This is a genomic window from Tenacibaculum profundicola, from assembly GCF_057220795.1.
This window is the reverse complement of record NZ_CM170137.1, coordinates 2,202,501-2,260,171: the sequence shown is the minus strand read 5'-3', so window position 1 is coordinate 2,260,171 and position 57,671 is coordinate 2,202,501. Positions and strand designations below refer to the sequence as shown.

Here is a 57,671-nt window from a genome sequence, read left to right as displayed (position 1 = left end):
TTAGTAGACATATTTATGATGATTACCTATTAGTTTAAGAAAAGAAGAAGGCACCTCTAGACGTTTTTTACCTTTTTGAAATTAGATTACGGCATGTTTTATACCATTTACCATTTTATTTTACAGTAAATTCAAATTGTAATTGGTGTTAAGTAATAATGTGAGTTAGAATTGGTGTTTTATTGAATAAAATATAAAGTAGTTGTTTTTTTGAATACAAATTTGAAATATTGATAATTAAAGTGTTTCGTGCTTGGGAAGTTTATAAGCACAGTTAATCATTTCCATTTTTAGTAGTCTACGAACTAAAATTTTCTTTGATTTTATCAACTACTGTTTGTGCTAATTTTTCTTTACTCTCCAGTGTCCAACCAGCCACATGAGGTGATAATATGACTTTATCAGACTCAATTAAATACTTAAACGGATCAGGCATTTTACTGCCTGTAAATAGATTTTCGAATGATTTTTTTTCGTATTCAAGAACATCTAATCCAGCCCCTAAAATTTGACCATCTTTAATTGCTTTAACCAAATCGCTTGTTACAACCGATTTTCCTCGGGCAGTATTTAATAGCCAAAACGGCTTTTTAAAATTATGAATAAACTGAGAATTGATCATGTTTATGGTATTGTTCGTTTGAGGAACGTGCAGGCTTACTATATCAGCATTTTGTTGTAATTCTTGTAGGCTTACTTGCTCGCAGTTTTGATCGGCAACATTTGGTTTGATATCGTAACAAATAGTTTTAACATCAAATCCACGAAGTTTTTTAGCAAATGCTTTACCCATATTACCGTAACCAATAATTCCCACGGTTTTCCCATCCAATTCAATACCGCGATTCTCTTCACGCAACCATTTTCCATTTCTAATTTCGCTATCAGCTTTGTTTAGTTTGTTGAATAAAGAAAGCAACATTCCTAGAGTGTGTTCACCCACGGCATTTCTATTACCTTCCGGAGCAGATATCAACTGAATCCCTTTCGCAGTAGCATACTCACAATCTATATTTTCCAAACCAGCGCCAACTCTACCAATAAACTTTAGATGGGTAGCCTTATCCAAGAATTGTGAATCTATAGTGAATCTACTTCTGATTATAATTCCATTATAGTTGTGAATAACCGCTTCTATTTGGTCTTTCGTGGAAGAATAATCTTCCTCATTTTTAAAACCGAAATCTTCTAGTTGTTCTATTAATAGAGGATGATTGGTGTCTAAGTGTAATACTTTCATTACTAGAAAAACCGATAAAAATTAGTATTGTTCTGTTTCGTTAGGAAAATCTCGTGACTTTACGTCTTTAATATATTGTTCAAAAGCTTTAGTCATTTCAGTATACAAATCTAGATATCTACGTAAAAATCTTGGGCTAAATTCAAAAGTCATACCAATCATATCATGCGTAACTAACACTTGTCCATCTACGCCAGATCCTGCGCCGATCCCTATAACAGGAATGGTTAAACTTTCTGCTATTTCTTTGGCTAATTTGGCAGGCACTTTTTCTAAAACAAGGGCAAAACATCCTAATTCTTGTAAAAGCTTTGCGTCTTCCTTGAGTTTTTGTGCTTCAGCTTCCTCTTTAGCTCTTACCGTATAAGTTCCGAATTTATAAATAGATTGAGGGGTTAGCCCTAAATGGCCCATTACAGGGATTCCAGCAGTTAAAATACGAGAAATAGATTCTGCAATTTCACTTCCTCCTTCTAGTTTTACAGCATGACCACCAGATTCTTTCATAATTCTGATGGCAGAGTCTAAGGCATGTTTAGAGTTTCCTTGGTAGGTTCCAAATGGAAGATCTACAATTACTAATGACCTGTCGATAGCACGAATAACAGAACTGGCATGATATATCATTTGGTCCAGTGTTATAGGTAGCGTGGTTTCGTGTCCAGCCATTACATTTGATGCCGAATCTCCAACTAAAATAACATCTATTCCTGCCCCATCTACAATTTTTGCCATCGTGTAATCATAGGCAGTTAACATTGAAATTTTCTCGTTGTTTGCTTTCATTTCAATCAACGATTTAACTGTAACTCTTTTATATTCCTTTTTTGCTGTTGACATTAGTTTTCTTTTTGAATGTCGTAAAAATAGTCATTTTTGTTAGATAATTATCCTGTTAATTTTTTGTTAGCCCCATTTTTTTGATGGAATTTACAGTAGTTTTATAAGATAAACTCGTATTTAGATGTGTTCCTTACTGCTATTGATTGTTAGTCTTTATTATAAATATTCTCTGTGGGTATCAGGTTTTATTCTCTTGAAATGTTTAAGAATTATTCCCAGATGTTTTATGGTAAGGCAAAAATAGTATTGGAGGTTCAATTCTCTAAACTTTGAAGCTTATGGTAATAAGGTTTTATGAATTATTTTTGTACATTAGGGGAGATGACCTCATAGTCTTCCTGGTTTTTTTAGTGCTGTATCTATAAGAATTAGGAAAAATTTATGCCAATATAAAGTGTTTTAATTTACTGAAAAGAACATGAATTAGTTTTTTAAAGTATAAAAGATTTGGGGAGAGGTTACAGGTGTTATATATTGGATTACTAAGGATTAGCTTTTTTTATGGTATATTATTCAATAAAATTTAATGTATATTTGGGGTGATGAACTTTAAAACAAACACTAGTAGTTTAGCTCCTGATAAGTGGATTGATAACTATGCAGATTATTTATTTAATTATACGGTAGTTCGTGTTAATGATGAAGCTGTAGCCAAAGATTTAGTTCAAGAAACATTCTTTGCAGCTTTAAAATCGGCTAAAAATTTTAAAGGGAAATCTACAGAAAGAACTTGGCTTGTATCGATTTTAAAACGAAAAATAATCGATTATTATAGGAAAATCAATTCTAGAAAAGGACAAGCGGAAGTGCGAATGAATTTTTATCAATCGGGTGAAAATGAAGGGTCTTGGATTGAAGAGCGTGTGCCTCAATCTTGGATGAATGATATAGAGCATGATATAGAAAATGATGAGCTTAAAGCTCAAATAGATAAGTGTATTAATAGTTTGCCTGAAAAATATGCTATGGTTTTTAAAATGAAAACCATACAAGAATTCGAAACTGAAGAGATTTGTAAGGAACTGGATATTACAGCGTCCAATTTATGGGTTATAATCCATAGAGCTAGAGCTTCCTTGAGGAGTTGTATAGAGAAAAATTGGTTTAATAATTAAAGTATGTTTAAAAAGTTTAAAATTACTTGTAAGGAAGCTACAGCCATTTGTGATAGAGCACAATATGGAGAGGCCTCTTTTTTTGAAAAAACGAAACTGAATTTACATATTTTATTATGTAAATTATGTAAGTTGTATTCATTTCAAAATAATGTTCTTACTGGCATTTACAAGAGTAAAGCTATAGAATGCAAAGCGAAGAAGTATACCTTAAATGAGGTGGATAAACTAGAGTTAAAACAGAAAATAAAAGAAATTATTTAAAATATTTTCCGGCCTTTTTTTAAAAAGGCCATTTTTGATTTTTTGTTAGATTGAAACGGAATTTATTGTAAAGATAAATTCCGTTTTTTTAATTTTGTCAACAAATAATGAATATGAATTTCTTACCTGAATCTATCGACGATTATGCTGTTAATCATTCTCAAGCAGAACCTAAATTATTACAAGAATTAAGCAAAGAAACTTGGCAAAAAGTGTTAAATCCAAGAATGTTAAGTGGGGCTTATCAAGGAAGGATATTAGCAATGATCTCCAAACTAATAAACCCTAAAACCATTTTGGAAATAGGTACGTATACAGGATACTCAGCTCTGTGCTTAGCAGAAGGATTGAGAGAAGGTGGGGTGGTTCATACAATTGATAAAAACGAGGAATTAGAGGAGCTTCAACAGAAGTATTTTCATAAGTCCGGATATAAACATCAAATACGACAGTATATTGGCAATGCACTAGATATTATACCAACCATAGATGCAACCTACGATCTTGTATTTATAGATGCTGATAAGTCAAATTATTTACACTATTTTGAATTAATTATGAGTAGAATGAATACAGGAGGAGTGATTCTTTCTGATAATGTATTGTGGAGTGGAAAGGTCGTTGAAGAGCTTAATCCTAAAGATACTGACACAAAAGTGCTTTTAGCATATAATAGATTACTGAAAGAGGATAGTAGGTTAGATACGGTATTATTACCTATTAGAGACGGGTTAACAATTAGCAGAATTAAATAGGTCCGTACTATCTTTTGCGTTTAATAGGTCCCGTAAGATCGTCTAAGTTGTCTTTTACGTCACTAATTTCTTTATTAATGTCTTTCACAAAATCGGTTTCTAAACCTTGTTTTTGAGCACTATCATTAATCTCTTTTTTGATATCATTAGTAGCGTCTTTAAGTTGACGCATTCCTTTACCTAAACCTCTAGCTATTTCAGGGATTTTGTCGGCACCAAAAAGCATTACTACAATTAAAATTATAATAAAAAGTTCAGGGCCACCAATAAATAAAAATATAGTATTCATAATCTATACAAAGATAGTTAAAAAGACGTTAGTTTAAGAAACAAAAAAGCCAAACCATATAAGGTTTGGCTTTTTTATAATGTTTGAATGCAATTAATCAGCAAGAATAATTACTTTATTATCTTTCATCTCTAAAGTGCCAGATTTTATTTGCAAAGTTAAAACTTTGTCATCAGCTGGTAATTTTTCAATAAGTCCATGTAAGTCATCAAAAGATAAATGATCTTGACTATGCATATGAACTTTAATTGTTCCTTCTTCTAACAAAGATACAACTGGTGCGTGGTCGTTTAACATTTGAAATTCACCATCTAAACCAGGTACTGTCACAGAATCCACTTCTGATGAGAATAAAATAGCCTCTGGAGTTACAATTTCTAAAAACATAATTTTAAAGTTTTTAGTTTTTAGTTTTTAGGTGTAGTTAACGGATAACTTGTATCTAAAAATCTAAAAACAGGTTTACGCTTCAGCTAACATTTTTTCACCAGCATCAATTGCTTCTTGAATAGATCCTTTTAAGTTGAATGCAGCCTCAGGATATTTGTCTAATTCTCCATCCATAATCATAGTAAATCCTTTGATAGTGTCTTTAATATCAACTAAAACTCCTGGAATACCAGTAAATTGTTCAGCAACATGGAAAGGTTGAGATAAGAAACGTTGTACACGACGTGCTCTATGTACTACTAGCTTATCTTCTTCAGACAATTCTTCCATTCCTAAGATGGCTATAATGTCTTGTAATTCTTTATAACGTTGTAATAATTCCTTTACTTTTTGAGCACAGTCATAATGTTCGTTACCTAAAATCTGAGGAGTTAAAATTCTTGATGTAGAATCTAACGGATCAACAGCTGGGTAAATACCTAACTCAGCAATTTTACGTGATAATACTGTAGTAGCATCTAAGTGAGCAAAGGTTGTTGCAGGTGCTGGATCTGTTAAATCATCAGCAGGTACGTATACAGCTTGCACAGACGTAATAGAACCTTTCTTTGTAGAGGTAATACGCTCTTGCATTGCTCCCATTTCAGTAGCTAAGGTTGGTTGGTAACCTACGGCAGAAGGCATACGGCCTAATAGAGCTGATACCTCTGAACCGGCTTGCGTAAAGCGGAAAATATTATCAACGAAAAATAAAACATCTTTTCCTTGTGTTTCACCAGCGCCATCACGGAAATATTCAGCGATAGTTAAGCCAGATAAAGCAACACGCGCACGAGCTCCTGGTGGCTCATTCATTTGACCAAAAACGAAAGTAGCTTTAGAATTTCTCATTCCTGGGATATCCACTTTTGATAAGTCCCATCCTCCATCTTCCATAGAATGCATAAAATCATCACCATATTTGATAATTCCTGATTCTAACATCTCTCTTAATAAATCGTTTCCTTCACGAGTTCTTTCTCCTACACCAGCGAACACTGATAGTCCACCGTGACCTTTGGCTATATTATTAATTAATTCTTGGATCAATACTGTCTTTCCTACTCCAGCTCCACCAAATAAACCAATTTTACCACCTTTTGAATAAGGCTCAATTAAGTCGATTACTTTAATACCAGTAAATAATACTTCTGTAGAAGTAGATAATTCTTCAAATTTAGGTGCTTGACGGTGTATTGAAAGACCAGCATCACCAGATTTAGGTAAATCTCCTAATCCATCAATCGCATTTCCTGTAACGTTAAATAAACGTCCATAAATATCATTACCTATTGGCATTTGAATAGGACTACCAGTGGCAATTACTTCTTGCCCTCTTTGTAAACCATCTGTTGCGTCCATAGAAATTGTACGAACTGTATTCTCACCAATATGTTGTTGAACTTCTAAAACTAAAATAGAACCATCAGTTTTTTTAATTTCTAATGAATCGTAGATCTTTGGTAATTCAGCATTTTCTGTATTAAACTCAACATCGATAACTGGACCAATAATTTGAGAAACTTTACCTGTTATTGTAGACATTACTATATGTAATTAAAGTTATTTATTTTGTTAAGTGAGTATTAACTCATTTTTCAAGGTGCAAAGGTAATTTTTTAAAGCCAATTTAAAAAATGTTTCTATGTATTTTTAACTTATTTCCAATAAAAAAAGCCTCACATATTGTGAGGCTTTGATTTATATAGTGTGTAGTTAAATTACTTTACTAATTTAATTTCAACACGTCTGTTTTGTGCTCTACCTGCTCTAGTTTTGTTACTAGCTATTGGGTACTGCTCTCCAAATCCTTGAGAAGTTAATCTTGAAGAAGAGATTCCTGATTTAGAAACTAAATAGTCTAATACAGCTTTTGCTCTTTTTTCAGATAATCTTAAGTTTGAAGCTTCTCTACCTGAACTATCAGTATGACCTTGAACGCTAAAGTTAGCTTTAGGGTATTCTTTCATGATGTTAGAAATTAAATCTAATTTACTAGTTACACCATTTTTGAAAGAAGATCTTCCTGAGTTAAAGTAAATTGCTCTTGCAAAATCATTTAATTTTTTAACAGCAGCATCTTCGATAATTACTTCAGGACAACCGTTGTTAGAAGCAACACCTTTAACGCTAGGACACTTATCATCTTTGTCTAATACTCCGTCTCCGTCAGTATCAGGCCAAGGACAACCGTTGTTAGCAGCTGGACCAGCAGTGTTTGGACACTTATCTTTGTTGTCAGCAATTCCATCGCTATCAGCATCAGGACAACCGTTTAAAGACTTTAAACCAGCTTTTGTAGGACAAGCATCATCTTTGTCAGCGATTCCGTCACCGTCAGCATCAGGACAACCGTTTAATGCAGCTAAACCAGCAACTTCTGGACAAGCATCATCAGAATCTTTAATGCCATCTCCGTCAGCATCAGGACATCCGTTGAACTCTTTTAAACCAGCAACTTCTGGACAAGCATCATCTTTGTCGTAGATACCATCTCCGTCAGTATCTTTTCCTCCAAATTTAAACACTAAACCAATTGAGTGTTGAAAATGGTCTTGAACTTTATCAGCAAATTCTTTTTTACCACCTGTTTGGAAGTTTAACCCTAGGTTATCGTTAAACCAAGTGTTGAAACCTAAACCAGCGTTTAAAGTACCTTCTCCATTATCTCCTAAGTTAGCATAACCACCACCTAAGTATACATATGGATCAAACCATGCAGTTTCACCGAATAAGTTGTTTAAGTCATACTTTACGTTTGCATCGATAGCCCAATAAAGCTCATCCATGTCGTTTTCACTACGAAAAGTTTCGATCTTGTTTAAAGAACCTGCTAATTGTAATGAGAATCCATCGTTTAGGTATCTGTCAACAGAAATTCTTGAAACAGAAGGTAAGATATTCCAGTCACTAGTACCGAGATAATCCTTAGCATAGTCTGCAAATTCTGTTGGAATTCTAAAGTCAACAGCGTTAACCCCAAATCCAACTACCCATGGATTGTCTGAATCCTGTGCGCTTATCGTTCCAATTGTAGCGAACGTAAACAAAGCCATCACAGCTAATTTTAATTGTTTCATTATTAAAAATTTAAATTAAAAGTTCGTTTATATATAACGCAAATGTAAGTTGTTAAAACTTATTTACAAAAACAAATCTACAAAAACTTATAAGAAAAGCAAGTTTTTGAAACATTATCTATATTACCTTTAACTCTTTACCGACTTTTATAAAAGCATTTATTGCCTTGTCTAAATGCTCTTTATTATGTGCTGCAGAAAGTTGTACTCGTATACGTGCTTGTCCCTTTGGTACAACGGGGTAAAAGAATCCAATAACATAAATATCTTCTTTCAAAAGTTTGTCAGCCATTGTTTGTGATAATTGGGCGTCGTAAAGCATTACAGGCACGATAGCAGCGTCGGCTCCCACTAAATCGAAACCAGCTTTTTCCATTTCAGTTCTAAAATAGTTCGTATTCCATTCTAGTTTATCTCGTAAAGAGGTATCATTTGATAGAATATCAAAAACTTTTAAAGAAGCTCCTACAATGGCAGGTGCTAATGAGTTTGAAAATAAATAAGGGCGCGAACGTTGACGTAAAATTTCTATGATTTCTTTTTTTCCTGTGGTATAACCTCCCATAGCGCCTCCTAAAGCTTTTCCTAAAGTTCCAGTAACGATATCAACTCTATTGAGTACATTCTTTAATTCTACGGTTCCACGACCTGTGGTTCCTATAAAACCGGCAGCATGGCATTCATCAACCATAACAAGGGCATCATATTTGTCGGCTAAGTCACAAATTTCATCAAGTTTGGCTACGATGCCGTCCATTGAAAATACACCGTCAGTAACGATAATTTTAAATCGATGATTTTGCTTAGATGCTGCAATAAGTTGATCTTCTAAAGACGTCATGTCGTTATTGTTATATCGATAACGAGCTGCTTTACATAAACGAACCCCGTCAATGATGGAAGCATGATTTAAACTATCTGAAATAATCGCGTCTTCTTTCGTTAATAAAGGTTCGAAAACACCTCCGTTTGCATCAAAGGCAGCAGCGTATAGTATCGTGTCTTCGCTTTGGTAAAATTCTGCAATCTTTTTTTCAAGTTGCTTGTGAATATCTTGTGTTCCGCAAATAAAACGAACCGAAGACATGCCAAAGCCGTGGGTATCCATAACATCTTTTGCTGCTTGAATGACTTCAGGGTTGTTTGACAAGCCTAAATAGTTATTTGCACAAAAGTTAATTACTTCTTCTCCTGTTGATATTTTAATAACCGCATCTTGCGATGATGTTATGATACGTTCTGATTTATATAATCCGGCATCTTTGATTTCTTGTATTTCTTTTTGTAAATGCTCTTTTATAGTTCCGTACATATTGACTTGGTTTATGAATATTGAGGTTTGCGCGTCAAAGTTAGTATGTTAAATTTCTTCAACCAAAATTTCTTTACCTATATATACCAAGAGCTTTTTATGGATAGTGAAATTCATTGATTTTAAGGTGTTTCCGTATTTTAACAGTTGTTGGTGGTGCGCTTTTGATGGTTTGCCCGTTTTGTAATCGATAATCGTAATACTGCTGTTAGCTAGAATTAATCTGTCTGGTATTATAATTTGGTTATCTGCTGTTACAATTTCTCTCTCATTGTATATGGATGCCTTTTCGGAAAAGAATTCGATTAGTTTAGGATGGGTTACGATCTTTTTGATATTGTTTGCTACTTCTAAAGCATCTGTTTTCTGAATACTTCCCTGATTGGTGTATGATTCAATTATTTCAGGAATGTCTTTTTCAGTGTAAATTTTAGACATCATTTCGTGTATGAGGTTTCCATATTCTATGGCTTCTTCTTGTTTAGTATTCCATAATTTAGAAGCACTCGCAAGCATATATATGTTGTGTTCTTGCCAAGGTGACGATATGAATTTCTCTTGAGTTTCACTTTTGTTTTTCCGTGGTTCTTTTTTGCTCATTCTATCGGGGTTTCCAAAGCTATAATGCTGTAGTTCGTTGTCCCATATCCCTATTTTTTTTAGGTAATTGATGAAAATTCCAGAGTAATAGTTCGTGTTTTCGCCTACTTTAGAGAGTCTTTTTTCTGTTATAATGTGTAATTGTTCTATGGGCCTAGTCAAAGCCACATATAAGAGATTGAAGTTATCGAGCTCAAGTTCTTCTCTTTGTTGATGGTAAAGTTCAGTACCTCTTTTGCTGATATAATTCAACTCTTTATTAAAAGGGATGAGTAATTCTTGGAATCCATTAAATTCTTCAGGAAGGTTATTTAACCAAACTTTCGGATTAATTTGATGATATATATCTAAATCACATGGAAAAATAACTACAGGAAACTCTAACCCTTTTGATTTGTGTATGGTCATGATTTGAACCGCATCAGCTCCTTCAGGAGCGACAATACTGAGGTTGTCTTTTTTTCTTTTCCAGTAGTCTAGAAAACTTTGAATGTCTGTACCTTTTCTTTGCTGTTCTAAAACAATATCAAGGAAAAATTGGATATAAGCATCCGAAGAATTGATTAGGTGAAAGGCTCTTATAATTTCTTCTGATTTTTCATAAAAAGGGAGTTGGTGAAAAGTACTGACATCAAAATGGGTATTGTATTTTTTTAATTCTTCAAATAGAGTTGACGTAGGAAGTTTAATTAGTTTTGCGATGAAGGTGTGGATGTCTTCGCTAACTTTCAAATGATCATATAAGAAATAAAGTACTTCGAGCAAGGTTTCTTTGTCGGAAGGATGTTGTATTATCTGAAGAGTGTTAATTATAAAAGTTACTTTATTGTTGTTTTTTAGCAATAAGGTTTCCGAAGAAACAATTGGTATTTTATTTTCAGATAAATAGTTTGCTATAGCCATACCTTCATCTTTTTTGCGCACTAGCACACAAATCTCTTCAAGATTAAAGTCGTTTTGTAACTGTTTTATGGTTGCCAAAACTTGCTTTGGGTATTTCAGTGTGTTTTCTTCTTTGTCTTCGAGTTTTTCCAGAAAGGAAAGACTAACATGCCCTCCTTTTTTATTGTTTTCTAATTGTTTGTTTCCTTCAGTGAAAAGTTGTTTGTAATTTTCGTTTTGTAAGAAATTAGCAACGTGCTGAAAAAAAGTATTGTTAAAGTTTATGACTTCACTATAACTTCTGAAATTTGTTTCGAGTGTTGCGATTTTTTTGTTGATCTGAAAAGGGTTTTTTGAGTTCTCAGATTCGGTTCCTAGATGTATAAACTGCGCTGCTTTTCCACCACGCCAACGATAAATAGCTTGTTTTCCGTCTCCTACTAACAAAAGACTGCTGTTTTCTTGAGATAAGGCATTGTCAATTAGTGGGATAAGATTTTTCCATTGCAGGGTAGAGGTATCTTGCATTTCATCGATGAAATAATGCATGAACCGTTGCCCGATCCGTTCATAGATAAAGGGCGTAGGTTGATCTTTTATGTTGTTAGCAATTAGTTGGTTGAATTCAGCGTTTAAACGAATATTGTTTTCTTCTTTTATAGTGTTTAATTCGGTGTTTATATTGTTTAGTACAGCTAAAGGAATAATACTTTTTAAGGCTAATTCACATAAAATAAGCTGTCCGTAGATGGTTTTACTTTCGTAGAACAACTCAATTAAGCGAGGTAGAATATTTTCTATAGCGCTCATAACTTCTGGTTTGGCTGTTTTTGTGTAGAAGCTATGGTTTTCAATTGCTTTTTCAATAGTTTCACTACGTTTTTTAAAATCAAACTTGGAGTTAAATTCGCTTAAATCTCTCAGGAAGTTAGGGAAAGTGGCACGAGTAAAATTTTTAGGAGTTAGGCCTTCTTTTTCAATAATACTGAGTGCTTCTATTCCTGTGTTTTTAATCTTTTTTAACAGGGTGTTTTTGTTTAGAAAAAGAGTGTTTTTTAGTTGAGTAAAATCCTTTAGCGTTTTAGTTAATAAGATTTTAAAATGCTTGAGATCGTCTTCATTCAATAAAACTCTGGAGATATCGTTTAATTCTCGTGAGATATCCCATGACTTATCGTCATCTGTTTTTTCCAGTGAAAACTGGATAAGTAATTGGGTGATATCTTTATCAGATCCTATTTTGGAAATCAATACATCTACGGCTTCATTTAGTAATGATACGGCATCCATTTCTACCTCAAAGTTTAATGATAACCCTAAGTCAAACGCAAAATTTTTGATAATTTTATGAGTAAAACTATCAATGGTGGTAATTGAAAAGGATGCATAATTTTTTAGAATGGCACTTACTATTTTTTTACTGCGAAACTGAATGGTTTTCGAGTCGACAGAAACTTCATCTAAAATGATTTGGAGTAGCTCATTTGTTTTTCCTTCTGAAAAATCTTGTAGGTTTTTCAAAACGCGCTCTTTCATTTCACCTGCAGCTTTATTGGTAAAAGTAATGGCTAATATTTTTTGAAAAAGAAAAATGTCTTCAGCTTGTAAAAGTATTTTTATATATTCTTTTACAAGCGTAAATGTTTTTCCACTACCGGCTGAGGCATTGTAAACTTTAAAGCTAGAAGGTGTATGCACAGAAGTTATAATTTAACGCAAAGTAGTTTTTTTTGAATTAAATGACAAAAAAACACCCTTTTGTATTTGTTCTTTTTTGTGGGGCGAAAACAATATTTTGCTTAGTAGGGTAACATTTAATTTTTAGAGAGAGGCTGTTTCTTAACCCCTAAACAAAAAGAAATCTTTTTTCATGGACTCTATTTTTGAATCATCATTGGTTATGATGTAGTCAATTGCTTTTTCGGTAAATATTTTTCCTTTAGGAGTAAGGGAGATAATTTCGTTTTCAATGGAAATCATGTTGTTTTTTTTAGCGAACTCTACAATCAATTTTGCTTTTATTTTATGCCAGTTAATGTGTTCATTTAAATGATTGAGATGTCTTTCTTTTTTTTCGGAATGGTTGCTTAGGTGTAGCAGGAAAGTAAGTAGCTGCACTTCTTTTTGTTGTTGTTTATTTCGGTAGAGCACTGAAATTAATCCGTTATTTGGTGCAAATAAATAGACGAATAAAAAGAGCAACCCTAACATGGTTGTCATGGATCCAGATATAGAAGCGTCTAGCCAATGCGCTACCCAATATCCTGTGATGGCAGAAAATACTCCGAACAGGACCGCTAATACAAGCATTTTTTTTAAATCATTAGTAAGCAGGTAAGCAGTTGCGGCTGGAGCAATCATTAATGCAACAACTAAAACGGCGCCTACGGCGTCAAAGGCACCTACTGTTGTGATAGATGCAATACTCATGAGGCCGTAATGAATAATTGCTGGAGAAAAACCCAAAGCAGTAGCAAGGCCTGAGTCAAATGTACTGATCTTTAACTCCTTAAAGAAGGCTATGAGTAAACCGATTGTTATTGCCAAAATACTTCCAATGACCCACATAGATTTTGGGCCTAAATCGATATTGTTAAATAACAATCTGTCAAATGGAGCAAAAGCCAATTCGCCCAGCAATACAGCATCAACATCTAAATGTACATCATTTGCATTTTTGGCAATTAAAATTACACCAATACTAAACAATGCCGGAAATACGAGTCCGATAGCTGTATCTTCTTTTACTAGTTTTGTTTTTTGAATATATTCTACAAGAATAACGGTAATAATACCGGAGAGTGCTCCCATTAAAATAAGTAAAGGAGAATTTAAATCATGGGTAATAAAAAAACCAATAACTAAACCAGGCAAGATAGAATGACTAATAGCATCACTAATCAATGCCATTTTTCGTAATACTAAAAATGTTCCAGGGATGGCACAAGCGATGGCTACTAAGCTCGCGATTAATTGTATTTCTAATTGGGCGCTACTCATTTTCTTGATTTTGGTTGTATAAATTCCCAGCAAATGAAAAGCCATCTTTTGTCATTGACCACATTTTTCCTTCTACTTTGATATAATTTCGTTCTTCTAATTTTTTTAAAGTACCTCTGGTATACCCTTGAAAATTATTTAAAATTTTTATGGTATGCGGATGTGACTTGTCTTCGTGTGTTTTGACAAGGTCAAACATAAATGAGAGGGTTTTATGGAGTTTTAAGTCACGACGGTTTTTTAAGAGTCGAATTTGGCGAAACAACAGGCCTCTTGAAGGGGAAAAAATAAATGATATAACCACAAATACGGCAGCCACAAGAACAATCACAGGTCCTGTAGGTAAGTTAGATTGGCTAGCGCTAATTCCTGTACCGATAACACCTGAAAGTGCTCCAAAAAAGGCAGACAAAATCACCATAACACTCAAACTATTTGTCCATTGTCGAGCAGCCGCGGCAGGAGCTAGTAACATGGCGCTCATTAAAACCACACCAACTGTTTGTAGGCCTAAAACAATAGCTAGTACAATAAAACTAGTAATTAAAATATCTATAAATTTGGTGTTGAAACCTAGTGTTTTTGTAAAGTCGGCATCAAAAAGTAATATTTTAAATTCCTTCCAGAAAAGAAGCAAGACGATTAAACAAATACCAGTAACAATTGCCATAAACCAAACATCTTTAATGAGTAATGTTGCTGCTTGGCCAAATAAAAATTTATCTAAACCGGATTGATTTGCATTGGGTTGTTTTTGGATGAATGTTAATAGTAACATTCCAAAGCCAAAGAAAATGGATAGAATTAAACCCAGAGCGGTATCGGTTTTTAAATGCGTGTTTTTTATGATACCTCTAATCCAAAAAGCGCCAATTAATCCACTGATTAACGCTCCTAATAACAAAACGTTGGTGTCTTTTGTTCCTGTAATTAAAAAAGCAATAGCAATACCTGGAAGTGAGGCATGAGAAATAGCATCACCTAATAAACTTTGTTTTCTTAACACAGCAAAGCTTCCTAGCATACCACAGATAGCGCCAAGAATCGCTGTTCCGATTGTAATGGTTCGAAGTGTGTAATCGGAAAAGACTAGGTTAAAATATTCTTGTAAATCCATTATTGTTGCACACTTACTTTATAGTTGATTCCGTAAGTTTTAGTTAGGTTGTCGTCATTAAAAATTTCTTTTACGGGTCCGGTAGCAATCTTTTTTACATTTAGAAAAGTTACCCAATCGAAATATTCGGGAACCGTTTGCAAGTCATGATGTACAACGACAACTGTTTTTCCTGCCTTTCGTAATTCTTTCAAGATGTTAATAATGGCTATTTCAGTTGTTGCATCTACTCCTTGAAAAGGTTCGTCCATAAAATAGATAGATGCATTTTGCACTAGAGCCCTTGCTAAGAACACTCGTTGTTGTTGACCGCCCGAGAGTTGAGAAATTTGACGATTTTTAAACGCCAGCATTCCTACTTTTTCTAAAGCCTCTAAAGCGGCTTTTTTTTGAGTGCTACCTGGGCGTTTTATCCAGCCTAAACTTCCATAAGTTCCCATCATCACTACATCAAGAGCCGTTGTGGGGAAATCCCAATCTACACTACCCTTTTGAGGAACATAGGCAACTAGTTTACGTTGTTTATGATACGGTTTTCCGTATACGGTAATGCTACCCGCAATTGGTTTTATAATTCCTAAAATTGATTTGATCAATGTTGATTTTCCGGCACCATTTGGTCCGACAATTGCCATTAAAACCCCTTCAGGTATGGCTAAATCAATATCCCATAATACAGGTTTATAATTGTAGGCTACCGTTAAATCGTCAATAGTTACTGCATATTTTGTTTCCATATTATTTTAACGCATCAATGATCGTATTCACATTATACTTATACATACCAATGTAGGTGCCTTCTGCTGTTCCGGCATTGCCTAGAGCATCAGAATATAAAGTACCTCCAATAACAACCTGATGGTCTTTTGCTCTTACGGCTTCCTGCAGTGCTTCAATAGTTCGTTTGGGTACAGAGCTTTCTACAAAAACAGCTTTCACTTGATTGTCAATGATAAATTTAGCTAATTTTTGAACATCTTGTACACCTGCCTCTGTAGCGGTGGAGAGCCCTTGTAGTCCAACGACATTAAATTTATGCTGTCTCCCAAAATAATTAAAAGCATCATGAGCGGTAACCAAAATTCTTTTCGCTTCTGGTAGTTCATTTATTTTAGAAGAAATAGCAGTATTTAAAACGGTTAATTCATTTAGGTAGCTTTGTGCATTTGCTTTGTAAGAAGCTTCGTTTTTAGGGTCTAATTCAGCTAATTTAGCAGCTACATAGGAAGTAATTTTTATCCAGTTGTTAATATCAAACCAAATATGAGGGTCGTAATTCGAAGCAAAATTTTCAGAAGTAATTAAAGTGTTCTTTTTGAGTATATCTGAAATGACGATAGTTTTTTTATTTTGATGATGCATTTTTTCAAATACTTCTTCTAATTTTCCTTCGAGATGCAATCCACTATAAATTACCACATCGGCATTGACTAATTTAGAGACATCACCTTCACTTGCTTTGTACAGATGTGGATCAACGCCAGAACCCATTAAACCCGTTACTTCAATATAGTTTCCTCCAATATTTTTCACCAAATCCGTAATCATGGTGGTAGTGGTGACTACACTCAATTTAGCATTCTTTTTTTTTGTACTACTAGAACAACTAATCATTGTTGCGATAATAAGTACTGGTATAATTTTTTTCATTTTATAGTTTTTGTATGTAAATATTACTGGCAACTTTGTTAGATATGGTAATCGTTCTGTTACTAATTCTTATTTGTATAGATTCATCAAAAGATTCTTTTTCTAGTATTTCGATATGCTCCCCTAAGGCAATTCCTTGCTTGTCTAAAAACTTTAAAAATTGAGATGAACTGTCATCAACTCCTACACAAATTCCTGTTTGACCTTCTTCTAGTGAAGACAATAAACTTTTTTCGATTACTTGTAAATTGCCGTTTTTATCAGGAATTGGGTCGCCATGAGGGTCTCTTTTTGGGTAATCTAAAAAAGCGTCTAGTTCGCTAATTAATTTTGGAGACTTAATATGTTCGAGTTGTTCGGCAACGTCATGTACCTCGTCCCATGAAAAATTTAATTTTTCAACTAAAAAAACTTCCCATAACCTATGTTTTCTTACAATGTTTGCGGCTGTTTTTCTGCCAAAGTCAGTTAAGGTAACTCCTTGGTATTTTTTATATACAACAATTTCTTTGTCTGATAGCTTTTTTATCATATCAGTAACAGAAGAAGCTTTGGTGTCTAATTTTTTAGCTATTGCGTTGGTGCTTACCCATTTTTTAGAATTGGTACCTAAGTAATAAACTGTTTTAATGTAATTCTCTTCAGATTGACTAAACATAGTGTTTTCATATTCACAGGCAAACATACAATTTTTGTTTTATATAAACATATTTTTAGGTTTGTCTAAAAAATAATTTACCTTTGCAAAAAGTTAAAATTTTAAATAGAATGAACTTAAATAGCGTGAAGCTTTATTTTACCTTTGCATTAGTGCTTTTTTTTATTAAAGGGTTTTCGCAAAGTACAATAAAAGGAAAGGTTACTTTTAACGGTAAACCATTTGAAATGGCTAATGTTTTTATAAAAGGAACGAGTATAGGTACTGTTACGGATAAGCAAGGGAACTACTTATTAAAGATAAAGCTTGTAGGAGAAAAGAAACTAGTTGTGTCGTCTATAGGGTTTAAAACCCAAGCAGAGAAAGTGTTTTTGTTAAAGAATAAGACGTTAGTAAAAGAATTTAGTTTACAGGAAACTACTTCTTCTTTGGAAGAGGTAGTTATTTCAGGTACAATGAAGCCAGTTAATAGGTTAGATAGTCCTGTTCCTGTTGAAGTATATTCACCTGCTTTTTTTACTAAAAATCCGGCTCCCTCTATATTTGAATCAATGCAAAATGTGAATGGAGTGCGCCCTCAGGTAAATTGTAGTGTATGTAACACAGGGGATATTCATATTAATGGGTTAGAAGGTCCTTATACATTTGTATTAATAGATGGTATGCCAATTGTAAGCGGCTTGTCAACAGTATATGGATTGACTGGGATTCCTCAGGCTTTAATTGAAAGGGTTGAGATAGTAAAAGGCCCTGCATCTACGTTATATGGTTCTGAAGCGGTAGGTGGAATAATTAATATCATCACCAAAAATCCAGCATCTGCCCCCTTATTAACTGTTGAATCCTATGCGAGTTCTTGGGCAGAGGTAAATACAGATCTAGGGTTTAAATATAAATTAGATAAAGTAAATGGGTTGTTAGGGGTGAATTATTTTAATTATCAAAACCCCATTGATAATAACAAAGACAGTTTTACAGATTTAACCTTACAGGATCGAATTTCTATTTTTAACAAGTTTACTTTTGATAGAAAAAACAATAGAGTTTTTACGGTAGCTGGGCGTTATGTATATGAAGATAGATGGGGAGGTGAAATGGAATGGACTCCACAATATAGAGGTGGAGATGAAATTTACGGAGAAAGTATTTACACAAGCAGATGGGAAACCTTTGGAACCTATCAGTTGCCAACAGAGGAGAAATTGAGTATTCAATTTAGTATGAATGGTCATTCTCAGAACTCTTATTATGGTGAAACGCTATATGATGCGAATCAACTTATTGGTTTTGGGCAGTTAGTTTGGGATACTTCTTTTGGTGAAAAACACGATGTTTTAATGGGTATGGCTTACAGGTACACGTATTACGATGATAATACGCCAGCTACTGGTAGTGATTTGAATAATAAACCATCAATTACCCACTTGCCAGGGATGTTTGTTCAAGACGAAATAAGCTTAGCACCAAATAATAAACTTCTTTTGGGTGCTAGATTTGATTATAATAGTGTACACGGAAGCATATTTTCTCCAAGAATAAATTATAAATGGAATTCTGAAAACAATGAGGATGTTATAAGAATAAGTGTAGGTAATGGTTTTAGAGTGGCAAATGTTTTTACGGAAGATCATGCTGCTTTAACAGGGAATAGAGAGGTGTTTTTCAAAGATGAATTATTGCCTGAAACTTCATGGAACACCAATATTAATTATGTGAAGAAAATTGTAACGAGAAATACTACCATTATTAATATTGACGCAAGTGCTTTTTACACGTATTTTGATAATAAGATAATTCCAGATTATGAAACAGATTCTAGTAAAATTATCTATGGAAACTTAGCAGGGAATTCAGTTTCTAAGGGGGTATCGGTAAATACCGATATAAACTTTCAAAATGGTTTGTCAATTATAGCTGGAGCAACTTTGATGGATGTTTCTACTACTGAAAATGGAATTAGGGAAAGACAATTATTGACAGAGAGTTTTAGTGGAACTTGGAGTATTTCGTATAAGATACCTTCTATTGATCTAGCTATAGATTATACCGGGAATGTTTATGCACCGATGGATTTACCATTGTTAAATGATGATGATGTTACAAATTTTACGGATCCAAGATCTCCTGTATCTCCTTGGTATAGTATTCAGAATATTCAAGTAACAAAAAAATTTAAGAGTAGTGTTGAAGTTTTTGGAGGTGTTAAAAACATCCTTAATTTCACGCCGGCAGCAAATAGTATTTTAAATGCTGACGATCCTTTTAGTGATCGTTTTGACCCAGCTTATGTATATGCGTCAAACCAAGGAACCCGAATGTTCTTGGGGCTTAGGTATAAACTATTTTAATGAAAAAAGCACTAGTGCTATTAACGTTTTCTGTAACACTACATTTGTTTTCTCAAACAGGTGTAGTGTTTCCTCGTGTGTATTCATTTGAAAATGCGTTAAAAGAACAAGCTAAAGAAAGGAAACCAATAGTTGTTTTTATACATACAGATTGGTGTAAGTTTTGTTTTGCTATGAAAAAAAACACGTTTACCAATCGAGATATAGTGAAAGTGCTGAATGAGAATTTTTACTTTGTGATGCTTGATGCCGAGTCAAAAGAAACTATTCTAATAGGAAGTCGCCAGTTTAAATTTAGAAGTAACGGGTACAGATCTGGTATTCATGAATTAGCCGAAGCGCTGGCTACTAAAAATGGCACAATCGTCTACCCTACCACTGTTTTGTTGGGTTTAGACAATACAATTGACGAGCAGATTAATACATTTTTATCAGAAAAAAGCTTGAAGAAAATCTTGGTTAAATACCTAAATAGAATAAAAAACACGCGTAGTTAACATTAAAATAATCTTTATAAGTGTTCTTAACATTAGCGAAACATTCTAATAATACAACAATAATTTAGAGGTAACATTAGCTTTACAACTTAGCTTGAGTTTTGCAGAATAAATAAACAGAATTCAAAGTATAGGATGAAAAAAATACTATTCGTAGCTTTTTTAAGCTTATGTAATTTAGTCTTTTCTCAAAGCAAAGGGACTATATCAGGAACCGTTACAGATAAAGAAATGAACGGTGAGTCGTTACCTTTTGCGAACGTGTTTTTAAAGGGTACATCAATAGGGGGAACAACAGATATTGATGGAAAGTATGCTCTTACTGCACCATCAGGGAACCAAACTATTGTTTTTAGTTTTGTGGGGTATCAAACAGTAGAAAAAGCAATAGTTGTAAAAGAAGGTGAAACAATTATTGTTAACCAATTGTTAGGGGCCAATGAAGGTGTTTCTTTAGAGGAAGTTAAAATTAACGTAACAGTTAGTAGAGAAAAAGAAAGCGCGTTACTTTTGGCACAAAAGAAAGCTACCGTCATTAAAGAAAGTATTGGAGCTCAAGAGTTGTCAAAGAAAGGGGTTTCAGACGCCGCTACAGCTACCACAAAAATTTCTGGAGTAACAAAGAGTGAAGGAACAGGAGATATATATATTCGTGGTTTGGGCGACCGTTATTTATCTACTTCTATGAACGGATTGCCAATACCTTCAGATGATGTTGATAAAAAGAACATTAATTTGAATTTATTTTCTACTAACATAATTCAAAATGTAGGGATTAGTAAAACATTTGTTGCCTCGAAATATGCAGATGAAGCTTCAGGGAATGTTGATATTTCAACAAAAGAGTTTTCAAAGAACTTGTTTACAGTAAGTGTAAATGGAGGTTCAAATTCTAACCTATTAAATTTAGATGGAAAATTCAGAAAAACTCTTATTTATGACGATGTAACATTTGGGTTTCATAAAAAACAATATGCATTAATTGATTTAATAACACAGCAAGGTTGGGACACCCAATCTGTCGATAATAAACCTCTTAATTTTGGAGTTTCTTTTTCTGCAGGTAAAAAGTTTGAGTTTTTTGGAAAAGAGATTAAGTTGTTTGCAACGGTATCTCATTCAGAATCTGCAAATCACAGAGAAGAAATTTTTAGAGCTTACCGAGCAAACATTGAAGATGAGGCGTATCCAAGTTTAACTAGACTTGCTAGTTTAGAAAAAGGAGCAACGGAAGATACTAGAGATGTAGAAAGATTCATTTACAATATTAATACAACGGGATATATCAATGCCAAGATCCGTTTAAGCGATAATCATAAACTAAGGTATAATACGTTGTTTGTGAATAAAGGAAAAGAGATTTTGTATGAAGCTGGAAGAAAAGGATTTGGGTATGTTTTTGATCAAGATCCTAAGGAAGATGAGGCATTTGTAAGAGATCAAAACTATAAGCAAACGACTATGTTTGTAAATCAATTGATGGGAGAGCACAAGTGGATGGCCAATAATACTTTAAGTTGGGCTGGAGGTTATAATTTTGTTTTAGCAGAAGAACCTAATAGAATTAGAAATGAAGTGAATTTTGATGATTTTAACAATTCAACACAGGTACAATATTCACATGTTGGAGATTATCAACAAAGAAAGTCAACACAGAAGATTGAAGACACGGAGTACAACGCATTTATAAAGAATCAACTAAGATTAGGAGATGAGGAAGATGGTAAGCCTTTCAAATTAAATATAGGGTTTAACTTCAGACAAAAAGAACGAGCGTTTAGATCTCAGTTTATAGGAGTGAGAGCTAAAGATTTCAAAGCGCCTTCAATTGATGAGTTATCAAGCACTTTTGTTCCTTCAGCATTTAATAATGGTTTACGATTAAGAGAAGGTGAAGTTGATAGGTTTAATGCAGAGTTGAGAGTGTTGGCTGGTTATGCAAATTTCGATTTTCGTTTTGATAACAATCTATCAGGTAATGTTGGTTTGCGCTATGAGCATGATAGAATAGAGGCTATTTGGGACATCACAAACTATATAAACAATGGTATTCCAAGAATAGACGATCTTGAAAGAAACTACAGCAGTCTATACCCAAGTGTTAATTTGAAGTACCAATTAAAAGAGAACCAATTTTTGCGTTTTGCCTCAAGTGTAACGCAGACTTTACCAGAATTTAAGGAATTATCTCCGTTTGAATATGTTTCACCAACAGGTCGTGTCACAAAAGGGAATCCTAATTTAGAAAAATCAGATGTTTACAATATCGATTTGAAATGGGAGTTTTTTCCATCGAGATCTGAGCTATTGTCAGCAACCACCTTTTATAAGCAGATTAAAAACCCTATAAACGTTGCTCAGGCTCGAGGATCTTCTGGGAATTTTCAGTTTTTTAATACAGGAAAGCAAGCAGATGTTATTGGTGTTGAGTTAGAAGGTCGCATTGACATTATCAAAAATGAAGACGATAAAGGAATTTTTAATGTTACTGGTAATTTGACTAAAATGTGGTTTGAGCAAGATCTTTTACCAAACTTTCAGTATAACAACAAAACCAAATCTGGATTACAGGGAGCTTCAGATGTTATATTGAATGGATCATTAACATATAACTCAAGAACGGAAAATGAGTTTATAGCGACTTTAGTGGGTAATTACTCTTCTGATAAGATCTTTTCATTAGGAAATCCGGAAGATTTTGATAATAGTGCAACGCTATTCAACGAAGAAATCATTGAAAAAGGATTTATAACCTTGGATTTGGTTTTAAGTAAGCAAATAATGGAAGGTTTAACAGCTAAATTAATAGGAAGAAATTTGTTAAATCCGAATATTGAGCAAACACAGTTAATTAGAAATCAAAATACTGGGGTAGAAACAGACGAAATTGTAAGAAGATATAACAATGGATCACAATTTAGCCTGAACTTTTCGTATACTTTCTAATTAATATTTAATTAACATTAAACACTTATTAATAAGCTATCTGTAACCCATTGTTAATATAAAACTAAAACTTAAAACAAGAGAATAAAGTTTCTTTGTAACGGTAAAATATTAATATACTTAAGACTAAAACAAACAAAATGAGAAAATCAAAATTTAGATTATTAGGAGTAGTAGCATTATCGTTAGCTACGTTGACTTTTACTAGTTGTGGTAGCGATGATCCAGATCCGATTATCCCAACAGAAACTCAGGTAATTCAAGATTTAAATAATGGAGTAATGAACGGTGCTCTTGATCAAGATTATACCTTAAGTGCTAGTACTGCTTATAATCTAACGAATGCGTTTATTGTTCAGGATGGAGTAACTTTAACTATCCCTGCAGGAACAAAAATTACTGCTGAGGCAGGAGGCACGGAAGTGTACATCGCAGTTTTAAAAGGAGGAATGATAAATGTGTTGGGAACAGAATCTAACCCAGTAGTAATGTCATCATCAGATCCAGTTCCAGGTGATTGGGGAGGATTGACAGTATGTGGTAAAGCAACTACTACCGCTGGAGTTGATGCTGAAGCAGAAGTAGGAGGTTTTAAGTACGGAGGAAACGAAGATGGTGATAGCTCAGGAAGCATTCGTTATTTACTAATTAAAGGCACAGGAGCTCAGATTAACTCTGAGTCTCAATATAACGGTCTTTCTTTATATGCAGTAGGTTCTAGTACTTTTATTGACAATGTGGCTGTAGTAAATGGTGCTGATGACGGAGTTGAGTTCTTCGGAGGTACAGTATCGGCGTCTAATATTTATATAGAGAACTGTGAAGATGATGCGATTGACTGGACAGAAGGTTGGAATGGTACGGTTGATAATACGTATATTTCCCACACAATTGCTGGTTTTTCAACTGCTTTTGAAGGTGATAAAGTTAATAACAACCCTAAATTTAATAACGTTACTGCTGTTTCTATTGTTGGAGGTACTGCTTTACAATTTAAAAAAGAATCAGGTGCTACTATTACAGGATTGTCTCTTACAGGTTATGACACATCAATCGATATGAAAGATGGCGGGCCATTGACTAATGTGGTTATAGATGGTTCTCCTGCTAACCCGGCATTAAACTATACGAATACTCCAACAGTTAATGTTGATGATTTTGGTTGGGTTGACTCTTCTTTAACGCCAAATATATCGATTCTTCAAGGAACAGTTTCAGATAAGGTGACATTAGATCCTGCTGTTGCTTACAAGTTAAATTCTTCTTATATCGTTCAAGATGGTGGTGAGCTTGTGATTCCTGCTGGTACAAAAATTGAAGCTAGAGATGGAGGAACAGGGGTTTTTATCGCTGTTTTAAAAGGTGGAAAAATAGATATCCAAGGTACAGCTGATAATCCAGTTGTTATTTCTTCTATAAATGCTCAAACAGGAGACTGGGGAGGCTTGACAATTTGTGGTAAAGCTACTACAACAGCTGGTGTTGACGCCGAAGCAGAAGTAGGAGGTTTTATTTATGGGGGAAGTGATGATACTGATAATTCTGGGTCAATAAAGTACTTGGTAATCAAAGGAACTGGTGCGCAAATTAATTCTGAGTCTCAGTACAATGGAATTTCTTTATATGCAGTAGGTTCTGATACTACTATTGAAAATGTTTCTGTAATTAATGGTTCAGATGACGGTATAGAGTTTTTCGGAGGAACGGTATCAGTTACCAATATCTATTTAGAAAATAACGAAGACGATGCTGTTGATTGGACAGAAGGTTGGGATGGTACAGTTACAAATACGTACATCTCTCATACAAAGGCTGGTTTTTCAACTGCTTTCGAAGGAGATAAAGTTAATAACAATCCAAAGTTTGATAATGTTACTGCAATATCAACACAAGGAGGTACTGCTTTACAGTTCAAAAAACAATCTGGTGCAACGATCACTAACTTATATTTAGAAGGTTATGATACGCAAATAGATATGAAAGATGATGGACCATTAAGTAATGTTGTTATTGACGGTTCAGCAGCTGATACAAGTGAAAACTATAATACAGGTACTAAAGTTGATATTTCAACTTGGACTTGGAAAAATGCTAGTTTATAATAGTATAATCACAACTATAATATAGAGAAAGCCGAGCATTTTGCTCGGCTTTTTTATAATATAGTCTTTACCTAAAACTCCATTGATGGTAATTTGACGAAGATTCTAATTTTTCCTCAATAGCATCAGGTAAAGATGGAAAAAAATCAATACCTGTTAGCTTTTCAAGTTCGTCGATTGAAACAATGAAATTATATAAAGGTTCATTAGTGTTTTGATGTGGCATCAAAAAGGCAATAGTCTTGATGTCAGGTTCCGTATAGTCTAGTAATATTTTATAGAAATACTTAGGAACACTTACCTTATTTTTCGAGCCTATAGTAGGTAAGCTAGGAGCTAAGACCCCTCCGGTTATTACATATAAATGATCGTACTTTTTAGCCCAGTATCGAGTTTTTTGTTCTAGTTTATTCCAAATTCCAGCGTTAAAATTATGTTTTTGTGGCGTAATATTCGAAGTGTAAAAAGTTTCGTTATACGATTGTTTAGAAACGCGTCTGTCTCCGGCTGGGCACAAATGACCTTTGTCATAACCTGATTTTTTGTAACTTCTCCAATCGGCAGATTTCGTTTTAACTTTTGGGTCATTTATAAAAAAAGGACGCTTGTGATTTGTGTAAACAAGATCTTTTTTTTGTAAGGAGTACGCTACCCATTCCGCTTGCTCATGTGTTTCACTATATGACAATTGATAACCATCATGTTTAATAATAACACCAGTGGTTGAGGTAGGTAGGAAATTAAAACCGACCGTACTTCTTATGGGATTTTTTGTGTTATGTTGTGTAGAAACCTCTTCTTTTTTTGATTTATCAAGCCAAAGTCCGACAGCAAGTACAATGATTAGGGTTACTACTTTTACTTTTCTTGAATTCCGCATGATTGCTTTAGTAAAATCTCTTGAAATTCTTCTGTTCTCTCTGCGTCTTTAAATATGTTTTGAAATTTCATAGGAGGAGCGGTTAATTTACGCTTTACTAAATCTAGCCAAGCTCCGTACACTGTAATGACTGCGGCTAATTTTCCTTTACTATTGAAAACTTCATGTTGAATTTTCCAACGTTCGCTATTACTTGACAGCCCTGTCACTTTAAGGTTAACCGAAATGTCTTCCCCCATATGGATTTCTTTTAAAAACTTGGTGTTTTCTTCAAATAATATTGGACCTACTTTCTCTTTAGTGAAATCTTGAATAGTAATGGCATGTTTTTTAAAAAAACGCAATCTTGATTCAGCTGCATAGTCATTATAAGCCGTATGACGCATATGTATGTTGGCGTCAAAATCAGCCCATCTGGTTGTAAAATTCACAATAAAACTCATCGAATTAATTAATTTTTGAATTGCAAAATTAACTAATTTATAAAATAAGTAATACTATGAGTGCTTTTAACTCGAATTAGGCATGAAAACTTCGAAATGATACCGTTTTTTTAAGTGTTTTATGGTATAATGTTGATGGGTATAACTTCTATTTTAATACTTGAAACAAAATAATCGTGTAAATGATCAAAGAACTGTTGTTGTTTTCTGGGTATAGTTATAGTAGTTGTTTAATATATGATTCCGGATAATGATGAAAGTTGCTACTAGATACTAAGATTTTACATCTAGAGTATCTCGGAGGGCATTACCTAATAACATAAAAGCCATTACTAGACTCATAATTGCCAATCCAGGAATCATAGCTAAATAGGGTTTCCCTAAAACAATATAGTTATAATGATTTTTAATCATAGCTCCCCATGACGGTGTGGGTGGTTGCGCTCCAATACCTAAAAAACTTAGCCCACTTTCTATTAAAATTGCCGCGGCGAAATTAGCTGCAGAAATGACAATAATAGGAGCTAAAATATTCGGTAAAATATGTTTGAAAATGATTCTAAAATCTGAAAAACCAAGCGCTTTTGCAGCTTCAACATATTGTTGCTGTTTTGTGGTAATGACTTGACCTCTAACAATACGTGCAACTTCAACCCACATGGTCAACCCAACAGCAATAAAAACTTGCCAAAAACCTTTACCTAATGCAAGTGTTATGGCTATAACAAGGAGTAAGGTGGGGATCGACCAAGTAATATTAATTACCCACATAATAAAGGTGTCTATTTTCCCTCCGAAATAACCTGCAATAGCACCAATAGGAATACCAACAGCCAAAGAGATAAAAACAGCTATAAAACCAATAAAAAACGAAATTCGAGCACCAATTAGTAACCTGCTTAGCAAATCTCTTCCGTATTTGTCTGTACCAAACCAAAACGTTTTTTGTTGTATATATTGCAAGGGTTGATTTTGAAAAGTTGACAAAGGAATTTTTTTAGTCAAGCCATCTGAATACTTGAATACTTCGAGTTGGTTTCCCTTGATTGTGTAGGAGGTTATAGGAATTTCAGTGGATGTATTTTGTTTTCCATGTAGTAAAACAGAAAGCCAATTTTCTTTGGTTGGTAGATTTGATGGAATTTGTAATAATTGTACAGAAAAACCCGGAGGTTTTGAGTGAATCTCTAAGTGCATTTGATTTGCCGAATTGCTGTTATCAGGGGCAAGAAGATAACAAAAAATGGCGACGAGCCCACAAAACACAATGTATAAGAAACTAAAAAAACCTGTTTTGTTAGTTGTGAACTTTTGCTGGGCAAGGTGCCAAAGAGAACTAGAATGCGTCATGAGTCAAAACTATTGAATAGAAAGTTCTTCAGCAACTTTTTTATGCATGAATAGAAATGAATTGTTAAAAGGCTTTTGAGTATGCATAAAACAACTTGATAATCGTTAATAGCGTTCGTTTTTAGTCATAAAAAAAGGAATTACGATGAGTAACTCCTTTTTTGTATTGCTTAGTATGAGGAATATTAAACTAATTCAACGAACAAACCTTCATCTGTTTTTTCAACTTTGGCTAGTTTGTTTTTCGTTAAACCTTTAATGGTTTTATCCCATTTTTTATTACTCAATCCACTTTGAGTTTTTAGTTCATTGAGATCAATTTTTTCTACCTTTTCAATTAATGTCAAAAGAGCTTTCTCATCATCGTTTAATACAACTGTAGGAGCTTTTCTTTCTGGTTTCATTTGTGGAAAGAACAGTACTTCTTGAATTGATTGGTTATTTGTTAAAAACATGATTAATCGATCCATTCCAATGCCAAGTCCTGAAGTTGGAGGCATACCGTATTCTAAGGCACGTAAGAAATCATAATCAATAAATTCACCAGCTTCATCATCTCCGCGCTCTGCAAGCTTTAACTGAGCTTCAAAACGTTCTCTTTGATCAATAGGATCATTTAATTCTGAATAAGCATTGGCAATTTCTTTACCACATACCATTAATTCGAAACGTTCTGTTAGTTCCGGATTATCCCTGTGTTCCTTACACAAAGGAGACATTTCCTTAGGATAGTCTGTAATAAAGGTGGGTTGAATATAATTCCCTTCACATTTTTCTCCAAAAATCTCATCAATTAGTTTTCCTTTACCCATGGTATTATCAACTTCGATACCCATTTCTTTTGCGGCCTCTCTTATTTCATCTTCTGTTTTTCCATTGATATTAAAACCAGTGAAATGCTCAATAGAATCTGCCATGGTAACACGAGCATACGGTGCTTTAAAATCAACTTCATACTCTCCAAAGGTCGCTTTAGTAGTTCCGTTTACTGCTAAGGCACAATGCTCTAACAGGCTCTCAGTGAATTCCATCATCCAGTTGTAGTCTTTATAGGCTACATAAATTTCCATTGCTGTAAATTCTGGATTATGCGTTCGATCCATTCCTTCATTACGAAAGTTCTTTGAAAACTCGTATACACCGTCAAAACCACCTACTATTAAACGTTTTAGGTATAGCTCATTTGCGATACGCATATAAAGCGGAATATCTAGTGCATTGTGATGGGTAATAAAAGGTCTTGCTGCCGCACCTCCCGGAATAGGTTGTAAAATAGGAGTTTCTACTTCAAAATAACCAGCATCATTGAAAAACTGACGCATGGCACTGAATAATTTTGTGCGTTTTACAAATACATCTTTTACCTGCGGATTAACCACCAAATCAACATAACGTTGACGATAACGCAACTCTGGGTCAGAAAAGGCATCAAAAACATTTCCGTCAGCATCAACTCTCGGTTGTGGTAGCGGTTTTAACGATTTACTAAGGATGCTAAAATTTTTAACTAATACTGTTTTTTCACCTACTTGTGTGGTAAATAGCTCTCCTTCAATGCCAATAAAGTCACCAATATCTAATAATTTCTTGTAAATTTCATTGTAAAGGGTTTTGTCTTCTTCCGTACAGATTTCATCTCTATTGAAATATAGCTGCACTCTACCATGACTATCTTGCAATTCAGCAAAAGAAGCCTTTCCTTGGATACGGCGAGACATCAACCTTCCTGCAATAACAACTTTCTTACCTTCCTTAAAAGCCTCCTTAATTTCTTTAGAGTTTGCATCGAGTGGATACAAATTTGCTGGATAAGGATTGATACCAAATTCACGTAATTTGGTGAGTTTTTCTCTACGTACAACTTCTTGTTCTGATAATTGCATTGCTTAATTTTTAATTTTCTTAATTTAAAACCGCAAAGATACAATCAATTGCACAATAAACCAACGCATGCTAAATGGAGTTTTTTCGATAGAAAACAAAAATAATTTGTAAGAATAATAAAAGTTTGTATATTTGCAGGCTGTCTTGTTTTAATAGGCAGCGTTTAGTTGTGTTGTTAAGGTGCTTAGATGCACCATGGTTTTGTTACCAATGGAAAGCTTCCCTGAGATGGGTTGCTTTTTTTTGTTTTTAATTCAACCAGAAACTTTCCTTATTTTTCCAAAAGGTCGTTAGAAAGAGTATAAAAAACACGACGGAAACCGAAAACTTTATCGTTACAGAGGCTAAAAAACCTAAGAAAGCACCAAAAGAAGCTTTTAATGCTCTGTTTGTATCTTTACTGTCATACAGCAATTCACCAATTAATGCTCCCGCAAACGCGCCAATCAAGATACCAAAAGGAATGGGAGATAGTAATCCTATGATTAAACCAATAGTCGTGCCGTAAACACCGTATTTTGAACCGCCAAATTTCTTAGTGCCCATGGCAGGGATGAAGTAATCAAGAATAAAAATAAATAAAGCTACGATGAACGTAATGGTTAGAAATGGAGTGTCCATAGGTACAAATGTTGTTAAATGCAAAAGTAACAACCCAAGCCAACCTGTAATAGGGCCAGGTAGAATTGGCATGAATGAACCTATAATACCTAAGCAGATAAAAATAACACCAAAAAGTAGTAAAAAAATATCCATGGTTAGTTGGTTTTTTAATGATTTAGAGAGTACTCATATATACATATGACGATAAAAGTTACCTCTTGTTACATTTTTATAACTAAAAAATTAGTTTTAACTAATTTTTTAGTTATATTTGAAAAGTAGAATCAATCATATCAAAAGTAAATGGGTAAACAGTTAACAAAAGCAGAAGAGCAAATAATGCAAGTTTTATGGCAATTAAAAGAAGCTTCGGTAAAAGAGGTGATTGCAGAACTAGGCGATCCGAAACCCGCGTATAATACGGTTTCAACAATTATAAGAATATTAGAGAACAAAGAGTTTGTGGGGCATAAACCAAAGGGAAGAGGCTATGTGTATTTTCCCATAGTTGAAAAATCGGCCTACAGTAATCAAACGTTGCATAAGTTAGTTAATGGGTATTTTGGTGGGTCTTTCAAGAGTATGGTTTCTTTTTTTATGAAAGAAAATAAAATGGACATAACTGAGCTAGAGCATATATTAAAAGAGATAAATAAAAATAAAGATCATGATAAACTATAGTATTCAGGTAGTATTATTTCAAGTGCTATTTATTTTGGTATATGATATTGTGTTAAGCAAAGAAACTTTTTTTACAAAAAACAGGTATTATTTACTTAGTACAGCTTTGTTGTCATTTGTGCTTCCCTTAATTAAGTTATCGTCATTTCAAAAATCGTTACCACAAGAATATAGTATTTTACTACCAGAGGTTGTTTTGTCTCCTCAGCAAGTTATAGAAAAATCTGCATGGTATCAGGCTGTTCATTATGTAGATGTATTGTATGCACTGGTATGTTTTATTTTTTTAGTTGTTTTTATGTATAAACTAGCTAAAATTGCACGGTTAATTCGTACTAATAATCTTCTTGAGAAGAAAGATTATACACTCGTATTGCTGCCAAATGCAACAAATGCCTTCTCGTTTTTTAAATATATTTTTTTAGGAGAAGAAATTCCTTGCGATAAGCAAGAGAAGATAATACAACATGAATTGGTTCATAGTAAGCAAAAACATACCATTGATTTGTTAATTTTTGAGATGTTAAGAGTTGTTATGTGGTTTAATCCTATGGTGTATATCTATCAAAACAGGATATCGTTGGTGCATGAATATATATCAGACGCAAAGGTTATAAAGGGAACAGAAAAAAATAAGTATATAAACAATTTACTTTGTGATATTTTTCAGGTAGAGACTATTTCATTTGTTAATCAATTTTATAAACATTCATTAGTTAAAAAGCGAATTATTATGATGACAAAAAGTCAATCAAAAAAGAGAAAGCAATTAAAATATTTAGTGTTAATCCCATTATTAGGAAGTATGACATTGTACACGTCATGCAGTGAGAATAGGATAGGGGAAGTTGATTCAAAGAAGCAACCTCAGAAAATTTACTTTGGTAAAAAGGAGAGTTTTAGAGAAACAAAAACAGATACGTATTTAGATTTTTTTATATCGTTTAATGAGGAGTCTCTGGGGAAAGAGATAGATTTGAATGAATTAGATAAAAACGAAGAAGCTGAGTTTCTTAAATTTCAAACAACTTTTTTGAAAAAGAGAGAAAGGGAAGATTTTTTTTATTTTAAGGTCTACGATTTTCAAGGCAGAAAAGTGGTAGGGATGCATCGAAAACCGATACTTTTAAAAAACAAAGAAGTTAGTGACGGAGTACCATTTTCTATGATAGATAAGGCACCAACGTTTCCTGGATGTGATGAGGGAGATAAAAAATGTTTTCAGGAAAGTGTACAGCAATTCACTAAAGCTAATTTTGATATGTCAATTGTTGAGAGCCTAGGAATATCAACCGGTAAACATAGGGTTTATGCTACTTTTACCATCGGAAAAGATGGCGATATTTCGAATATAGATGCTCGAGCGCCCCACCCGAAATTAAAGGATTATACAATTGAAATGATTAAAAAGTTACCTAAGATGAAGCCTGGAGAAAAAGACGGAAAATTAGTAGGGGTGGGGTATACATTGCCCATAAGCTTTAATTTGTATTAGAAATGATTGTATTGTTGAATTACCTGTAAATTTATAATTTCATGAAAAAGAATATCTTAATTGCTATGTTAGTTATTGGCTTTGTAAAAGTTGATGCACAAACTTCCACTTTTGAATTTATTGATCAATCTTTCAGTAAAGGAAGGTATAAAAAGGCACTTCAGGAACTAAAAAAGATGCCTGAAACATGGGAGTCGTGTAAACGAATAGCAGCCATTTATGAAACCATTGATCATACAAAATTAGCGGTGGTGTTTTATGAAAAAGCGTTATCCTTTAAGGGTGAATATAGTACTAGAATTAAACTAGGAAGATTGTATAAGAAGAGGAAAAAACTAAATAAAGCAATTACGGTTTTTGAGGAGCTTTATAAAAAGGATGCTGAAAACTTACTCATAGCATATGAATTAGGGAAATTGTATCTGCATGCCAAAAAGGGGGGTAAGGCATTGCAGGTTTTTAAACAACTGGCAGTAAAAGATAGTTCAAATGCCAACTATTATTATTACCAAGGAATAGCATACAAGCTATTGAAAGAAAGAAACCTTAAAATAAACAGCTTTCTAAAAGCCTATGATAAAAATAGAACACATATAAAAGCAATAGAGCGTTTGGCAAGAGCCTTTACTCTTTTAAGAGATCAGGACTCTGCAAGTATATTTGTAGAAAAAGGACTGTTGTTAAATCCAAACCATATTGAACTAAATAAACTAAAAATTAATAAGCTCTATATCAGTAGCAATTATAAAATGGCAATTCAATTGCTAAAAAGAATAGATTCATTAGAACCTCATAAAAAGTATACAAAAAAAATGTTAGGGCGTAGTTATTTTCAACTTAAAGACTATGAAAGTGCTAAAAAATATTTTAAAGAAGCTCGAAACTTGGATAGATCGGATTATAAAGTATATACCTATTTTGGTGATATAGCCTTTGAAGAAGAAGATTATAAAGGTGCAAGCCTAAACTATCAATTGGCTACAATTATAGGAAAAGAATCGAGAGATACAGAGTACTATCAACTGGCACGAGTCTATGAAAAGTTACAGATGCAAAAAAAAGCACTAGGAGCTTATAGCAACGCAGTAAAAGAAAATTATAAAAACCACAGAGCCTTGTATCAATTGGCAACCTTGTCAGAAAATTATTTTAAAGATAAAAAGATTGCTTACAAGCATTATAAAAATTATATCGATAGATTTAGCGAGAAAGATTCCATGGTAACACAACAGGTCAAAAGACGGTTAAAGGAAATTAAAAAGTTTTATTTTCAAAAGGGACTGATTTTAGAGTAGCTTAGTTTTAGCATTGCATAACCATTACGAAACCTAAAAACTTAACGAAGCGTTTAAGTTGTTCTAGGATAGGATATGTTTTCTACTACATATTTGGTAAATTAATTTGGAGAAGTTATCCGTATTTTTATAGATGACTTTTTTCTAACCTAATAATTCTTTATATTTCATCTCTAAATCAATGAGATGAGAGTTTATAATGCCGTTTTTCCTTTTTTGTTGCTCGTGACTACATCTTGTGACTTTGTTTCTACCAAACCGAAAAAATCACTAGAGGTTCTTGATACTGTTATAGATTTTGCCAAGGTAGATGCTTCTCCTTCCTTTGCTCCATGTGATTCTTTAATTGGTAAAGCAAGAACTAATTGTTTTAGAAGTGAAATGCAAAAGCAAATAGCAAAGTCATTAGGGGAAGTTGATTTCATTGTTGAGAAGGATATAGAGGAAACTATTTTCGTGTATTTGGTTATCAATGCTCAAGGAAAAACAGAATTAAAGGATATTAAAGGCTCTTCTTTGGTGTTGCAAGAACTGGTTCATTTGGATAGTCTAATCAAAGTAACAGTTGAAGAACTACCTATAATTAACCCTGCTATTAAAAGAGGAATTCCAGTTAAGACCCAATACAAATTACCCATAAAAATAGTGGTTAAGAACGGCTGATGTTTTAGTTTTTGAGAAAGGCAGGTTGTACAAGATCGCATTAAAATAAATCTGGATTTTTATACCATTTCTGTTGTTTGTTCAACCCTTTAATACGACCGTTGTTTTTTATGTTTAATTCGATAAAGAATTATCTGGAGCTCTATAGTTTGAGCAATTCATCAATAAAATCGCGCTTATTTGATAAACGAGGTACTTTATGTTGTCCACCTAATTTACCTTTTGTTTTTAGCCAATCATAAAATAAACCTTCACGGGCTTGATGTATTTTCGGCATAGACAACGTCATATTATTATAACGTTTGGCTTCATAGTCGGAGTTACAAGTTTTTAAAGAGTTGTCTAAGAGTTCAGTAAAGAATGATATATTCTTCGGCGATTTTCCGAATTCAATAATCCATTCATGAGATCCTTGAGCCTTACTATCCATAAAAACAGGCCCTACCGTATAGTCTTTGATAGTGCTATCGGTTTTATCACAAGCTATTTTTAACGCTTCTTCGGCATTTTCAATGATTAGTTCTTCACCAAAAACGTTGATATGGTGTTTAGTACGTCCGGTGATTTTTATACGGTAAGGATGTGTAGATGTAAATTTAACAGTGTCGCCTATTAAATAGCGCCATAAACCGCCATTGGAAGAAATTACCATTGCGTAGTTTACGTTTTTTTGTACTTCTGAGAGAGGAATAGCCGTTGAATTTTCTCCGTTATATTCTCTCATTGGAATAAACTCATAAAATATACCGTAGTCTAACATTAATAGAAGTTCGTCAGAATTATTTTTATCTTGAATAGCAAAAAAGCCTTCTGATGCGTTATAGCTTTCGTAATATTTAAAGTCTTTCTTGGGAATTAACTTTTTATACTGCTCTTTATAGGGGTTAAAGTTTACCCCTCCATGGAAATAAACTTCTAAATTAGGCCATACGTCAAGAATATTGTTTGCCCCTGTTTTTTCCAGTACACGGTTTAAAAGCACAAGCATCCAGGAAGGAACCCCCACTAAACTAGTAATATTTTCATTAATGGTTTCATCGATAATAGCTTCCATTTTAGCTTCCCATTCACTCATAAGAGCTACCTCTTGTTTTGGAGCTGAACTAAAATCTGCCCAAAAAGGCATGTTTTCAATAATAATGGCTGATAAATCGCCAAAGTAAGAGTTGTTATCTTCATAAACAGCGGCACTTCCTCCTAGTCGCAGCCCTTTTCCAGTAAATAGTTTCGCGTCTTCATTGTTGTTGATGTAAAGACACAGCATGTCTTTTCCAGCCTTCATATGGCAATTTTCAATAGCTTCATCACTTACCGGGATAAATTTACTCTTAGCGTTAGTGGTACCACTTGATTTCGCAAACCAACGTATATGTGAAGGCCAAAAAATATTTTGCTCTCCCTTTCTACAGCGTTCAATTAGAGGTTCAATACTTTCATATTTCCGTATAGGAACTCTTTTGGCGAATTCTTTGTAAGAGTGCATTGATGAAAAATCATATGTCCTACCAACTTCAGTATTTTTGGCTATTGATAGTAGTTTAACTAACAATTCATTTTGAACGTCAACAGGATATTTAAGAAAAAGTTCAACTTGATGTTTTCGTTTTTTTAAAAACCAAGAAATGAGTGAATTTATAAATGGGAAAGGCATATATTTTTTTAAGTTTGTACTTTGTTTTTTATTATCTTTTACTTTTGGGAAATACATCTTCTGTACTTTTTTATATTAAAAATGAAAAACAAAAATTTTAGCTAAAAATAATAAAATTTAGGACATGCAATATCAAGGAGTGTTAAAAAAAATGTCAACTGAAAACTTGGATACAGTACAGTATTATTTAGATATGAAAAGTGATTTTTTAAACCTGAATCAGTTGCTGGGTAAAACACTAGTATTTCATTTTGTAACTTATGAGTGTTTGCATTGCGGATTAGAAAAGGAAATTTATCGTCAAGGTTTTTGTAAAAGCTGTTTTTTTGAGACAGCGAGTGCTGGTGATTGGATAATGAGACCAGAATTAAGTAAGGCGCATTTAGGAATTGAAGATAGAGATTTAGAATATGAAAAGAAAGTACAGTTGCAGCCTCATATCGTTTATCTAGCAAATTCTAGCAATGTAAAAGTAGGTGTTACAAGAAAAAATCAAATTCCTACTCGTTGGATAGATCAAGGAGCCTTTGAAGCTATTGAAATAGTTGAAGTTCCGAATAGGTATTTGGCAGGAATTACGGAGGTTGCTTTAAAAGAGCATGTTGCTGATAAAACAAATTGGCGAAAAATGCTTAGAAATGATGTTGAAGATGAAAGTTTAGTGTCTTGGAGAGAAAAATTACGCTCTTTTATTCCTTTGGAAGCTCAGGAGTATTTCATTGATCATAATAACGAAACTAAGATAACTTTTCCAGTTCATAAATATCCACAAAAACCAAAGAGCCTGAATTTAATAAAACAAGAACACTATGAAGGAAAGTTAGTTGGCGTAAAAGGACAATATTTAATTTTCGATGATGAAACCGTATTTAATATACGATCGAATGAAGGATTGGTGGTTAAATTGATCGTGAAAAACAGTTGATAAGTTAAGAACAAAAATACTTTTGTAGTATAAAAAGAGAAGCTGTCGTGAATTTTAAAATTCACGACAGCTTCTCTTTTTACTTCTTTTTAAGATTTAGGATAGTCCAGAAATTTTCCCATTGTTATCTATTTTCATGCCTGTCGAAGCAGGGGTGGATGGAAGCCCTGGCATTCGCATCATTTTTCCTAAAATAGGAATAATGAATTGTGCTCCAGCAGCAATTTCTATCTCACGAACTGTAACAGTAAAGCCTTCCGGTCTTCCTCTAAGTGCCTCGTTATCAGAGAAAGATTTTTGAGTTTTTGCCATACAAATAGCGAAGTTGCTAAAACCGAGTCGATCAATTCTTTTTAGGTTTAACTGAGCTTTTTTGCTATACTCTACATTCTTTGCACCATAAATTTCTTTGGCAATAGTTTCTATCTTTTCTTTTACGGGGCTATTCCAGTCGTACAAAGGTTTGTATTGAGTGGATTTGTTTTCTACGATATCGACAACAGCTTCGGCTAAGTTTCTGGTTCCTTCTCCTCCTTTCTTCCATCCTTCTGATACAATCGCCTGAACTCCCATGGCAGCGCAGGCACTTATCACATAGTTCACCTCTTCTTCGGAATCAGAAATAAAAGAATTAATAGCTACGACTGGTTCAATATTATACTTACGGATGTTTTCGATGTGTTTTTCAAGATTTTTAAATCCTTTTTGAACAAAATCTAAATTTGGTGTATTGTAAGCTTCTTTGACAGAACCTCCATGATGACGTAATGCTCTGATGGTAGCTACTAGAACTACACATTTAGGATTGAAACCAGCATATGCCGATTTTATATTTAAAAATTTCTCAGCCCCTAAATCAGCTCCAAATCCAGCCTCTGTAACTACGTAGTTGGATAAGGATAAGCCCATTTTTGTAGCGATAATTGTATTAGTTCCTTGAGCAATATTGGCAAACGGACCACCGTGTATAATGGCCGGATTTTCTTCTAAAGTTTGCACTAAATTGGGTTTAATAGCGTCTTTAAGTAAAATTGCCATGGCGTCTTGCGCTTTCAAATCGCGAGCAAAGACAGGGTTTTTATCAAAAGTGAAGCCGATAAAAATGTTCCCTAAACGCTCTTTTAAATCGTCTAAAGAGGTGGCCATACATAAAATAGCCATGACCTCCGATGCAGGTGTTATATTGAAACCATCTTCACGAGGTATCCCGTTCGCTGTACCTCCTAAACCAATTGTGATATGACGTAGAGATCGATCGTTCATGTCAATAACGCGTTTCCAAAGAATTGTTCTTGGATCAATATTTAAGTTGTCTTTACTATGTAGGTTATTGTCTATTAAAGCAGATAATAAATTATTAGCCTTTTCAATAGCATTAAAGTCTCCTGTAAAATGTAAATTGATGTCTTCCATAGGAACCACCTGAGAATATCCACCACCTGCGGCGCCTCCTTTAATGCCAAAAACAGGTCCTAAAGAAGGTTCTCTTAAAACAACTGTTGCTTGTTTTCCTATTTTGTTTAAACCTTCTGTTAAACCGATAGAAACTGTGGTTTTGCCTTCTCCTGCAGGGGTAGGTGTTAAAGCAGTAACTAAAATCAGGTTATTCTGTTTTATTTTTTCGTCGTTAATCAAGCACAACGGTAATTTGGACTTGTATTTCCCATACATCTCCAAGTCATCTTCCTTTACATTTAGTTTTTGAGCAATATGCTTAATGTGCTGCAACTTTTTTGCCTGTGCAATTTCTATGTCTGTTAAATGCACTGTAGGAGAATTTGTCATTTTAGTATTTTAGATTTTTAAGTTGTTTGAAATGTTTAAATATTCAGGTAAATATAAGTAATATATCATAGTAATTCTTTGGTGAATATTTGCTAATTCGTTACTATTAGCATAAATATAGCAAAAGAATTGTCAAATCTTTTTTGAAATACTATATTTGCACGTTTTAAAAAAAGTCGATTTAAATTATAAAAGATGCAAAACAAAGGTCTTATTAAATTATTTGCTATTCTTTTTGGATTAGTAAGTTTATACCAGTTATCATTTACATTTTTCGCTAATAAAGTGGAAGACAGTGCTAAAGAGTACGCTAAAAAGAATGTCAAGGATAATAGTGGTAGAGCAATAGCTAAGTTCGAAAAAAAATACTTAGATAGTGTAGCTAACAAAGAAGTAGTAAATTTAGGGATTGCGAAATTCACTTATAATGACATCAGGGATAAAGAAATGAACCTTGGTTTAGATTTAAAAGGGGGTATCAATGCAATTTTACAAGTGTCTGTAAAAGATATCTTAATTGGGTTGTCAAGTGACTCTAAAAACCCAGTTTTTAATGAAGCTTTAACAAAAGCAGACGAGGCTCAAAAAGATAGTCAAGATAACTACTTAGATTTATTCTTGAATCAATTTGAAAGTTTGAGTAACGGAAGCGTTAAATTAAGTGATCCGTCTATTTTTGGAACAAAAGCGTTACGTGAAAAAATCGACTTTAAGAAAACGAATGCTGAGGTAAAAGAAGTTTTACAAGAAGAGATTAACGTATCAATAAATACGGCGTTTGAAGTTTTACGTAGTCGTATAGATAAATTTGGAGTGGTTCAACCAAATATTCAACGTATTGGGAATTCTGGTAGAATTCAAGTTGAGTTACCAGGTGCTAAAGATATAGAGCGTGTACAAAAACTATTAGAAAGTACAGCTGAATTGCAGTTTTGGGAAGTGTTTACCAACGCTGAGTTGATCCAGTTTTTCGTGCAAGCAAACGCTAAGTCTATTGACTTATTAAAAGATAAAACTGCTGAGAAAACAGAGAAAGCTAAAGATACTGTTAAGAAGGGAGATAGTATAGATGATCTATTGGGTGACTCAGCTGATTCTACCAAAGTAGAAGATCAAAAAATGTTATTCACTTACTTAAGCCCAAATCAGCAGCAGGTAAGTTCTACAATTGCATACGCAAAAGTAATCGATACAGCAAAAGTAAACAGTTTACTTAAAAATAAAGAAATTAGAGCTTTCTTACCAAAAAACTTGAGATATGCTAAGTTTTTATGGGATTACAAGCCTTTTACACCAGAAAGAACAGCAGAAACGCCTGAAGATGCTGAATTATCAGCAATTATAGGGTTGTACGCAATAAAATCTAATAGAAATGATGAAGCTCCAATTGAAGGAGATGTAATAGCAGATGCTAGTCAAGATTTCCACCCTACCAGAGCAAATCAACCAGTGGTGAATATGCAAATGAATGGATCAGGTACGAAATTATGGGGTAAGATGACGACAGAAAATTCTGGGAAGTTCGTTGCCGTAGTCTTAGATGATTACGTGTATACAGCACCATCTGTTAACGAGCCTATAACGTCTGGAAGTACTCAGATTTCTGGGGGTAATATGACGGTAAATGAAGCTAAAGATATTGCAACAGTATTAAAGGCTGGTAAATTACCTGCGCCTGCACGAATTATAGAAGCTGAGGTAGTTGGGCCATCATTAGGAAAAGAATCTATTGACGCGAGTATGTGGTCATTCGCTTTAGCTATTTTATTAGTATTAGCATGGATGATTTTATATTATGGAAAAGCTGGAATATATGCTAATGTAGCACTATTGGTAAACATCTTGTTTATTTTCGGAATCTTAGCCTCGTTCAACTCAGTATTGACATTACCTGGTATAGCAGGTATCATTTTAACTATTGGTATGTCGGTAGATGCGAACGTTATCATCTTTGAGAGGATTAAAGAAGGATTATTTGGAGGAAAAGGACTAGGAACAGCGGTTGATGAAGGATTTAGTATTAAAGGGGCATTGTCTGCAATTATTGATGCAAATATTACGACCTTATTAACAGGGGTGATTTTATATTCTTTTGGTACGGGCCCTATTAAAGGATTTGCATTAACATTGATGATTGGTATTGCAACATCATTGTTTACAGCAGTGTTCATTACTCGTTTATTTATAGATGGAGCCGCTAAAAAAGGTACTAATCTAACCTTCAATACCGAGATCTCTAAAAACTGGTTTAATAATATTAATATCGAGTTTTTAAAGAAACGTAAATTAGCATACATCGTTTCAGGAACATTAATTCTTATAGGATTGGTGTCAATGGCTACTTTAGGGTTAAAGCAAGGAGTTGATTTTAAGGGAGGAAGATCATATGTTGTGCGTTTTGATGACACTGTGAAAGCGAATGAAGTAGCGGGTTCTTTAAAGGATGCATTTGGTACAGCACCAGAAGTAAAAACCTATGGAGCAGATAATCAATTGAAAATTACAACCGTGTTTAAAATTGATGACAAAAGCATGGAAGTAGATGAAGAAGTACAAAGCACGCTATATAAAGGATTAAAGCCGTATTTAGGAAACTTGTCTTACGAAAACTTTAAACCAGGATTTGAAAAAATTAACAATCAAGGAGGAATCATGAGCTACATGAAAGTAGATCCAACAATTGCTGATGATATAAAGCAGGCTGCTTTTTGGGCGGTGTTCGGATCATTAATTGTAGTGTTCTTGTATATCTTATTACGTTTTAGAAAAATGGCGTTCTCGATTGGTGCAGTAGTGGCTGTATTCCACGATGTGTTAGTAGTACTTGGAGTGTTCTCTATCTTGTACAAAATAATGCCATTCGATATGGAAATCGGTCAATCATTTATCGCGGCGATATTGACAGTGGTAGGGTATTCGCTGAATGATACCGTGGTAATCTTTGATAGAATTAGAGAGTACGCTAGTAATAGTAAGAGTTTTACTGCCAATATGGTTGATAGAGCATTAAGTAGTACATTAGGAAGAACAATCAATACATCATTAACAACCTTATTAGTGATGATGGCAATTTTCTTCTTCGGTGGAGATAGTATCAAAGGATTCATGTTTGCACTGATAATAGGGGTAGTTGTAGGTACATATTCTTCATTGTTTGTAGCAACACCAATTATGTTTGATGTAGCCAAAAAAGAAGAGAAGAAGTAAAAAAAACATATAAAAAAATAGGACCGTTTTGAACCATATTCAAAACGGTTTTTTCATTTAATATCAAGCAACTATCTTTGCATTCTGATGAGTATTACAAAACTTCACGATTTATATTTTAAAGAGTTCGTTTCTAGAAATGAAATAGCTAGTATTGTTAAAGAAATGGTACTCCAAGTAAAAAATGATTTACCAAAAAATGAGATTCCATTTTTTGTGGGCATTTTAAATGGAAGTTTCATTTTCGCAGCCGATTTTATTAGAGAATTTAATAAGGATTGTGAGGTCTCTTTTGTGAAATTAGTGTCGTATGAAGGAACAAACTCAACAGGTAAAGTAAAGAAGCTAATTGGAATTAATGAAGACTTAACGGACCGTACGGTAATTATTTTAGAAGACATTATTGATACGGGTTCTACCTTACACGAAATTTACGAAATATTTAAATCTAAAAAATTAAAAGAACTTAAAATAGCGACACTTTTCTTTAAACCTGAAGTTTACAAAAAGGAATTACCTATAGATTATATTGGTAAAAGTATTGATGATGCTTTTATTGTAGGTTATGGGCTTGATTACAATGGGTACGGAAGAAATTTGCCAGCTGTTTATCAGTTAACAACACAACCTAGCATGAAGAACATCGTATTATTTGGCCCTCCAGGAGCAGGAAAAGGAACACAAGCGGTTATTTTAAAAGACAAATACAATTTGGTACATATTTCTACAGGAGATGTGTTTAGGTATAATATTAAAAATGGAACAGAGCTTGGGCTATTAGCAAAAAAATATATGGATGCTGGTGATTTAGTTCCAGATGAAGTGACAATTAGTATGTTAAAAGCGGAAGTTGAAAAAAACACAGAAGTTCAAGGATTTATTTTTGATGGTTTCCCACGCACCCAATCACAAGCAGAAGCTTTAGATAAATTTTTAGCAGAAAAAGGAGAACAAATAAACGGAATGGTGGCATTAGAAGTACCAGAAGATTTATTGGTGGAACGTATTTTAGAAAGAGGAAAAACTAGTGGTAGATCTGACGATACAGATGAAGAAAAAATCAGAAATCGTTTTAATGAGTATAATACTAAAACTGCCGTGCTAAAAGATTTTTACCAAGCAAAAGGAAATTATTTTGGTGTAGACGGAGTCGGTTCTATTACAGATATTACAGACCGTTTAGCTGATATTTTTGATAAATTATAAAGAAAATTATGGATGTTAGGAAGGAGTAATCCTGATAGTAGCTAAACTAATGTCTTTTGAATAAATACTAAGGAATAATGACTGAAGGGAATTTTGTCGATTACATAAAAATATACGCATCTTCTGGTAAAGGAGGAAGAGGATCTGCCCATTTACATCGTGAGAAATTTGTAGCTAAAGGTGGTCCAGATGGTGGAGATGGCGGAAGAGGTGGACACGTAATTGTTCGTGGAGATAAAAATATGTGGACACTTTTCCATTTAAAGTACAAACGTCACTTTAAGGCGGATCATGGTGGAGATGGAGGAAGTAGCAGAAGTACTGGAAGTGATGGAGCTGATGTAGTAATTCATGTGCCATTAGGTACTATTTTTAGAGATGCCGATTCTGGTGAGGTAATGTTTGAAGTTACCGATGATGGACAAGATATTATTTTATTGCAAGGAGGTCAAGGAGGAAGAGGAAATTGGCATTTTAAATCGTCAACTAATCAAACACCTCGCTACGCCCAACCTGGTATCGATGGGATAGAAGGATGGTTTCGTATGGAGCTTAAAGTTCTTGCCGATGTTGGTTTAGTAGGGTTTCCAAATGCTGGTAAATCTACATTGCTTTCCGTAATAACTGCGGCAAAACCTAAGATCGCCGATTATGCTTTTACAACGTTGAAACCCAATCTAGGTATTGTTGACTACAGGAATCACAAAAGTTTTGTAATGGCTGACATCCCTGGAATTATTGAGGGCGCATCCGAAGGAAAAGGTTTGGGCCATTATTTTTTACGTCATATTGAACGTAATTCAGTATTGTTGTTTTTAGTCGCGGCAGATAGTGATGATATTAAAAAAGAATACGAAATATTGTTAAATGAACTTCGTAAGCATAATCCAGAGTTACTTGACAAACAACGCTTGTTAACTATTTCTAAATGTGATATGTTAGACGATGAGCTGATCGAAGAAATCAAACAAGAATTACCCGAGGGTGTTCAAACGTTATTTATTTCGTCTGTTGCACAAACAGGACTGATGGAGTTAAAAGATAAACTTTGGGAGATGTTAAACTAATTTTTCTTGAAAGAAAGTAATAAAAAAGAGTTGCAATTAAATTTGATTGTGGCTCTTTTTGATACATATAATGTAATATATAAGTTTTTATTCTATTCTTTTACAGTAAATTCAAATGATAAATGGTATTCTTATGCATAAGAACTAAATTGCTTAATGTGATTCCCTCATCTAGAGATTCCATCGTTTAATTATTTGAACAAGACACAAAATTTAATAAAAATACAAGCGTAAATAAATAGTTTTTCATGAGGTAAGTATATAACATCAGAGAAGCAACATTTCAGATTATTATGATAATAAACACAAAACAACACCATTTAGCCATATTTTATGTTGTCATATATCGTTCTTGAGTATGTTGTTTTTTTATAAAAATCACCTTTCAATAACTCTGGTTGCTTTTATGAAAGAAGTAGCCCAATAATTTTCCTGAAGAGAATTAGTAACAACTCCTTTTTTAGTAGTTGAATGAATAAAATAAATATCGGGCTTTGCTATTTTGGTTACTAAGCCTACGTGGTTAATGTTTCCTTCTAATCGATCGATATTAAAAAAAAGTAAATCTCCTATTTTTATGTTTTTCCAAGAAATTGCTTCTCCAAATTCACTCATAGCTGCTGATGATCTCGGAAGATTGACATCTATTTCTTTAAACGAAGTTTGAATTAAACCCGAACAATCAACTCCTTTTTTCGTAGTACCACCTGCTTTGTAAGGAACATTGAGAAATGAATTTGCGATAGCAACTACTTTATCCGATTGAGATATTTCAATTGTTTCAATATTGGTTGGAATATGATCAGGTTTAATATAGCAGTAAATGATAAAACTAAGTAAGCAGAGAAATACAAACACTTGTCGTTTCATTAGAGGAAACTATTGATTATGAATCTTAAATATAATAAATTTTTAATGAAAAAAAAGGAGTTCACTAACTACTCAATATTAATGTATCACTCGTTTAGCCTTTACAAATGCTCTTCTCCAATATTTTTCATGCAATGAGCTTACTATTACACCTCGAGAACTCGTAGCATGAATAAAGCGAATAGTTCCTTTTTTTACAGAGGTAACTAAACCTACATGATTTATACGTCCTTTTTTGTACGAAGTTTTGAAAAATAATAGATCACCACGTTTAACTTTATTTAAATTGATAGAATAACCTTCCGCGTACATTAATTTGGACGTACGAGGAAGAGGAATGTTACGCTTCTTAAAAGAAGTATAAATTAAACCAGAACAATCCATTCCTTTTTTGCTTATTCCGCCAAATTTGTAAGGAGTTCCCTTATAAGTAACTGCTGTCCAAACTATCTTGTCTGCTATAGAAGGTTTGTTCTTAGAGGAAGAAGTATGCGTCTTTTTGTAATTAGTTGCAGTTTTAGCACTACCGCAAGAATAGATTAAAGCGAAAAAAAGAAAAAAGAAGAGTAATTTTTTAATCATGTGTTATTTGTTTTTTAACCCATTAACAATCAATCTTGCCGTTTTTTGTGAAGCTCCTTTTCCTCCCAATTTTTTTTCTACATCAAAATAATCTAAAAACAGCTGTTCTCGATAGGTAGGGTCCAAAATAGAGGATAGTTCCTTCGTTAATGATTTTCTCGTAAAATCATTTTGGATTAGTTCTGCAACCACTTTTCTGTTCATAATTAAATTCACTAAAGAGATGTAATCTAAAGTAATAATTCGTTTAGCTATTTGGTACGATATAGCATTACCTTTATAACAGACAACCTGAGGAACTTTAAACAAAGCAGTTTCTAAAGTAGCAGTGCCAGAAGCAACTAGCGCCGCTGATGAAATACTTAGTAGATCATAGGTTCTATTAGAGATAAAAGGAATGTTTTTTTCTTTAATAAAGTTTTGATAGAACTCAAATGATTGACTGGGAGCTCCAGCTAAAGCAAATTGGTAGTCTGGAAAATCATCTATTAACGAGATCATAACCGATAACATTTTGGTAATCTCTTGCTTTCTACTACCAGGAAGTAGCGCAATTATCTTTTTTGACCCTAATTGAAATTCATTTCTAAAATCTTCCTCGTTTACCTGTTTTCTTCCTTCAATACCATCAATGAGAGGGTGCCCTACAAACGTTACATCGTAATCATATTTTTTATAAAAATCCTTTTCAAAAGGAAGAATGACAAACATTTGATCAATGTCTCTTTTTATGCTCTTTACTCGGTTTGCTCTACTCGCCCAAATTTGTGGAGAGATGTAGTAATTGGTTTTAAAATTAGTTTGCTTAGCCCATTTAGCAATCCGTAGATTAAAACCAGAGTTGTCAATAAAAACAATTACATCAGGATTAAACTGTGCAATGTCTTTTTTGCAAAAAGAAATAAATCCTAAAATTTTTCTAAGATTCATGAGCACTTCCATAAACCCCATGAAGGCTCTTTCTTTATAATGAACAACCATGGTTCCTCCAACATTTTGCATCAAATCACCACCCCAAAAACGGATATCCGCATTTGAATCTTCTTTTCGTATTTCTTTCATTAGGTTGGCACCATGTAAATCGCCTGAAGCTTCACCTACTAGTATGTAATATTTCATGTCTTTTCTAAAGAAAAATAATCTTTTAAATAAACTTTAAAATAAAAGTTAGCAGAGCAATCGTAATCGTTGCAATAAGAACACCACGAGCTCTATAATCTTGTTTCTTTTTTAAAAAAACAAAGAAAACAAGCAGATTGGGTATAGCCGCTAGGCTAATTACAGTTCCAAGAACGCCCCCTTCTTTAATTTGTTTAAGTGTTGTGGTAAGATCAGATTGAGAAATATAATGGAGGTAAACAAAAAAACCACATACCGTTGCAAACAAAGAGATTAAAAATCCAATAGCTATTTCCTTTCTTATATGCTCCATGTGTTCAGTTTTTGTATTGCGTGATGTGCGGTCATATCAAATTGAACAGGAACAACGGAAATATAACCATTTTCTAAAGCCCAAATATCAGTATCTTGTCCTTTGTCTTTATTGATAAACTCTCCTGTTAACCAATAGTATTCCTTTCCGTAAGGACTTTTACGCTTATCGAAATTTTCTTTCCAGTAACCATTAGCTTGGCGACAAATTCTGATTCCCTTGATCTCTTTCTCTTTTAATTTAGGGATGTTAACATTAAGAACAACACCTTCTGGAAGACCATTTAAGATCACATTTAAGGTGATTTTTTCAATAAATTTTTTCGCAGATCTAAAATTAGCGTGCCAATCAAAATCCAATAAAGAAAAACCAATAGCCGGAATTCCTTCAATACCAGCTTCAACTGCTGCACTCATTGTTCCTGAATAAATGACATTTATGGACGAGTTCGATCCGTGATTTATGCCAGAAACACATAAGTCAGGAGTTCTATTTAAAATCTCATTTTTAGCCATTTTCACACAATCTGCAGGAGTACCAGAGCAACTATATTCAATTTGAGGACCATCGTCTATTGTGATCGGATTGCAGTGTAATACATTATTTACTGTAATGGCATGACCCATTCCACTTTGTGGGCTGTCTGGGGCAACTACTACAACATCGCCTATTTTATTCATAATCTCAATCAACATCCTTATACCAGGGGCAGTAATGCCGTCATCATTTGTAACTAAAATTAAGGGTCTTTCTTGCATAGTGTGTATTGTTTTACAACAAATGTAAGATAAAAAACGGATACTTTTTTAACATTTTGTAAAGATAGATTCATCGGTTTATTCCGTAAAATTGTAGTGTTCAAAAAGAAAAGGTATGTTACAGTTAATAGTTTACTTGACAGTTTTTATGATTTCAACCTTTTTGTCAATAATAACATAGATATTCTCAATTTGACCTTCAAGCGAGGATAAACGACCAACATGAAGTAGAGAAGAGGTGTTTAAAATGGTAAAATATAAACGATAATCACCCTAAAGAAAATAGCTGACGGTTATTGTTCTTGAATGTCAATAGTTAGAAAAAAGTAAGCTAGAAACAAACTTTTAAAAGTAAATAAAAAGTTTTTTTATTAAGAAAAAACAAGGAGTTTTTTAAGTATAGCGTTCCATAAAAAATTAAGAAGTAAAGACCGTGTTAGTAATATTGGCATTAATTTAGTAGCTTAGCGAATAGTGTAATTAAATATAGAATAAACCGACAGAAGATTTATGAAGACGAAATTTATTATCCATTTTATAGCCATTGTTTTATTTACAAGTAATGTAAATTCAACGGTGCATCCCAAAAAGGCAGATCCTGAAAAAGACAGGATAATTGTGTATGTGTTAAAAAACATCTTAAGCCGATATCATTATATTCAAAAGGAATTGGATGATGATTTTTCAGAGCATGTTTATACCAATTTTCTGGACGGCCTTGATCCAAGGAGGAAGTATTTTACGCAAGAAGATTTAAAAGAGTTCTCACAATTCAAATATCAAATCGACGACCAATTAAGAAATACTAACATAGATTTTTATAAATTGGTTTATGGAAGGTTTCTCGAGAAACTCGATGCCGCTAAAGAGGGGTATAGCACGCTACTTAAAGAACCTTTTGATTACTCTAAAAAAGAAGTTGTTAATGTTGATTACGAAGAACTTCCATTCGCAAAAGACACTAATGAATTGGTGAATTATTGGAGAAAAGACTTGAAACTATCTATTTTAGGAATGATAGAAGAAGCCGAAAATGAGCAATTAGAGGAAAGTGAAAAAGATACATCTATAAAAAAGAAAAGCTTTAGTGAATTAGAAGAAGAAGCCCGTCAGAAAGTCCTTGAAAATATGGAGGAGCTCTATATCCGAATTGACGAGCTAGAGAACACAGACTGGTATTCTGTTTTTTTAAATAGTGTTGTAAGTGGTTTTGACCCGCACACAACATATATGTCACCTAGAATAAAATCTCGTTTTGATCAAGACATGTCAGGGAAGCTTGAAGGAATTGGAGCGCACTTGATAAAAAAAGGGATGTATACGAATGTTGTTAAATTGGTTTCAGGCGGACCTGCGTGGAAGCAAGGTGAGCTAGAGGCAGGAGATGTTATATTAAAGGTTGCTCAGGCAGATGGAGAACCAACAGATATTGTAGGGATGCGAATAGATGACGCAATCAAACTTATAAAAGGAGATAAAGGAACTGAAGTTCGATTGACAGTGAAGAAAAAGCTAGATGGCTCAACAAAAGTAATTCGTATAATAAGGGATATAGTAGAGTTAGAAGAAACTTTTGTGAAATCTAGTATTGTAGAAAGAAATGGAAAAAAATATGGGGTAATTAATTTACCTAAATTCTATATTGACTTCAGCGATCCGAATAGAAGAGATGCCGCAAAAGATATGGAAAAGGAGATTGAAAGATTAAAAGCTGAAAATGTAAGTGGATTAATTGTTGACTTACGAAGTAATGGAGGAGGGTCGTTAAAAACAGCCATTGAAATTGGAGGTCTATTTATCGATAAAGGACCTATAGTTCAGGTTAAGTATAGAGGAGAAGATCCTCTAGTTAAAAATGACACGAATGAAAAGTTACAATGGAAAGGCCCGTTGGTGGTTATGGTAAATGAAATTTCTGCTTCTGCTTCTGAGATATTTGCCGCGGCAATGCAAGATTATAAGCGAGGAGTTATTATAGGAGGTAAGCAGACTTATGGAAAAGGAACCGTACAAAATGTATTGCCTTTAAATCGCTTTTATCAAGAATACCCCAATGATTTGGGAGCTTTGAAAATGACAATTCAGAAGTTTTACAGAATTAATGGAGGGGCAACGCAAATTGAAGGAGTTTATTCTGATATATCATTACCTACAAGATACAGTTATATGGATTATGGCGAAAGGGATTTGGACGGAGCATTACCTTGGGATAAAGTGAAACAAGCAAACTATAAAACTAAGAATTCATATAGTAATTTTTCCAATGTGGTATACAACAGTAAACAAAGAGTCTTAAACAGTGAAAGGTTCCAAAAGATTAATGAATACGCCAAATGGTTAAAAGAAAATCAAGATAAAAATATATATTCGTTAAATTACGGAGAATATAAAATAGAAAGTGAACAAGAAACAAAACAAAGAGAAAAATTCACAGAAGTTTTTAAATTCGAATCGAACTTAGATTTTACGTCTCCGAAGTATGAACTTGAATTATTTAAGAAAGACTCAGCTCTTCAAGATAAACGTTTGGTTTGGTATAAGAATCTTAAAAAAGATATTTATATGGATGAAGCATTAAAGGTACTGAGTGAGTTAAAAATGAGTAAAGAGTATACTCTTGCGAAACACTAAATAGCATGAGTAAGCATAACTTAGATAACGAAAAAGAGCTTTTTTACGAGCTCTTTTTTTGTTTTAAAGAATAGAGTAAAGAACGATGTTCAGAGCTATTCAGGCAAATATTTTTTCAAGTTTAAGATATCACTGCCTGTAGGGTTTTCAAAAATTTCTAAATCAAAATAAGAGATGCTAGCAAGTATATGATCAAAAATATCGGCGATAATCCCCTCGTAGTTTATCCAGACTTTATCTTTACTAAAAGCATATACCTCTATAGGAATACCATTAGCAGTAGGCTCAAGTTGTCGAGTCATAAACAATAGGCCTTTATTAATACTAGGGTGTTGTTCGATGTATTCAACTACATACTTTCTAAAAAGCCCTATGTTAGTTAGGTTTCTACCATTTATTAGCAATGATTTATCAATGTTATTTGCGGTGTTATAGGAGTCGATTTCATGATGAGTACTTTCAATATACTTGGTAAGTAAAGCGATTTTTTTATATTGATTTATTTCATCGTTCCTTAAAAACCTGACAGAGTTCACTTTTATTAAAATTGAACGTTTAATTCGCCTACCTCCTGAATTACTCATAGCCCTCCAGTTTTTAAAGGAATCTGAAATTAGTGAGTAGGTGGGAATACTGGTTATCGTATTGTCAAAATTTTTAACGATAACAGAAGCCAGATTTATTTCTATTACATTTCCGTCAGCTGAGTACTTTTCCATAGTAATCCAATCATTCAAACGCACGGTGTCATTTATTGATATTTGAATACTTGCCACAAACCCTAAAATGGTGTCTTTAAAAATGAGTAATAAAACAGCAGAAAAGGCTCCTAAAACAGTTAAGAGTCGAATAAGAGATTTTCCAGTGAGTAACGAGAAAGAAATAATCAAAGCAATCATCCATAAAACAACCATGAAAATTTGAATATAACTTTCAAGAGGTTTGTCTTTAAAAGAAGAAAACTCACGAAGGAAGTCCTTTATAGTCAGTAATATTGTTCTGATAAACCAAATAATAAAAAAGGTAATAGCTACTGAGGTTATTCGTTCCGTATATTTTAATAAATCAGGAAAATCCTCCAATACAGCTTTTAATGAAGCATGAAAAACGATAAGCATTACAATTCTCGTAACATTCAAAAACACCCTGTTTTTAATTAATAAATCATCAAAAGATGTTTTGGTTTTAGAAGCTATTTTATGCAGAACTTGTCTTCCTGAATAACGCAGTAATTTAAATAAAAGGTAACCTATAATAAAAATAGCAATAAGATTACTTATCAACCCCAAATAAACGGATACTTGATGTGACATTAAAAGTTGCTCTCGGAAAAGCCTATAGAAAAGTTTACCAATCATATTGATCTTTTAGTATTCAAAGGTAGAGATTTCTTCACCAACTTTTAAATTGAATTTCCTTCTAAAAAAATACACACACAAATATAGAAGAGGCGTGTCAAGTGCCGCAATCATTACTTTAAACAAAACACCACTAATTAATAACCCCCAAAACTTATCCCAGTCTATTATATTGAAAAAACAGAGAAGTAATAATACAGTTAAGGTATCAATAAATTGAGAAGTAAATGTTGAAAAATTATTACGTAACCAAAGGTGTTTGCCGTTCGTCAGGTTTTTCCAGAAGTGATAAACTCTTATGTCAATGAACTGGGCAAATAAATAGGCCATCATTGAAGCAAGCACAGCAAGCGGTGCAGCACCGAAAACTTGTATAAATGTGCCATCATTTACTTGCGACCAAGAAGTTGCAGGAACTTGTTTAGAGACATAAATAATAGCCAATGAAAAGAACGACGCAAAAATACCAGTAATAACCACTTGGTTTGCTTTTCGTTTCCCATAAATTTCTGATAAAATATCAGTAATTAGAAAGGTGATAGGATACGGAAGTAAACCAACAGAAATTTCAAATAATTTAACGTTCAAAATTTCTAAGTCGAAAGGGTGCCAGAAAAAAAATTTTTGAAAGATCAAATTAGAAGTAACCAATGACGCAATAAATAAGGCGGCTAAAATGAGATAAATAAGTTGAGCTTGCGATTTTTGTTGTGGTGTCATAAACTAAATATAGTAATTTTAAATATTGTATTTTTGCCATCAAATAAACAAAAAAATAAATGAAAGCGTATATTTTTCCAGGACAAGGAGCGCAATTTACAGGGATGGGATTAGATTTATATGAAAAATCACCCATTGCTCAAGAATTATTTGAAAAAGCTAACGACATATTAGGCTTCAGTATTACAGATATAATGTTTGAAGGAACAGCTGAAGAATTAAAACAAACTAAAGTTACACAACCTGCTATTTTTTTACATTCAGTAATTTTGGCGAAAGTTTTAGGAGAAAGCTTTAAGCCAGAAATGGTAGCTGGTCATTCTCTTGGAGAATTATCAGCGTTGGTAGCAAATCAAGTATTGTCTTTTGAAGATGGTTTGAGGTTGGTGTCTAAAAGGGCGCTAGCTATGCAAAAAGCTTGTGAAATTCAACCATCCACTATGGCAGCAGTTCTCGGATTAGAGGACCATGTGGTTGAAGAGGTTTGTGAAGCGATTGATGGAGTTGTTGTAGCAGCTAATTACAATTGCCCAGGACAGCTTGTTATATCGGGTGAAGTGGAGGCGGTTAAAAAAGCTTGTGAGGTATTGAAAGATAAAGGAGCTAAAAGAGCACTGGTTTTACCAGTTGGAGGAGCATTTCATTCACCGATGATGGAACCTGCAAGAGAAGAGTTAGCAAAAGCAATAGAAGAAACAAAATTTAATACACCTATCTGTCCCGTATATCAAAATGTTATTGGGAAAGCAGTAACGGAGCCTATTGAGATTAAGAAGAACTTAATGTCTCAATTAACAGCTCCAGTGAGATGGACCCAATGTGTTCAAGCTATGATTGCTGATGGAGGCATGGAATTTGTAGAAGTTGGACCCGGAAAGGTTTTACAGGGGCTAATGCGTAAAATAGATAGAAGCGTAACGGCAAGTGGTGCTGCGTTTGAGTAAAAAAATGTAGGTATAACAATATAAAAGGGTGAATTTGATTCAAATTCACCCTTTTCTTGTGTAGTTTAAAATTTAAAAACCATCTACAAGTTGCTCAAGAATGAAAATCAGAAATAAAACAAGTCCCAGAAAAACTGTTTATATCAGTTATTGTTTGAATTTACTGTAAAAGAAAATCATGATTTTTTCTAGTGAAGAAGAAAGAAAAACAAGTCGTTTTATTACGGTAATTTTATTTGTGGATGGTATTAGATATAAAAAATGGTAACAGGTTGTGAATAAAGCAATATTGCCAACAGATTGGCTTTACAACATGTACTTATCTAAACTAATTCAATTTTTAGCTTCTATAGGCCCAACGTTTTGATGCATTTTCTTTTTAATAATATAAGAAATACGTCAACAATGGTTGTTATCATTACTTGATATATGAGTATATACATTAAAAATTAATACACGATTTGCGGTCTTATTAAATCTTAACTACTGATTATTAGGTTTTTATGTTTGTGTTTTTTTGGAAAAAAGAAAAAATAATTATACTTTAGCGAACAAGGAAATTCTAATTGACCGAACAATACCGATTCATTTTTTTCTTTCATATCAGATTTAATGAAAGGTATATAGGTAAAACTGCTACTACAAAACTCTCAAAATTAATATAAAACCCAAGCGTTTAATTATGATGAAAGATAAAATTAGTAGAAGGGATTTTTCTAAAAAAACAATATCAGCAATTGCAGCAACTTCACTTTTAGGAACACAAGCTTTTTCTGAAAATGAGGCAGCCTCTTCTAAGAGTAATGAATTTGATTATATCATTGTTGGATCTGGTGCAGGAGGAGGGCCATTGGCCTGTAATTTAGCTAGACACGGATTCAAAGTTTTGGTGTTAGAGGCAGGGAAAAAAGACACCTCTAGTTATATAAATGAAGTTCCGGCATTCAATGCTAAATGTTCGGAAGACCCAAATTTTTCTTGGCATTATTTTGTAAAACATTATTCTTCCGTTGCACTGAATAAAAAAGATTCTAAGTATGTGCCAGGGAAAGGTATTTTTTACCCTAGAGGAGCTACCATTGGAGGATCTACCATAAATAATGCTATGATCACCGTTTTACCACACGACAGTGATTTCGATTACATCGCGGAATTGACAGGAGACGATAGTTGGAGTGCACGAAATATGAAAAAATATCGTGACATTTTAGATAAAAGTTTCTATTTAAACTATTTCGAATCGAATTCAGAAAGCCATGGAAGGGAAGCTTGGCTACCTTTAAGGTATCCAGATTTAATAGGTACTGGATTTCAAGACCCGATGTTAATTAAAATTTTAGTGGCGAACTTAATATATAATAAAGGTAATCTACTAGATTTTATAACAAAGAAACATCTTTTTGACCCTAATAATCAGCACTTTGTAGATGGTGGTACAGGTGCTATATTAATTCCACAAAACACCAATATACAGACAGGGAAAAGACATGCGGTAAGAGAGTACTTGCTACAGACTGCCCATGAGTATCCAAATAATTTGTTTATTGAAGATAATGCGCTAGTTTCTAAAATTATTTTGGAAAATAAAAAAGCCATTGGAGTGAAATATTTAAAAGGCGAAAGTTTGTACGAAGCAGACCCAAATTTTAAAGAAGGCACTGGTTTTTCAAAGAAAACTGCTTTGGCTAAGAGAGAGGTTGTCTTGTCCGCAGGTGCATTCAATAGTCCGCAATTATTAAAATTATCGGGTATTGGGCCAAGAAGAGAGTTAGAACGGAAGGGAATTCCAGTAGTACACCATTTGCCAGGGGTAGGAAAGAATTTGCAAGACAGGTATGAGGTAGGAGTAAGTTTTAAGTTTAAGAAGAATTTATTAGATGGTGTTAATATTAGTCCTAATGATCCATTGTTTGAAGAGTTTTATCAAAATGGAACGGGACCTTATACTAGTAATGGAACACTGGCTGGAAATATTATAAAATCCAATCCTAACCTTCCAAATGCAGATATTTTTAATTTTGCTTTGTTAGGTTCTTTTAAAGGGTATTACCCTGGGTACAGTAACAAGGTAAGAAAGGATAAGTCTATTATTACTTGGGCGATTTTAAAAGGTCATACTAATAATAATGGAAATGTCACTTTAAAGAGTAAAAACCCTAGAGATACTCCTAGAATTAATTTTAAATATTTTGATAATGGAAGGAATACTGATTCTGAAGATATGAAAGCCATGGTCCATGGAGTCAAAAATATAAGGTCTTTGATGAAAGATCCTCTTGTGAAGGATTATCATAAAGGAGAAATATGGCCGGGAGAGGATATCGATTCGGATAGAAAAATCTCTAACTTTGTTAAAAATGAGGCCTGGGGTCATCATGCATCTTGTACCAATAAGATAGGAAAGGACTCCGATAATTATGCTGTGCTTGATAGTAAGTTTAGAGTACGAGGTATTGAAAATTTAAGAGTAGTAGATGCTTCTGTCTTCCCGAAAATCCCAGGATTCTTTATTGTGATGCCTATTTATATGATTAGTGAAAAAGCTACAGATGATATTTTAGAAACTGCAGGGGTTAAAAGGAATAATAAACTCCTGCGAAATTTCTTTAAAAATAGAGAAAGCAGTAAGGAAAGAACATTAACAAGTAATAATAAGGTTTCTCTAAAATGTTACCCGAATCCATTTCAAGAGAAATTGACATTTGATTTTCATGGAGAAATGGTAGATAAAGAATTTCAAGCATGGGTATTTAATGAACAGGGAGATCTAGTACGAAATGTAGTACACAATACTACTAATGGACGTCTTACCATAGATGTAGATAATCTACCTTCTGGACTATACTTCTATATAGTACGGTCTGAAAACTTTGAAAAGAGAGGTAAATTGATAAAGGAATTGTAATAATTGCACCAGTATTAGTGGTCATTTGTTGATCTTAATTATTTACGACAAATAGAAATAAAAAGGTCAAACAGTAGTAGGGTAATAAAGAATAGGTGGCGCTAGGTTATCTAATTAACCGGTACTACTTATATAAGAGTGAATTTTTGTAATAGCTTTGCTAAAAATAATAATGCTTTTATTACAGTTATTTTTGAGAGTATTAACATTTCTTGTTGTTCATAGGATAGACTTTGTTGTTTAAAAAACCAGTTATACGATTTACAGATACATATTTCGTATATAGGCATTGAATTACTTTAAGTTAGTTTAAGGCATAAAACGTTAGCATAGCCAAGCTATGGTTAAGTTTTATAACGCAAAAATAGCTACAAAAGAAATAATAGATATGCGAAATATTTATTTGTAAATCGTATTACAATAGCCTTTATGAATATGCATGTCAAAAACTTTCATGAATAAAGTTTTGATTTATATGTGTTTGGGTTAGGGGTTATTTTATTTACAGAAATAAACTAAAAAAGTTCTTTGTATGTTAAAAAAGGGTTCTATATTTGCACCCGCTAACGGGAAAACGCAAGTTAGAAAATTAGCAAAGTTCATTAGAATACGGGTTATTAAAAGGTATAGAAAGGGATGAAAAATAAGTTAAAAAAAAGCTTGTTTATAACGATTTAAAGTGAGTATCTTTGCAATCCGGTTTTAACAAAAGAGTTCATTGAATTAGGGTGTTTAGGAGGATAAAAAAACTTTAAAAAAAGTTTTGTCAGAATAAAAAGAGTTTATATCTTTGCATCCGCTTTCAGAGAGCGACACGATCACAGAAATTTTGGAATGATAAACAGTAAAAAAGTCAGTTAGTTCGAGTCTAACATTTCTACAAAAAGGTTAAGTTTAAAAGATGGTTTTAGATCATTAATTAAGATTAACGAAGTTCATTGAAAATATTGAAATTGACAGCGTAATTAAAGAGTAGAATTACCAAGATCTAGATTTATCTAGGTCGAAACAAATTCTTTTGAAACTTATTCATAAATAATATTAAAGATTATACAATGAAGAGTTTGATCCTGGCTCAGGATGAACGCTAGCGGCAGGCTTAACACATGCAAGTCGAGGGGCAGCATTTCCTTCGGGAAGATGGCGACCGGCGAACGGGTGCGTAACGCGTATAGAATCTACCTTGTACAGGAGGATAGCCTTTAGAAA

Annotated in this window: 45 protein-coding genes and 1 rRNA gene (1 of these 46 only partly in view); 19 read left to right on the top strand and 27 right to left on the bottom strand. The window is 33.5% G+C overall.

Annotation, left to right across the window (positions count from 1 at the left end):
* Positions 1-298: 298 nt before the first annotated feature.
* Both AC2TDS_RS09665 and panB read right to left on the bottom strand, forming a co-directional pair.
* On the bottom strand, positions 299-1,240 hold the full coding sequence (locus tag AC2TDS_RS09665) for a 2-hydroxyacid dehydrogenase (RefSeq protein WP_484738877.1): 942 nt from the start codon (positions 1,238-1,240) through the stop codon (positions 299-301).
* A 21-nt stretch (positions 1,241-1,261) separates the two neighbouring features.
* Positions 1,262-2,080 carry a 3-methyl-2-oxobutanoate hydroxymethyltransferase gene (gene panB / locus AC2TDS_RS09660; protein WP_484738876.1) on the bottom strand — a complete coding sequence of 273 codons (819 nt, stop codon included), beginning with the start codon at positions 2,078-2,080 and terminating at the stop codon, positions 1,262-1,264.
* A 545-nt stretch (positions 2,081-2,625) separates the two neighbouring features.
* Here panB and AC2TDS_RS09655 point away from each other — a divergent pair.
* From AC2TDS_RS09655 to AC2TDS_RS09645, 3 genes are all read left to right on the top strand, one after another.
* Positions 2,626-3,198 (top strand): sigma-70 family RNA polymerase sigma factor, encoded by a 573-nt coding sequence (locus AC2TDS_RS09655; RefSeq protein WP_484738875.1) that lies wholly within the window; start codon positions 2,626-2,628, stop codon positions 3,196-3,198.
* A gap of 3 nt (positions 3,199-3,201) precedes the next feature.
* The gene (locus AC2TDS_RS09650) at positions 3,202-3,462 is read left to right on the top strand and encodes a hypothetical protein (RefSeq protein WP_484738874.1); all 261 of its coding nucleotides are present in this window, start codon (positions 3,202-3,204) and stop codon (positions 3,460-3,462) included.
* Positions 3,463-3,575: 113 nt separating this feature from the next.
* Positions 3,576-4,217, top strand: a complete 642-nt coding sequence (locus tag AC2TDS_RS09645; RefSeq protein WP_484738873.1) for an O-methyltransferase — start codon at positions 3,576-3,578, stop codon at positions 4,215-4,217.
* A gap of 7 nt (positions 4,218-4,224) precedes the next feature.
* On the opposite strand, the gene AC2TDS_RS09640 is transcribed toward AC2TDS_RS09645, so the two are convergent.
* The 11 genes from AC2TDS_RS09640 to AC2TDS_RS09590 form a co-directional block, all read right to left on the bottom strand.
* A complete protein-coding gene (locus AC2TDS_RS09640) occupies positions 4,225-4,506 on the bottom strand; it encodes a Sec-independent protein translocase subunit TatA/TatB (RefSeq protein WP_484738872.1) in 282 nt (93 codons plus the stop codon).
* A 93-nt stretch (positions 4,507-4,599) separates the two neighbouring features.
* Positions 4,600-4,893: a FoF1 ATP synthase subunit delta/epsilon gene (locus AC2TDS_RS09635; protein ID WP_484738871.1), complete on the bottom strand. Its 294-nt coding sequence runs from the start codon at positions 4,891-4,893 to the stop codon at positions 4,600-4,602.
* 75 nt (positions 4,894-4,968) lie between these two features.
* A complete protein-coding gene (gene atpD / locus AC2TDS_RS09630) occupies positions 4,969-6,480 on the bottom strand; it encodes a F0F1 ATP synthase subunit beta (protein ID WP_484738870.1) in 1,512 nt (503 codons plus the stop codon).
* Positions 6,481-6,656: 176 nt separating this feature from the next.
* Positions 6,657-8,015 (bottom strand): OmpA family protein, encoded by a 1,359-nt coding sequence (locus AC2TDS_RS09625; RefSeq protein ID WP_484738869.1) that lies wholly within the window; start codon positions 8,013-8,015, stop codon positions 6,657-6,659.
* Positions 8,016-8,133: 118 nt separating this feature from the next.
* A complete protein-coding gene (kbl, locus tag AC2TDS_RS09620; RefSeq protein WP_484738868.1) occupies positions 8,134-9,327 on the bottom strand; it encodes a glycine C-acetyltransferase in 1,194 nt (397 codons plus the stop codon).
* A gap of 48 nt (positions 9,328-9,375) precedes the next feature.
* Positions 9,376-12,507, bottom strand: a complete 3,132-nt coding sequence (locus AC2TDS_RS09615; protein WP_484738867.1) for a UvrD-helicase domain-containing protein — start codon at positions 12,505-12,507, stop codon at positions 9,376-9,378.
* A 141-nt stretch (positions 12,508-12,648) separates the two neighbouring features.
* Positions 12,649-13,809, bottom strand: a complete 1,161-nt coding sequence (locus AC2TDS_RS09610) for a metal ABC transporter permease (RefSeq protein ID WP_484738866.1) — start codon at positions 13,807-13,809, stop codon at positions 12,649-12,651.
* Complete coding sequence (locus AC2TDS_RS09605; RefSeq protein ID WP_484738865.1) at positions 13,802-14,926, bottom strand: metal ABC transporter permease; 1,125 nt, start codon at positions 14,924-14,926, stop codon at positions 13,802-13,804. Before AC2TDS_RS09605 ends, AC2TDS_RS09610 begins: the two co-directional genes overlap by 8 nt.
* Positions 14,926-15,663, bottom strand: a complete 738-nt coding sequence (locus tag AC2TDS_RS09600) for a metal ABC transporter ATP-binding protein (RefSeq protein WP_484738864.1) — start codon at positions 15,661-15,663, stop codon at positions 14,926-14,928. Before AC2TDS_RS09600 ends, AC2TDS_RS09605 begins: the two co-directional genes overlap by 1 nt.
* Before the next feature lies 1 nt (position 15,664).
* Positions 15,665-16,576: a metal ABC transporter solute-binding protein, Zn/Mn family gene (locus AC2TDS_RS09595; RefSeq protein WP_484738863.1), complete on the bottom strand. Its 912-nt coding sequence runs from the start codon at positions 16,574-16,576 to the stop codon at positions 15,665-15,667.
* Position 16,577: 1 nt separating this feature from the next.
* A complete protein-coding gene (locus AC2TDS_RS09590) occupies positions 16,578-17,234 on the bottom strand; it encodes a metal-dependent transcriptional regulator (RefSeq protein WP_484738932.1) in 657 nt (218 codons plus the stop codon).
* A gap of 110 nt (positions 17,235-17,344) precedes the next feature.
* Here AC2TDS_RS09590 and AC2TDS_RS09585 point away from each other — a divergent pair, with 110 nt between their 5' ends.
* From AC2TDS_RS09585 to AC2TDS_RS09570, 4 genes are all read left to right on the top strand, one after another.
* Positions 17,345-19,582, top strand: coding sequence for a TonB-dependent receptor (locus AC2TDS_RS09585; protein ID WP_484738862.1), 2,238 nt, complete (start codon positions 17,345-17,347; stop codon positions 19,580-19,582).
* Positions 19,582-20,079 carry a thioredoxin family protein gene (locus AC2TDS_RS09580; protein WP_484738861.1) on the top strand — a complete coding sequence of 166 codons (498 nt, stop codon included), beginning with the start codon at positions 19,582-19,584 and terminating at the stop codon, positions 20,077-20,079. The genes AC2TDS_RS09585 and AC2TDS_RS09580 overlap by 1 nt, the downstream gene beginning before the upstream one ends.
* A 135-nt stretch (positions 20,080-20,214) precedes the next feature.
* Positions 20,215-23,025 carry a TonB-dependent receptor gene (locus AC2TDS_RS09575; RefSeq protein WP_484738860.1) on the top strand — a complete coding sequence of 937 codons (2,811 nt, stop codon included), beginning with the start codon at positions 20,215-20,217 and terminating at the stop codon, positions 23,023-23,025.
* A gap of 140 nt (positions 23,026-23,165) precedes the next feature.
* Positions 23,166-25,127, top strand: a complete 1,962-nt coding sequence (locus AC2TDS_RS09570) for a beta-helix domain-containing protein (protein ID WP_484738859.1) — start codon at positions 23,166-23,168, stop codon at positions 25,125-25,127.
* 67 nt (positions 25,128-25,194) lie between these two features.
* On the opposite strand, the gene AC2TDS_RS09565 is transcribed toward AC2TDS_RS09570, so the two are convergent.
* The 5 genes from AC2TDS_RS09565 to AC2TDS_RS09545 all read right to left on the bottom strand — a co-directional run bounded on the left by AC2TDS_RS09565 (position 25,195) and on the right by AC2TDS_RS09545 (position 30,440).
* Positions 25,195-26,007, bottom strand: coding sequence for a DNA/RNA non-specific endonuclease (locus AC2TDS_RS09565; protein WP_484738858.1), 813 nt, complete (start codon positions 26,005-26,007; stop codon positions 25,195-25,197).
* Positions 25,986-26,450, bottom strand: a complete 465-nt coding sequence (locus tag AC2TDS_RS09560) for an acyl-CoA thioesterase (RefSeq protein WP_484738857.1) — start codon at positions 26,448-26,450, stop codon at positions 25,986-25,988. Before AC2TDS_RS09560 ends, AC2TDS_RS09565 begins: the two co-directional genes overlap by 22 nt.
* 273 nt (positions 26,451-26,723) lie before the next feature.
* Entirely contained in the window at positions 26,724-27,800 is a 1,077-nt protein-coding gene (locus tag AC2TDS_RS09555) for an ABC transporter permease (RefSeq protein WP_484738856.1), read from the bottom strand.
* 185 nt (positions 27,801-27,985) lie between these two features.
* On the bottom strand, positions 27,986-29,683 hold the full coding sequence (gene lysS / locus AC2TDS_RS09550; protein WP_484738855.1) for a lysine--tRNA ligase: 1,698 nt from the start codon (positions 29,681-29,683) through the stop codon (positions 27,986-27,988).
* Between the two features lie 250 nt (positions 29,684-29,933).
* Positions 29,934-30,440: a DUF456 domain-containing protein gene (locus tag AC2TDS_RS09545; protein ID WP_484738854.1), complete on the bottom strand. Its 507-nt coding sequence runs from the start codon at positions 30,438-30,440 to the stop codon at positions 29,934-29,936.
* Positions 30,441-30,590: 150 nt separating this feature from the next.
* Here AC2TDS_RS09545 and AC2TDS_RS09540 point away from each other — a divergent pair, with 150 nt between their 5' ends.
* The 4 genes from AC2TDS_RS09540 (at position 30,591) to AC2TDS_RS09525 (ending at position 34,421) form a co-directional block, all read left to right on the top strand.
* Positions 30,591-30,968 carry a BlaI/MecI/CopY family transcriptional regulator gene (locus AC2TDS_RS09540; RefSeq protein WP_484738853.1) on the top strand — a complete coding sequence of 126 codons (378 nt, stop codon included), beginning with the start codon at positions 30,591-30,593 and terminating at the stop codon, positions 30,966-30,968.
* The gene (locus AC2TDS_RS09535; RefSeq protein WP_484738852.1) at positions 30,955-32,463 is read left to right on the top strand and encodes a M56 family metallopeptidase; all 1,509 of its coding nucleotides are present in this window, start codon (positions 30,955-30,957) and stop codon (positions 32,461-32,463) included. Before AC2TDS_RS09540 ends, AC2TDS_RS09535 begins: the two co-directional genes overlap by 14 nt.
* A gap of 41 nt (positions 32,464-32,504) precedes the next feature.
* Positions 32,505-33,758 carry a tetratricopeptide repeat protein gene (locus tag AC2TDS_RS09530; RefSeq protein ID WP_484738851.1) on the top strand — a complete coding sequence of 418 codons (1,254 nt, stop codon included), beginning with the start codon at positions 32,505-32,507 and terminating at the stop codon, positions 33,756-33,758.
* Positions 33,759-33,944: 186 nt separating this feature from the next.
* A complete protein-coding gene (locus tag AC2TDS_RS09525) occupies positions 33,945-34,421 on the top strand; it encodes a hypothetical protein (RefSeq protein WP_484738850.1) in 477 nt (158 codons plus the stop codon).
* Between the two features lie 142 nt (positions 34,422-34,563).
* Here the strand turns inward: AC2TDS_RS09525 and AC2TDS_RS09520 are convergent, their stop codons facing one another.
* A complete protein-coding gene (locus tag AC2TDS_RS09520) occupies positions 34,564-36,072 on the bottom strand; it encodes a GH3 auxin-responsive promoter family protein (protein ID WP_484738931.1) in 1,509 nt (502 codons plus the stop codon).
* Between the two features lie 124 nt (positions 36,073-36,196).
* On the opposite strand from AC2TDS_RS09520, the gene AC2TDS_RS09515 reads away from it, so the two are divergent.
* Positions 36,197-36,997: a DUF2797 domain-containing protein gene (locus tag AC2TDS_RS09515; protein WP_484738849.1), complete on the top strand. Its 801-nt coding sequence runs from the start codon at positions 36,197-36,199 to the stop codon at positions 36,995-36,997.
* A 96-nt stretch (positions 36,998-37,093) separates the two neighbouring features.
* Here the strand turns inward: AC2TDS_RS09515 and AC2TDS_RS09510 are convergent, their stop codons facing one another.
* On the bottom strand, positions 37,094-38,782 hold the full coding sequence (locus AC2TDS_RS09510; protein ID WP_484738848.1) for a formate--tetrahydrofolate ligase: 1,689 nt from the start codon (positions 38,780-38,782) through the stop codon (positions 37,094-37,096).
* A 195-nt stretch (positions 38,783-38,977) separates the two neighbouring features.
* Between AC2TDS_RS09510 and secDF the strand changes: the two genes are divergently transcribed.
* The 3 genes from secDF (at position 38,978) to obgE (ending at position 44,262) form a co-directional block, all read left to right on the top strand.
* Positions 38,978-41,989: a protein translocase subunit SecDF gene (gene secDF, locus AC2TDS_RS09505; protein WP_484738847.1), complete on the top strand. Its 3,012-nt coding sequence runs from the start codon at positions 38,978-38,980 to the stop codon at positions 41,987-41,989.
* Between the two features lie 87 nt (positions 41,990-42,076).
* Positions 42,077-43,195: an adenylate kinase gene (locus tag AC2TDS_RS09500; protein WP_484738846.1), complete on the top strand. Its 1,119-nt coding sequence runs from the start codon at positions 42,077-42,079 to the stop codon at positions 43,193-43,195.
* Positions 43,196-43,272: 77 nt separating this feature from the next.
* Complete coding sequence (gene obgE / locus AC2TDS_RS09495) at positions 43,273-44,262, top strand: GTPase ObgE (RefSeq protein ID WP_484738845.1); 990 nt, start codon at positions 43,273-43,275, stop codon at positions 44,260-44,262.
* A gap of 378 nt (positions 44,263-44,640) precedes the next feature.
* Here obgE and AC2TDS_RS09490 read toward each other — a convergent pair whose 3' ends face one another.
* The 5 genes from AC2TDS_RS09490 to surE all read right to left on the bottom strand — a co-directional run bounded on the left by AC2TDS_RS09490 (position 44,641) and on the right by surE (position 47,904).
* The gene (locus tag AC2TDS_RS09490) at positions 44,641-45,132 is read right to left on the bottom strand and encodes a C40 family peptidase (protein WP_484738844.1); all 492 of its coding nucleotides are present in this window, start codon (positions 45,130-45,132) and stop codon (positions 44,641-44,643) included.
* A 78-nt stretch (positions 45,133-45,210) separates the two neighbouring features.
* Positions 45,211-45,714, bottom strand: coding sequence for a C40 family peptidase (locus AC2TDS_RS09485; protein WP_484738843.1), 504 nt, complete (start codon positions 45,712-45,714; stop codon positions 45,211-45,213).
* A gap of 3 nt (positions 45,715-45,717) precedes the next feature.
* Positions 45,718-46,833, bottom strand: a complete 1,116-nt coding sequence (gene lpxB, locus AC2TDS_RS09480; protein ID WP_484738842.1) for a lipid-A-disaccharide synthase — start codon at positions 46,831-46,833, stop codon at positions 45,718-45,720.
* A 25-nt stretch (positions 46,834-46,858) separates the two neighbouring features.
* A complete protein-coding gene (locus AC2TDS_RS09475) occupies positions 46,859-47,146 on the bottom strand; it encodes a hypothetical protein (RefSeq protein ID WP_484738841.1) in 288 nt (95 codons plus the stop codon).
* Entirely contained in the window at positions 47,134-47,904 is a 771-nt protein-coding gene (gene surE, locus AC2TDS_RS09470; protein ID WP_484738840.1) for a 5'/3'-nucleotidase SurE, read from the bottom strand. Before surE ends, AC2TDS_RS09475 begins: the two co-directional genes overlap by 13 nt.
* A 510-nt stretch (positions 47,905-48,414) precedes the next feature.
* Here surE and AC2TDS_RS09465 point away from each other — a divergent pair.
* Positions 48,415-50,535, top strand: coding sequence for a carboxy terminal-processing peptidase (locus AC2TDS_RS09465; RefSeq protein WP_484738839.1), 2,121 nt, complete (start codon positions 48,415-48,417; stop codon positions 50,533-50,535).
* A 95-nt stretch (positions 50,536-50,630) separates the two neighbouring features.
* On the opposite strand, the gene AC2TDS_RS09460 is transcribed toward AC2TDS_RS09465, so the two are convergent.
* Both AC2TDS_RS09460 and AC2TDS_RS09455 read right to left on the bottom strand, forming a co-directional pair.
* On the bottom strand, positions 50,631-51,893 hold the full coding sequence (locus AC2TDS_RS09460) for a mechanosensitive ion channel family protein (RefSeq protein ID WP_484738838.1): 1,263 nt from the start codon (positions 51,891-51,893) through the stop codon (positions 50,631-50,633).
* 9 nt (positions 51,894-51,902) lie between these two features.
* On the bottom strand, positions 51,903-52,613 hold the full coding sequence (locus AC2TDS_RS09455) for a queuosine precursor transporter (protein WP_484738837.1): 711 nt from the start codon (positions 52,611-52,613) through the stop codon (positions 51,903-51,905).
* Positions 52,614-52,672: 59 nt separating this feature from the next.
* Between AC2TDS_RS09455 and fabD the strand changes: the two genes are divergently transcribed.
* From fabD to AC2TDS_RS09440, 3 genes are all read left to right on the top strand, one after another.
* On the top strand, positions 52,673-53,557 hold the full coding sequence (gene fabD, locus AC2TDS_RS09450; RefSeq protein WP_484738836.1) for an ACP S-malonyltransferase: 885 nt from the start codon (positions 52,673-52,675) through the stop codon (positions 53,555-53,557).
* A 682-nt stretch (positions 53,558-54,239) separates the two neighbouring features.
* The gene (locus AC2TDS_RS09445; protein WP_484738835.1) at positions 54,240-56,462 is read left to right on the top strand and encodes a GMC oxidoreductase; all 2,223 of its coding nucleotides are present in this window, start codon (positions 54,240-54,242) and stop codon (positions 56,460-56,462) included.
* Between the two features lie 1,052 nt (positions 56,463-57,514).
* A 16S ribosomal RNA gene (locus AC2TDS_RS09440) occupies positions 57,515-57,671 on the top strand (it continues 1,362 nt past the right edge of the window).

Excerpts from the sequence above, each read along its gene's own strand:
- AC2TDS_RS09665 (WP_484738877.1), bottom strand. The coding sequence starts at position 1,240 with ATGAAAGTATTACACTTAGACACCAATCATCCTCTATTAATAGAACAA.
- panB (WP_484738876.1), bottom strand. The coding sequence starts at position 2,080 with ATGTCAACAGCAAAAAAGGAATATAAAAGAGTTACAGTTAAATCGTTG.
- AC2TDS_RS09655 (WP_484738875.1), top strand. The coding sequence starts at position 2,626 with ATGAACTTTAAAACAAACACTAGTAGTTTAGCTCCTGATAAGTGGATT.
- AC2TDS_RS09650 (WP_484738874.1), top strand. The coding sequence starts at position 3,202 with ATGTTTAAAAAGTTTAAAATTACTTGTAAGGAAGCTACAGCCATTTGT.
- AC2TDS_RS09645 (WP_484738873.1), top strand. The coding sequence starts at position 3,576 with ATGAATTTCTTACCTGAATCTATCGACGATTATGCTGTTAATCATTCT.
- AC2TDS_RS09640 (WP_484738872.1), bottom strand. The coding sequence starts at position 4,506 with ATGAATACTATATTTTTATTTATTGGTGGCCCTGAACTTTTTATTATA.
- AC2TDS_RS09635 (WP_484738871.1), bottom strand. The coding sequence starts at position 4,893 with ATGTTTTTAGAAATTGTAACTCCAGAGGCTATTTTATTCTCATCAGAA.
- atpD (WP_484738870.1), bottom strand. The coding sequence starts at position 6,480 with ATGTCTACAATAACAGGTAAAGTTTCTCAAATTATTGGTCCAGTTATC.
- AC2TDS_RS09625 (WP_484738869.1), bottom strand. The coding sequence starts at position 8,015 with ATGAAACAATTAAAATTAGCTGTGATGGCTTTGTTTACGTTCGCTACA.
- kbl (WP_484738868.1), bottom strand. The coding sequence starts at position 9,327 with ATGTACGGAACTATAAAAGAGCATTTACAAAAAGAAATACAAGAAATC.
- AC2TDS_RS09610 (WP_484738866.1), bottom strand. The coding sequence starts at position 13,809 with ATGAGTAGCGCCCAATTAGAAATACAATTAATCGCGAGCTTAGTAGCC.
- AC2TDS_RS09605 (WP_484738865.1), bottom strand. The coding sequence starts at position 14,926 with ATGGATTTACAAGAATATTTTAACCTAGTCTTTTCCGATTACACACTT.
- AC2TDS_RS09600 (WP_484738864.1), bottom strand. The coding sequence starts at position 15,663 with ATGGAAACAAAATATGCAGTAACTATTGACGATTTAACGGTAGCCTAC.
- AC2TDS_RS09595 (WP_484738863.1), bottom strand. The coding sequence starts at position 16,576 with ATGAAAAAAATTATACCAGTACTTATTATCGCAACAATGATTAGTTGT.
- AC2TDS_RS09590 (WP_484738932.1), bottom strand. The coding sequence starts at position 17,234 with ATGTTTAGTCAATCTGAAGAGAATTACATTAAAACAGTTTATTACTTA.
- AC2TDS_RS09585 (WP_484738862.1), top strand. The coding sequence starts at position 17,345 with ATGAACTTAAATAGCGTGAAGCTTTATTTTACCTTTGCATTAGTGCTT.
- AC2TDS_RS09580 (WP_484738861.1), top strand. The coding sequence starts at position 19,582 with ATGAAAAAAGCACTAGTGCTATTAACGTTTTCTGTAACACTACATTTG.
- AC2TDS_RS09575 (WP_484738860.1), top strand. The coding sequence starts at position 20,215 with ATGAAAAAAATACTATTCGTAGCTTTTTTAAGCTTATGTAATTTAGTC.
- AC2TDS_RS09570 (WP_484738859.1), top strand. The coding sequence starts at position 23,166 with ATGAGAAAATCAAAATTTAGATTATTAGGAGTAGTAGCATTATCGTTA.
- AC2TDS_RS09565 (WP_484738858.1), bottom strand. The coding sequence starts at position 26,007 with ATGCGGAATTCAAGAAAAGTAAAAGTAGTAACCCTAATCATTGTACTT.
- AC2TDS_RS09560 (WP_484738857.1), bottom strand. The coding sequence starts at position 26,450 with ATGAGTTTTATTGTGAATTTTACAACCAGATGGGCTGATTTTGACGCC.
- AC2TDS_RS09555 (WP_484738856.1), bottom strand. The coding sequence starts at position 27,800 with ATGACGCATTCTAGTTCTCTTTGGCACCTTGCCCAGCAAAAGTTCACA.
- lysS (WP_484738855.1), bottom strand. The coding sequence starts at position 29,683 with ATGCAATTATCAGAACAAGAAGTTGTACGTAGAGAAAAACTCACCAAA.
- AC2TDS_RS09545 (WP_484738854.1), bottom strand. The coding sequence starts at position 30,440 with ATGGATATTTTTTTACTACTTTTTGGTGTTATTTTTATCTGCTTAGGT.
- AC2TDS_RS09540 (WP_484738853.1), top strand. The coding sequence starts at position 30,591 with ATGGGTAAACAGTTAACAAAAGCAGAAGAGCAAATAATGCAAGTTTTA.
- AC2TDS_RS09535 (WP_484738852.1), top strand. The coding sequence starts at position 30,955 with ATGATAAACTATAGTATTCAGGTAGTATTATTTCAAGTGCTATTTATT.
- AC2TDS_RS09530 (WP_484738851.1), top strand. The coding sequence starts at position 32,505 with ATGAAAAAGAATATCTTAATTGCTATGTTAGTTATTGGCTTTGTAAAA.
- AC2TDS_RS09525 (WP_484738850.1), top strand. The coding sequence starts at position 33,945 with ATGAGAGTTTATAATGCCGTTTTTCCTTTTTTGTTGCTCGTGACTACA.
- AC2TDS_RS09520 (WP_484738931.1), bottom strand. The coding sequence starts at position 36,072 with ATGCCTTTCCCATTTATAAATTCACTCATTTCTTGGTTTTTAAAAAAA.
- AC2TDS_RS09515 (WP_484738849.1), top strand. The coding sequence starts at position 36,197 with ATGCAATATCAAGGAGTGTTAAAAAAAATGTCAACTGAAAACTTGGAT.
- AC2TDS_RS09510 (WP_484738848.1), bottom strand. The coding sequence starts at position 38,782 with ATGACAAATTCTCCTACAGTGCATTTAACAGACATAGAAATTGCACAG.
- secDF (WP_484738847.1), top strand. The coding sequence starts at position 38,978 with ATGCAAAACAAAGGTCTTATTAAATTATTTGCTATTCTTTTTGGATTA.
- AC2TDS_RS09500 (WP_484738846.1), top strand. The coding sequence starts at position 42,077 with ATGAGTATTACAAAACTTCACGATTTATATTTTAAAGAGTTCGTTTCT.
- obgE (WP_484738845.1), top strand. The coding sequence starts at position 43,273 with ATGACTGAAGGGAATTTTGTCGATTACATAAAAATATACGCATCTTCT.
- AC2TDS_RS09490 (WP_484738844.1), bottom strand. The coding sequence starts at position 45,132 with ATGAAACGACAAGTGTTTGTATTTCTCTGCTTACTTAGTTTTATCATT.
- AC2TDS_RS09485 (WP_484738843.1), bottom strand. The coding sequence starts at position 45,714 with ATGATTAAAAAATTACTCTTCTTTTTTCTTTTTTTCGCTTTAATCTAT.
- lpxB (WP_484738842.1), bottom strand. The coding sequence starts at position 46,833 with ATGAAATATTACATACTAGTAGGTGAAGCTTCAGGCGATTTACATGGT.
- AC2TDS_RS09475 (WP_484738841.1), bottom strand. The coding sequence starts at position 47,146 with ATGGAGCATATAAGAAAGGAAATAGCTATTGGATTTTTAATCTCTTTG.
- surE (WP_484738840.1), bottom strand. The coding sequence starts at position 47,904 with ATGCAAGAAAGACCCTTAATTTTAGTTACAAATGATGACGGCATTACT.
- AC2TDS_RS09465 (WP_484738839.1), top strand. The coding sequence starts at position 48,415 with ATGAAGACGAAATTTATTATCCATTTTATAGCCATTGTTTTATTTACA.
- AC2TDS_RS09460 (WP_484738838.1), bottom strand. The coding sequence starts at position 51,893 with ATGATTGGTAAACTTTTCTATAGGCTTTTCCGAGAGCAACTTTTAATG.
- AC2TDS_RS09455 (WP_484738837.1), bottom strand. The coding sequence starts at position 52,613 with ATGACACCACAACAAAAATCGCAAGCTCAACTTATTTATCTCATTTTA.
- fabD (WP_484738836.1), top strand. The coding sequence starts at position 52,673 with ATGAAAGCGTATATTTTTCCAGGACAAGGAGCGCAATTTACAGGGATG.
- AC2TDS_RS09445 (WP_484738835.1), top strand. The coding sequence starts at position 54,240 with ATGATGAAAGATAAAATTAGTAGAAGGGATTTTTCTAAAAAAACAATA.